40 protein-coding genes are annotated in these 47,021 nt (G+C 43.5%); 13 read left to right on the top strand and 27 right to left on the bottom strand.

All coding sequences use genetic code 11. From position 1 onward, the window contains the following. The 4 genes from V7S75_RS09970 to nadB all read right to left on the bottom strand — a co-directional run. On the bottom strand, positions 1–577 hold a 577-nt coding region (locus tag V7S75_RS09970; protein WP_459513560.1), incomplete at its 3' end, for a hypothetical protein. 5 nt (positions 578–582) lie between these two features. Beyond that, on the bottom strand, positions 583–3,957 hold the full coding sequence (locus V7S75_RS09965; protein WP_459513558.1) for a beta strand repeat-containing protein: 3,375 nt from the start codon (positions 3,955–3,957) through the stop codon (positions 583–585). Positions 3,958–3,968: 11 nt separating this feature from the next. Continuing rightward, entirely contained in the window at positions 3,969–4,688 is a 720-nt protein-coding gene (locus V7S75_RS09960; RefSeq protein ID WP_459513557.1) for a hypothetical protein, read from the bottom strand. A gap of 177 nt (positions 4,689–4,865) precedes the next feature. Beyond that, positions 4,866–6,443: an L-aspartate oxidase gene (nadB, locus tag V7S75_RS09955; protein WP_459513556.1), complete on the bottom strand. Its 1,578-nt coding sequence runs from the start codon at positions 6,441–6,443 to the stop codon at positions 4,866–4,868. A 117-nt stretch (positions 6,444–6,560) separates the two neighbouring features. Here nadB and V7S75_RS09950 point away from each other — a divergent pair, with 117 nt between their 5' ends. Next, positions 6,561–7,502 (top strand): hypothetical protein, encoded by a 942-nt coding sequence (locus tag V7S75_RS09950; protein ID WP_459513555.1) that lies wholly within the window; start codon positions 6,561–6,563, stop codon positions 7,500–7,502. A 251-nt stretch (positions 7,503–7,753) separates the two neighbouring features. Here V7S75_RS09950 and V7S75_RS09945 read toward each other — a convergent pair whose 3' ends face one another. Continuing rightward, complete coding sequence (locus V7S75_RS09945; RefSeq protein ID WP_459513553.1) at positions 7,754–12,226, bottom strand: translocation/assembly module TamB domain-containing protein; 4,473 nt, start codon at positions 12,224–12,226, stop codon at positions 7,754–7,756. A gap of 32 nt (positions 12,227–12,258) precedes the next feature. Between V7S75_RS09945 and tsaD the strand changes: the two genes are divergently transcribed. Next, the gene (tsaD, locus tag V7S75_RS09940; RefSeq protein ID WP_459513552.1) at positions 12,259–13,257 is read left to right on the top strand and encodes a tRNA (adenosine(37)-N6)-threonylcarbamoyltransferase complex transferase subunit TsaD; all 999 of its coding nucleotides are present in this window, start codon (positions 12,259–12,261) and stop codon (positions 13,255–13,257) included. A gap of 131 nt (positions 13,258–13,388) precedes the next feature. Here tsaD and V7S75_RS09935 read toward each other — a convergent pair whose 3' ends face one another. From V7S75_RS09935 to V7S75_RS09910, 6 genes are read right to left on the bottom strand one after another with little or no spacing between them, the layout of a single operon-like run. Then, positions 13,389–13,865, bottom strand: coding sequence for a hypothetical protein (locus V7S75_RS09935; RefSeq protein WP_459513550.1), 477 nt, complete (start codon positions 13,863–13,865; stop codon positions 13,389–13,391). A gap of 1 nt (position 13,866) precedes the next feature. Then, entirely contained in the window at positions 13,867–15,147 is a 1,281-nt protein-coding gene (locus tag V7S75_RS09930) for an adenylosuccinate synthase (RefSeq protein ID WP_459513549.1), read from the bottom strand. Positions 15,148–15,171: 24 nt separating this feature from the next. Beyond that, positions 15,172–15,657, bottom strand: a complete 486-nt coding sequence (locus V7S75_RS09925) for a Fur family transcriptional regulator (RefSeq protein ID WP_377976928.1) — start codon at positions 15,655–15,657, stop codon at positions 15,172–15,174. A 50-nt stretch (positions 15,658–15,707) separates the two neighbouring features. Continuing rightward, positions 15,708–17,957 carry a RelA/SpoT family protein gene (locus V7S75_RS09920; RefSeq protein WP_459513546.1) on the bottom strand — a complete coding sequence of 750 codons (2,250 nt, stop codon included), beginning with the start codon at positions 17,955–17,957 and terminating at the stop codon, positions 15,708–15,710. Between the two features lie 4 nt (positions 17,958–17,961). Further along, the gene (gene ispF / locus V7S75_RS09915; RefSeq protein WP_459513544.1) at positions 17,962–18,441 is read right to left on the bottom strand and encodes a 2-C-methyl-D-erythritol 2,4-cyclodiphosphate synthase; all 480 of its coding nucleotides are present in this window, start codon (positions 18,439–18,441) and stop codon (positions 17,962–17,964) included. Between the two features lie 2 nt (positions 18,442–18,443). Next, the gene (locus V7S75_RS09910; protein WP_459513542.1) at positions 18,444–19,682 is read right to left on the bottom strand and encodes a M16 family metallopeptidase; all 1,239 of its coding nucleotides are present in this window, start codon (positions 19,680–19,682) and stop codon (positions 18,444–18,446) included. Positions 19,683–19,760: 78 nt separating this feature from the next. Here V7S75_RS09910 and V7S75_RS09905 point away from each other — a divergent pair, with 78 nt between their 5' ends. After that, positions 19,761–20,873: a hypothetical protein gene (locus V7S75_RS09905; protein WP_459513540.1), complete on the top strand. Its 1,113-nt coding sequence runs from the start codon at positions 19,761–19,763 to the stop codon at positions 20,871–20,873. Here V7S75_RS09905 and V7S75_RS09900 read toward each other — a convergent pair. After that, the gene (locus tag V7S75_RS09900; RefSeq protein ID WP_459513538.1) at positions 20,860–21,801 is read right to left on the bottom strand and encodes an NAD-dependent epimerase/dehydratase family protein; all 942 of its coding nucleotides are present in this window, start codon (positions 21,799–21,801) and stop codon (positions 20,860–20,862) included. The genes V7S75_RS09905 and V7S75_RS09900 overlap by 14 nt on opposite strands. A gap of 55 nt (positions 21,802–21,856) precedes the next feature. Between V7S75_RS09900 and V7S75_RS09895 the strand changes: the two genes are divergently transcribed. Genes V7S75_RS09895 through V7S75_RS09885 form a run of 3 tightly spaced genes read left to right on the top strand, consistent with a single transcriptional unit; the run spans position 21,857 to position 25,665 of the window. Next, complete coding sequence (locus tag V7S75_RS09895; RefSeq protein ID WP_459513537.1) at positions 21,857–22,954, top strand: glycosyltransferase; 1,098 nt, start codon at positions 21,857–21,859, stop codon at positions 22,952–22,954. 30 nt (positions 22,955–22,984) lie between these two features. Then, positions 22,985–24,469 carry a lipopolysaccharide biosynthesis protein gene (locus V7S75_RS09890; RefSeq protein ID WP_459513536.1) on the top strand — a complete coding sequence of 495 codons (1,485 nt, stop codon included), beginning with the start codon at positions 22,985–22,987 and terminating at the stop codon, positions 24,467–24,469. Then, entirely contained in the window at positions 24,466–25,665 is a 1,200-nt protein-coding gene (locus tag V7S75_RS09885) for a glycosyltransferase family 4 protein (RefSeq protein WP_459513534.1), read from the top strand. Before V7S75_RS09890 ends, V7S75_RS09885 begins: the two co-directional genes overlap by 4 nt. 136 nt (positions 25,666–25,801) lie before the next feature. On the opposite strand, the gene V7S75_RS09880 is transcribed toward V7S75_RS09885, so the two are convergent. Further along, the gene (locus V7S75_RS09880) at positions 25,802–26,305 is read right to left on the bottom strand and encodes a transposase (RefSeq protein WP_459513533.1); all 504 of its coding nucleotides are present in this window, start codon (positions 26,303–26,305) and stop codon (positions 25,802–25,804) included. A 223-nt stretch (positions 26,306–26,528) separates the two neighbouring features. On the opposite strand from V7S75_RS09880, the gene wecB reads away from it, so the two are divergent. The 5 genes from wecB to V7S75_RS09855 are packed head-to-tail and all read left to right on the top strand — an operon-like array spanning position 26,529 to position 32,354. Further along, entirely contained in the window at positions 26,529–27,647 is a 1,119-nt protein-coding gene (wecB, locus tag V7S75_RS09875) for a non-hydrolyzing UDP-N-acetylglucosamine 2-epimerase (RefSeq protein ID WP_459513531.1), read from the top strand. A 2-nt stretch (positions 27,648–27,649) separates the two neighbouring features. Further along, on the top strand, positions 27,650–28,885 hold the full coding sequence (locus tag V7S75_RS09870; RefSeq protein ID WP_459513529.1) for a glycosyltransferase family 4 protein: 1,236 nt from the start codon (positions 27,650–27,652) through the stop codon (positions 28,883–28,885). Then, positions 28,875–29,642, top strand: a complete 768-nt coding sequence (locus tag V7S75_RS09865; RefSeq protein ID WP_459513528.1) for a glycosyltransferase family 2 protein — start codon at positions 28,875–28,877, stop codon at positions 29,640–29,642. The genes V7S75_RS09870 and V7S75_RS09865 overlap by 11 nt, the downstream gene beginning before the upstream one ends. Positions 29,643–29,663: 21 nt before the next feature. After that, the gene (locus V7S75_RS09860; protein WP_459513527.1) at positions 29,664–30,425 is read left to right on the top strand and encodes a hypothetical protein; all 762 of its coding nucleotides are present in this window, start codon (positions 29,664–29,666) and stop codon (positions 30,423–30,425) included. 3 nt (positions 30,426–30,428) lie between these two features. Beyond that, positions 30,429–32,354, top strand: a complete 1,926-nt coding sequence (locus tag V7S75_RS09855; RefSeq protein WP_459513525.1) for a TonB-dependent receptor domain-containing protein — start codon at positions 30,429–30,431, stop codon at positions 32,352–32,354. Here V7S75_RS09855 and V7S75_RS09850 read toward each other — a convergent pair. Further along, a complete protein-coding gene (locus V7S75_RS09850) occupies positions 32,347–33,081 on the bottom strand; it encodes a LytR/AlgR family response regulator transcription factor (protein WP_459513523.1) in 735 nt (244 codons plus the stop codon). The genes V7S75_RS09855 and V7S75_RS09850 overlap by 8 nt on opposite strands. A 4-nt stretch (positions 33,082–33,085) precedes the next feature. Continuing rightward, positions 33,086–34,144 (bottom strand): sensor histidine kinase, encoded by a 1,059-nt coding sequence (locus V7S75_RS09845; RefSeq protein ID WP_459513522.1) that lies wholly within the window; start codon positions 34,142–34,144, stop codon positions 33,086–33,088. Between the two features lie 210 nt (positions 34,145–34,354). Here V7S75_RS09845 and V7S75_RS09840 point away from each other — a divergent pair, with 210 nt between their 5' ends. Then, entirely contained in the window at positions 34,355–35,044 is a 690-nt protein-coding gene (locus V7S75_RS09840) for a hypothetical protein (protein ID WP_459513520.1), read from the top strand. 68 nt (positions 35,045–35,112) lie between these two features. On the opposite strand, the gene V7S75_RS09835 is transcribed toward V7S75_RS09840, so the two are convergent. Genes V7S75_RS09835 through V7S75_RS09785 form a run of 11 tightly spaced genes read right to left on the bottom strand, consistent with a single transcriptional unit; the run spans position 35,113 to position 44,063 of the window. Further along, positions 35,113–35,637, bottom strand: coding sequence for an NADH-quinone oxidoreductase subunit J family protein (locus V7S75_RS09835; protein ID WP_459513518.1), 525 nt, complete (start codon positions 35,635–35,637; stop codon positions 35,113–35,115). A 7-nt stretch (positions 35,638–35,644) separates the two neighbouring features. Continuing rightward, entirely contained in the window at positions 35,645–36,163 is a 519-nt protein-coding gene (locus tag V7S75_RS09830) for a NuoI/complex I 23 kDa subunit family protein (RefSeq protein ID WP_459513516.1), read from the bottom strand. A 4-nt stretch (positions 36,164–36,167) separates the two neighbouring features. Further along, positions 36,168–37,292, bottom strand: coding sequence for an NADH-quinone oxidoreductase subunit NuoH (gene nuoH, locus V7S75_RS09825; protein ID WP_459513514.1), 1,125 nt, complete (start codon positions 37,290–37,292; stop codon positions 36,168–36,170). Between the two features lie 3 nt (positions 37,293–37,295). After that, positions 37,296–38,321, bottom strand: a complete 1,026-nt coding sequence (locus tag V7S75_RS09820) for an NADH-quinone oxidoreductase subunit G (protein WP_459513513.1) — start codon at positions 38,319–38,321, stop codon at positions 37,296–37,298. A 28-nt stretch (positions 38,322–38,349) separates the two neighbouring features. Then, complete coding sequence (locus V7S75_RS09815) at positions 38,350–39,507, bottom strand: glycosyltransferase (protein ID WP_459513512.1); 1,158 nt, start codon at positions 39,505–39,507, stop codon at positions 38,350–38,352. Next, positions 39,508–40,848 carry an NADH-quinone oxidoreductase subunit NuoF gene (gene nuoF / locus V7S75_RS09810; RefSeq protein WP_459513510.1) on the bottom strand — a complete coding sequence of 447 codons (1,341 nt, stop codon included), beginning with the start codon at positions 40,846–40,848 and terminating at the stop codon, positions 39,508–39,510. A 7-nt stretch (positions 40,849–40,855) separates the two neighbouring features. Continuing rightward, complete coding sequence (locus tag V7S75_RS09805) at positions 40,856–41,341, bottom strand: NADH-quinone oxidoreductase subunit NuoE family protein (RefSeq protein WP_459513509.1); 486 nt, start codon at positions 41,339–41,341, stop codon at positions 40,856–40,858. A 3-nt stretch (positions 41,342–41,344) separates the two neighbouring features. Continuing rightward, positions 41,345–42,580, bottom strand: coding sequence for an NADH-quinone oxidoreductase subunit D (locus tag V7S75_RS09800; RefSeq protein WP_459513507.1), 1,236 nt, complete (start codon positions 42,578–42,580; stop codon positions 41,345–41,347). Positions 42,581–42,592: 12 nt separating this feature from the next. Then, positions 42,593–43,093 carry an NADH-quinone oxidoreductase subunit C gene (locus tag V7S75_RS09795; protein WP_459513506.1) on the bottom strand — a complete coding sequence of 167 codons (501 nt, stop codon included), beginning with the start codon at positions 43,091–43,093 and terminating at the stop codon, positions 42,593–42,595. 5 nt (positions 43,094–43,098) lie between these two features. Next, positions 43,099–43,647 carry an NADH-quinone oxidoreductase subunit B gene (locus V7S75_RS09790; RefSeq protein ID WP_377976904.1) on the bottom strand — a complete coding sequence of 183 codons (549 nt, stop codon included), beginning with the start codon at positions 43,645–43,647 and terminating at the stop codon, positions 43,099–43,101. Between the two features lie 47 nt (positions 43,648–43,694). Continuing rightward, on the bottom strand, positions 43,695–44,063 hold the full coding sequence (locus V7S75_RS09785; RefSeq protein WP_377976903.1) for an NADH-quinone oxidoreductase subunit A: 369 nt from the start codon (positions 44,061–44,063) through the stop codon (positions 43,695–43,697). Positions 44,064–44,262: 199 nt separating this feature from the next. On the opposite strand from V7S75_RS09785, the gene guaB reads away from it, so the two are divergent. Then, positions 44,263–45,732 (top strand): IMP dehydrogenase, encoded by a 1,470-nt coding sequence (gene guaB / locus V7S75_RS09780; RefSeq protein ID WP_459513504.1) that lies wholly within the window; start codon positions 44,263–44,265, stop codon positions 45,730–45,732. A gap of 48 nt (positions 45,733–45,780) precedes the next feature. Here the strand turns inward: guaB and hemE are convergent, their stop codons facing one another. Continuing rightward, positions 45,781–46,812, bottom strand: coding sequence for a uroporphyrinogen decarboxylase (gene hemE / locus V7S75_RS09775; RefSeq protein WP_459513503.1), 1,032 nt, complete (start codon positions 46,810–46,812; stop codon positions 45,781–45,783). Between the last annotated feature and the right edge of the window lie 209 nt (positions 46,813–47,021).

Genomic DNA, 47,021 nt, shown 5'->3' with positions numbered 1-47,021 from the left:
GACCACTGCCACTCACCAACAAATCACCCCCCACTACCATACTCACATTACCCGCGCGTGGCGAATTCTGCGAAGATGAATTATCCGGTCCACTCACATCCAAAACACCCCCAATACGAACACTACCCCCTGCATTCACCGTTAAGTCATAGCCCGTATAATTATAATAGCCACTACCCAAACGAATCGTCAAACCCGAATTGAACTGAACCTCGCCGCCACTCGTAATAGTCAAAGCCTTCAACGCATTCGTGTTCTGACCAGTCACCATATTCACCCCAGCATCAAACACAACACTTCCCACCTGTGTACCTCCCACGCGTGCAGACTTGATCTCGACCGAATAATTCACTAAGTAATTCTGAAGCGTCACATAATTGATTACTGCATTATCAGCAGTAGGCGTAAACGTATACGTGCTTCCACTCAATGACCACGATCCATTCGCATTGGCCGCCGTAGAAATCACCACATTACTATGTTGTGCCTGCGCCACAAAAACCCAAAGCCATAGCAAGCCCGTCAGCCTGTAAACAGGCTTCCGCAACTCAGCAAAAAGCAATTGAAGCAAACGCATACTACTTAATAATAATAATCAATTTGAACCCGGTCATTGACAATCAAACTCGCCGCACCATTGTTGGCCGGATTGTAGGTGAGGGTGGTTCCGCTCACCGACAAAGCATTTTTGGAAATACGAACCCCATTGATAAACAAACGAATTGTTGAATTCACGTTGGGCGTTTGAGTCAACGTAAATGCCGTTTGTCCAGGCGTTGCAATCACATATTCATCTGAAACTAACCTAACCAAACTGTAATCCGTATTAATCACCGCTTGCGTCACCGCAAACGTACCGTTCCCCTTCAACATCCCCGTTAAACTCGACGCACCCGTTCCGCCTCGACCCACCGCAATCGTCGAACCATTCCAAGTTCCTGAACTAATATTCCCCAAGGCATTCGCCGTTCCATTTAAAGTCACATTACCAGCCACAATCAAAGTTGATCCCAAAGAAGTCGCTCCATTCGTTCCCAAAGTGCTCGAGAAAAATCCATTCGTACCATTCAAATCCGCCGTCGACGTCGTCCCTGTAAACGACTTATCTCCCGCAACAATTTGATTCGTCGTTAAATCCACAAAATTTTTGGTCGCAGAACCAGTACCTCCGTTGGCCACCGACAAAGTTCCCGAAAGCGATGTCACCGGAACCGATGCCCAAGTCGCCCCACCAACACCATTTGAAGTCAATACATAACCCGAGGTTCCATTCGTGTTCGGATACAAAATCCCACCGGCGGTTAATGTGCCGCCAACAACCATATTACCCGAAAAAGTCTTCGCTCCACCCACGGTTTGAGCCGTTGATAAATCCACAAAATTTTGAGTCGCGGAACCCGTACCCCCTTTGGCAATTGATAAAGTACCCGAAAATTTGGCATCGGTTACGGAGCCACTGGCCAACTTCACCGTCGTAATCGCATTGTCTGAAATCACAGGTGCCGCAGCCGTCGTTCCCGTTCCTCCCAAATCACCTGCCAATCGCAAAATCCCATTCGTAGTCGTCGTCGCATCCGCCGCTACCGGCAAAACCACCGAACTATTCGTACCTGAAATGGTGATGGTTGACCCCGACAAAGACAAAGTCTGCGTTTCTGTCGTCACCGTAGAACCAGGCGCCCATTGGGTTCCATCATATTTTAATACCTGACCCGTTGTAGGAGCCGTCGAACTCACCGTTTTTCCTTGAATTTTAGCGACCAAAGGAGACGCTGCCGTTCCGCCCAAATCCCCCGCTAAACGCAAAATACCATTCGATGAAGACGTCGCATCTGCCGCAATCGGTATCACCACCGAACTATTTGTTCCCGAAATCGTTAGCGTAGACCCACTTAATCCTAAGGTTTGTGTTTCCGTCATAATCGAATTGCTCGGCACATAATTCGTCCCATCATATTTCAAGACCTGACCCGTTACAGGTGCCGTCGTAGCAACCGGTATTCCTTGAATTCCGATTACCTTCGGTACCGTAGCCGTTCCACCTAAATCCCCCGCTAATTGCATCAATCCCACGGATGAACTCGTCGACGAAGGCAATACAACTGAACTACTCGTTCCCGAAATACTCAAGGTAGAACCCGATAAACTCAATACCTGCGTTTCCGCCATGATCGAACTATTAGGCACATAAGACGTCCCATCATATTTTAACACCTGACCTATTGAGGGAGTCGCCGTTGAAACCGGAATTCCCTGAATCTTTACCACATTAGGAGCAGTTGCCACACCACCCAAATCACCGGCCAATTGCACCTTTCCCGTGGCTGAGGATGTTGCATCCCCCACAGCCGGAAGCGTCACGGAACTATTCGTACCCGAAAGTGTGACTGTGGTCCCCGACAAAGACAAGGTCTGCGCCTCAGCTAAAACGACCGCATCCGGAACCCATGCCGTTCCATTGTATTTCAAAACTTGTCCCGTCGTAGGTGACGATGAACTTAAGGTTGCACCCTGCAATTTGGCCACAATCGGTGCAGCCGCAGTACCACCTAGGTCGCCGGCCAACTGTACCTTTCCCTTGGTTGTGGCATTCGCATCGGGTACTGTGACATTCGCCATGGCTGTTTGAACAAAGGACGTCGTCGCCAAAGAAGTCGAATTATTCCCAGGCGATTGAGTGACCCCCGTTGACCCCGAAGGTAAATAGGGTGTTCCCGTAAACGTAGGCGAATTAATATCCGCTTTGGCATTCAGTGCAGCCTGAAAAGCAATCCCCGTGGTAGCCACATCCACATAATCCTTTACCGCTTTCACAGAAGGATATTTCGTATTCGAGGCGGCATCTGCCGCCACATCCGTCGACTTATTTGACAAAGATTCTTTCAATGCCAAACCCGGAACCGTAGGTGCCGTGGCCGTTCCTGCCAAATCACCCGCTAATTGAACCTTACCCGTCGCCAAAGTCGTCGCATCCGGCGTTCCCACCGTAATGACATTGGACATGGCATTGTCGACATAAGACTTCACAGCCAATTGCGTCGGATACAGCGTATTGCTCGGTTGGGAATTTCCTAAATCCAAAGCGCTAGACTTATTCGCGGCCAACTCATAAACACTCGTAATGCTAGATAACGCATTTTGGGTCGACGAAATTTGATTTTGCAAATAGCCAATTTGACCCATAATACTCGTGGAAGTATTCTGAATTTGACTGACATTCTGTTGTAAACGAGCTTCATGATCATTCAAGGTGTTGCTCATCGACAATATCGTTGAACTGTTTTGATCCACTTGATCCGACAACTTTGAAATCGATTGATCGATGACGATAAATCGCAAATTATTCGCGACTTGATTGGCCTCAATTTTGGCAGCATTTTCTTGCCCGCCAACGACCGCTAAGCCAATTTCCTTCTTGAGTGGCTCAATATCTTTTGGCACCAAATAACCCACATCATTATTGAATTGACTTAAATTCTTAGGGGCATCACGCACATTTTTATAGTCCACAGACTCCGCATAGAGCGCATAAGGGGTAAATGTCAATTGCTGATTACTCACCTCTGTATAATTTCCAATGCCCGTAAAATTGACTGAAACCTTCAGACGTTTCAATTTTTCATCCCAAACAATGGAATCAAATTGCGAATATCGAGCAATTCCTGAAGAAGCATTGGTACCCAAAGATGCAGTCGAATTACCCGCCCCTATGGTTAAATTTATCAGACCAAATTCATCCGTTGCTGTTTGCTGAATTTCTTCATAATCAATCCCTGCCTGAGAGATCAAGGTAAAGCGAACCCAAACCTTGCCCTTGGCCAAAGGCTGTCCCGCAATCACTTGACCCGGAATTTCAATGGTATTGGGATCCAAAATGACAGCTTGATAATTCAAACCTTTTTGTTGGCCCCAAACACTCACCGAAATCAATAGAAATAGGAAGTATAAATGTTTCATGCGATCCGTGGTTAACGATTTAAGCTAATTCCCATCGAAATCGTCATGGGTGACATATCCAATTTCCCCGTAGGACTTTGCTGAGCAAACAAACTTGAGGTGCGCCTAACTTGCGCAAATGCACGTATATTGGCATTAATGGCCTTCGACAATTCAATCTGATATCCAGCAAAAACCTTGAATGAATTAAATTGAGAATCTTCCGTCAAAGGATAATATCGATTAGACAATAATTGATTCCCGGCTATAAGCTGTTGGCCCATCACCACCCCCGCTAACCCCAAATTCCATCCTTTATAAAAGGTATATTTAGGACCTAAGGCCAAAGAGAACCCGACAAAATCCGTTTGATAGGAAAAAGCGATTTGCTGCACATCCCCGATGGCATTCAGCTGGTGATAATTCATACCAAGCGAATATTGAAAATAACTCAGCGATTTGGCGAGTTTAGGGCGATTACTGAAATAAATTGCCGATTTAGAAAACTTCGAAATGAGTCGAACTGTATCCAAAAGCACATGTTCTTGCGCTAATTCCACATGCAATCCCGCGGATGGTTTCATCCAATCGATCTGCTTTCCCTTAGAATTTTCGAATTGATACTGCGTAATGGCGGATCCGATGGACCATTTCCAAGATTGAGCCCGCACAGCAAATGGCGCAATACTCGCGTAAAGAATTATCAACCAAACACCAAAACGGTGCTTCGTCGAAACTGTATAATATTTCATCTATCAGAACTAGGATTGAATTAAAATCAATATGACTTTAACGCATTTGAAGCTAAGATAGAGATAATCAAAGAGTTTTAAAAAAGTTTATCAGGTAATTGATAAAATAAACATACGAAAACGAGTAAAAAATCGTTTGCCACAAGGGCACAACCCTGTCAGCGTCTTCGGCTAGATTTACCGCAAATCGATGTTATAATGCAAGCCTTTATTTTGGCGTTGCGCCCGAGCATGTTTGATAATTAAATACGCGACATTAATCATATTCCGCAATTCACACAAGGGAACCGTGATTCGGGATTGCTTATACAATTCCTCATGTTCTAAATAAATCAACTCCAAACGATCATAGGCCCGTTTCAAGCGGCGATCCGTGCGAACAATCCCCACATAGTTCGACATAATCGATTCCAATTCTCTCGTCATCTCTGTCACCAATACCAATTCCTCCGGGTTTCGCGTGCCTGAATCATCCCAGTCGGGAATGCCCGCCGGCAAGACTTGCGTACCATATTGGCTCACCGATTTTTCAAAGGCATTGTGTGCATAAACGATCGCTTCTAACAACGAGTTCGATGCCAAACGATTCGCTCCATGCAATCCCGTATGCGAACATTCACCCGCTGCATATAGGTTTTCAATATTGGTTTGGCCAAAATGATCCACGATAATTCCACCACATAAATAATGTTGGGCCGGCACAACCGGAATCATGTCGACCGACATATCCAATCCCAACTCCTTCAAACAATGCGCATAAATCATTGGGAAATGCTGCAGAATTTCCTCCTTAGGAATATGTCGAGTATCTAAATAAACGTGATCCACCCCATGAATTTTCATCTCGGAATCAATGGCGCGCGCCACGATATCGCGAGGTGCCAAAGACAAACGGGCATCGTATTTTTCCATGAAAGTAGAACCATCCTGATTTTTCAAAATACCTCCATGGCCACGAACTGCCTCAGATATCAAAAAGGAAGGTTTCTTGCCAGGATTATATAAAGCCGTGGGATGAAACTGAATGAATTCCATGCCATGAACAAAGCCTTTGGCCCGATAAGCCATCGCAATACCATCCCCAGTAGCAATGGTCGGATTAGTCGTCGACTGATAAACTTGACCAATACCCCCTGTCGCTAAGAGAGTTGTTTTACCCAAAAAGGTTTCCACTTTTTGGGTCTTTTTATTCAATACATAGACACCGTAACATTGCTTGCCCGGCGTATCTTTCGTTACTTTCTCCCCCAAATGATGTTGGGTAATCAGATCAACCGCAAAATAATGGGTAAAAAAATCAACGGATTCAAATGATTTCACTTTGGCTAATAAGGCGCGTTCAATCTCATTTCCTGTCGAATCCTTGTAATGCAAAATACGTTTGTCGGAATGCCCGCCCTCTTTAACCAAATCAAACGACCCATCAGATTTACGGTCAAAATCCGTTCCATAGGCAATCAGTTCCCGAAGTCTTTCCGGAGCTTCCCGCACAACCATTTCCACAACCGCTTTATCACTGATAAAATCACCTGCAACCATCGTATCCTCGATGTGCTTTTCGAAAGAATCATCCGTATCCCAAACGGCAGCGATACCACCTTGGGCATATTTGGTATTCGTTTCTTCTGCGACCGTTTTGGTAATCAGCGCAATCTTAATCGGAATATTTCGATCCTCGAAGTACTGAGCAACTTTCACTGTGTAGGATAAACCTGCTATCCCCGAACCAATCACTATAAAATCATACGTAGGCATCCTGTCTTCGATTTTCCTGCAAATTAACCAAAAAGCGCTTTGGAAATGAAATGTAGATAATTTATTGTAGTTTTGCGCTTGAAAAAATTTAAACCCTTAAAAATCAATCTAATCTACATGGAATCTTCCAACAATACCTCTAAAATTGCGCTGATTGCATTAGCAGTCTTGACCGCAGTGCTAGGAGTACTCTACTTCCGTTCGAATCAATTAAACAACGAACAAGCAACAACCATCGAAGAAAAAGCAACTGAATTAGCGAATACGCGCACTTCTTTGGACTCGATCTCTACTCAATTAGATGCCAAAATCGCTGAAATCAAGTCTCTTGGTGGACAAGTAGCTGATTTAGAAGCATTGAAAGTACAATTGGAGCAAGATAAATCTTCATTGAAGCAAGCTAATCATGCTACCATCGCATCTTACGAAGCAAAAATCAAAGAATACAATTTGGTATTAACGCAAAAAGATGGCGAAATCGTTGAATTGAAGAAGCAAAATGGAATTTTGACAGAAAGCAACCAAGTGTTGACGACGCAAAATACCAACTTGAACAATGAAAACACAGGCTTAAAAACGCAAAACAAATCTTTGACAGATACCTTAACGGAAACAGCTGCAAAGAACAAAGAATTGGCACGTAAAGTAAGTATTGCAGCTGCTTTAAAAGCACAAAATCTTCGTGTTCTAGCAATCAATGCCAAAGGAAAAGAAACAGAACGTGCTCGATTGAACGGAAAGAAAATTGAAAAATTAAAAGTTGTTTTCACATTAGCGAACAACCCAATCACGAAATTAGAGAACAAAACGATTTACGTGCGTGTGATCGATGGAGAAGGCGCTACACTTTCCGACGAGGCTATCGGTTCAGGAAAAGTGAACGTAAATGGCAAAGAAGTAACTTATACAACAAAACAAGTTATTACGTATACAAACGACAACCAAGAAGTAAGCGTTGTTTACCCACGTGGTGGCGTTGCTTACAAACCAGGTAAATACACAGTTGAATTAATCGCTGAAGGATTTACAGTAGGTGCTGGGACGTTTGAAGTGAAGTAAATTAGACGTTAGACATTAGACGTTAGACATTAGACGTCAGCAAAGAATTTAGGACCTCGCGAGCAATCTCGGGGTCTTTTTTTTGGACGTTAGACGTTGGACATTAGACGTTGGACGTTGGACGTTCGTTAGTTGCTGTTGAGGCGCTTGGCGCCAATTCCCCAGACTGAAGTCTAGGGTTATATCCTGGGGATTAGACGCGAAGTATCGCGTCTCTACAGTCCAACGTCCAACGTCTAAAGTCCAACGGTCTATTTCTCCCACCACCACTTCGAGAAACTCTTCGTAAACAAAATACTCGACCCAATCGTCTGATTGATTTGATAGGAGTTCAAAGAACCCGCAAGGGAGGTTTGCACGTTGCGATTATAAGTCTTTAAACGCAAGGAACCATCCCGATTCATGAACCATTCCAATGCCCAATCCCCCAGCAATAATTGTGGACTCGTCTGATTTCGTGCATCTGTAAATCCACCACTCCGCGTAATCCGCAGTCGGTCATTCACATTATACGATGCCCGCAATTGTAAATTCGATAAGATATCCTGATTCAAAATTCCGCCACCCAAATACACATCCACATTCAAATCCTTGTCTATTTTTGAGGCTAAATTACTCAGTTGATTCGACAACATTTCCGTGAAATTCCCCATCAAATTACTGATGGCAATACCTGATCCTCCAAATGGAGAAACCAATTGGCCAAATAACAAGACATTACTTACTTGCCGCGTCAACTCCTGCTCATCCGTTTTAATCCGGTTCGCAAAGGCCGTCACAGCACCATTTAAATGTACGTCTTTGGGATAATCCCGAATGCCAATATCAAAGGTGATGTTGGGCGACAACAAACGATTCTGCAAATTAATCGTCACATCGACCGGGTACCGACGTTTAAACTCCGGCATATTACTCTTGTTTGTCGTATCCAATAGAATTGGAAACAAGGACGCATATTGGGTATAGACAGCCTTGATATCCACATTGGCCTCTAAGGGATCCCCTTTCCAGGAAATCTTCGACCCACGTTGAATAGCAAACTTCTTATTAATCAAGTTCTGTAGCGTAAATGTATAATCCCCTTGGTCAATCGCATAATCCCCATTCATCTTAAAATCACCCTGCTTATCCAAGGTCATCTTAATATTCCCCATGCCATACACCCGCATGATATCCCCTTTCTTCGCATCAAATTGAACCTCCCCATAAGCCTCCGGCGTCAAAGCCAAATTGAGGTCCATCGTAATACCATCTTGCTTCAATTGATTCACCAAAGGCTTTTCATTCAGCTCCGCGGCAGTTGCTAAGGTATGGCTATAAAATGCATAATCCCCTTGATCCGTTTGCTCATATTCACGATCCAATGGAATGAATAATCGGGTCCCACGATCACTCTTCAAATCTGCAGAAATAACCAGTTGATCCACAGTCCCTCGTATCGCAAAAGGGCCCGTCGCAAATCCCGTTCCATAATAAATCGACTTAGCTGTTCGTGCCGTGTTCAACAATTTATAATGATTCAGATCGGCTTTTAGATCTAATTCAAATGGACTGTTTTTCGGGAATGCCAAACGGGCATTCATCCGCGCCATATTACCCTCGGGATCTTTCAACAACCAGTTTTGGCCTACAATCTGTCGTGACTTAAACAGTACCGTATCAGCAAAAAGGATACGCGTATTCAAATAATCAAAGGTCGTTTTTCCATTCCGCACAATGATTTTCCCATCCAAAATGGGTTCCTGAAAACGGCCACCAATATGCAATTCCCCCGAGGCATCCCCACCTAAATCCGAAAAGATCCCTTTCGCAAAGGGTTCCAAAATCTGCAAATTCGTCTTATTCAATTCGGCACGGACATTTAATTTCTCCGACTCCTCAAAAGGGCGATAGGTTCCACTGACCGACAACACTGATTCACCCAAACGATTCAAATGATAATTCAAATCCATCAATTGCGATGCTGCCTCATAGGTCCCTACGCCTTGAAAATCACCGATGTAAAACTTATCCAACCGCAACGAATCCAATAACAACCAAGAGTCTAAATGCGTATTTTGATACCAATTTTGCAAACTAAATTCGGCATTCATTTCACCTTGAACCTTGGTCGCAAAGAGCGGCGCGAGTGTGCCTAATTGGAACTTATTGACCTTCAATTTCAAGGTTTCCGTCGAGTCCATGGAGATATTTCCTTGCAGGGAAATCGACTGTTTTTTATTCGATATCAACACATGTTCCGCACGCAAATCTTGCCCTTGAATACGCACACGATTCTCCGGATCAATCGACCAATCCTGCCCTAAAATACGCACATAAGAATCCTTAAATTTCAAGGACAGACCATCCTTTTCAAATTTCCATAGCCCCCCTAAATGGGCCATGTTTTCTTCGCCTTGTTGCTTAAAATCTAAGCCAAAATTGATGCGATCCTGATCCCAAAGGGCATCCAATTTGAAATTTTCCGTAGGCGTTAAAAAGTTCAATTGTTGCTTCCGAGATTGAAAAATCAAACTAGACGAAACCTCTGGGCCGCCTAAATATTTTGAGCTTTGGAAAGAGAAAACAGACTGATAAAACTTGTAACCACCCATAATGAGTGTGTCAGGATAGGCTTCTAGACTTACTTGAAAACTCCTCCCCTTAGTCACATTACCAGAAAAAACCGTATTATGAGCAACACCTAATGAAGGATAAAAACGCTTCAATAAAGGTGCTGCATCATGGCAAACAATTGTAAAATCAGCCCCATATTTATTATCCGTATCATGAAGCTTTCCCGCATAATAGGCTTTACGTTCCATTTCATTTTTTTGAAAATACAATTGATACTCATCCCACAATTGCAGCAATTCCGTTTGCATCTGACTTGGAACAAAATCCCCATTCACCTCCACGGAAACAAAAGGCGAATTCAACACATAATGGCGTTTGGAACCAGGGCGATTCTCCGCATTAAACGTCACCATATCCATTGCCAAATCTTCCATATTGGGCTTTTGAATAAATACGTCTTGGAAAAATCCGCGCCCCGTTAAATCATCCACATTATTTAATGCCAAATCAATATCAATAGCTGATTTAATTCGAATAGGTTCTTTGGTAAAATGCAACACTGCCAAATCCGCGCGTTCCACTTTCCCTTCCAATTGATAGGTTGGCTTCAATTGTCGCAAATTGATTTCTCCTGCCAAATTAGCCACCAAATGTGAATCCTTGACAGCAACCGTTCCCTTGAACAATTGCTTCTGCAAATTCCCTGTTAAACTCACGCGTTTGTACGCGTAGCGATTGAAATTTATCTCGGAAATCATGCCATCGAAATCGACATTCGCCGATTGATTCGAGAATCCCGTTCCTTTGATTTTAGCTGCTAAATCGATCGTACCTAAATAAGATTCTAGCGCGAGGAGTTTGCCCAACTTAAACTTCCGCAATGCCACCCGACCTTCATAGCCCGAAAATGCCATCGAGTCCTTTAAACGCATCGAAACATCGCCTTCCATATAGCCTAATCCGGTATTCGCTTGACCCGAAGTCCGAAAATTCATGTGCGTTCCATTAAACTTCCCAGCAAAGGAAACAGGCCCCAATATGCGCATCTTGTCGGCCGCCGGCTTCGAGATAAAAACCGCTAAATCCTGCGGGATAAACAACGAATTGCGCATGTTGAAATCCATCTGCGTCTTCGGAATTTCCGGCAACCCTTTGAATGAAAAATCCCCGCGCAACACGCTTTTTGAACCAAACCCAAATTGGAAATTCTTTAAGGCCAATTGCCTTACTGTTCCAGCTAATTTACCTTGTGCCGTATATACTCCTTTGTAAGGATACATGGCGGCAATGAATCGCCCCACATCATCCGAATTCAAACGTGTTTTGACCAAATTTGCTTGCATGTTGGCCTTATCAAACCATTGCGTCAAATCCTCAATGTGCTTGTAATTAACCAAAAATTGATTCGCCACATAGGACTCATTCACCGCTAAATCCAATTGGTCAAACCGCATTTGCTTGTCACAAATCATGAAATGCGTATTCATGCGCTTGACTTGCAAACGCGTAGCCTCATGTTGCGCCTTGAACCCAAGCGTTTCCAGGCCGATGGTATCTCCTTTGGCATAGAACTGCTTCACCCGGGAATTAATATGGGAAATAGCAAAGTGTGATAAATCAAAATGTGTTGATGTTGCTTGATTAGGTTCTTGCTCATCATCCAATAAAAACTGCCCATCCACAACCTCCGCTTCGCGGATGATAAACGTAGATGAACCCTTGGATGGCCCAGGCGAAATCCGATTGACCCAGGCGATAATTTGATCCGTAAAGTGATTCAAATTCACCTGTCCATGCTTTTTTTCAAGAACAAGATGCACCCTCGGACGCAATAAGCGTGCGTAATCGAGCGTCGGTCGATTCCCTCCAAGAAACAAATCGCTGATACTAAAATTCACATCGAGGTGCTCAATGTAAATCATTTCCTTGCCCCAGGGATCCTGAATGCGTAAGCCTGAAAGACTTAACTCATCGAAAAACTTAACTTGAATCCCCTTGATTTCAACGGGATAGCCTAATTCACGCTCAATGGTGGGCGTAAAATAATTGGCTAAAAGCATCTGATTGGCGGGTGCACGAAGCAGCAAAATACAGGTAAAAATGAGCAAAAAGATTCCTACCAACCCGTACAGGATCGCTTTAGCGAGGATCTTTAAGTATTTTACCATGTTTACTTTTTTTGCCCTATTTTTGCAGACAAATGGTCCTACTAGCAATCGAATCTTCATGTGACGAAACCTCCGCAGCCGTGATGGTTAACGGAGAATTAAAGTCAAATATTATATCAACCCAACTCATCCATACGGAATGGGGTGGTGTTGTACCCGAGTTAGCTAGCAGAGAACATCAAAAAGCGATCATTCCTGTCGTTCAAGAGGCGCTGCAAAAAGCAAATATAAACAAAAATGACCTGAATGCCATTGCGTTTACGCGCGGCCCAGGATTATTGGGTGCACTGCTCGTGGGAACATCTTTTGCAAAGTCTTTAGCCTTATCCTTGGACATTCCATTAATCGAGGTTAATCACATGCAAGCGCACGTTTTGGCCCATTTTATTGAGGAACCCAAACCGCAATTTCCCTTTCTCTGCCTTACAGTGAGTGGCGGACATACGCAATTAGTCTGGGTCAAAGATGCCCTTCACATGGAGGTCATCGGCGAAACACAAGACGATGCCGTGGGAGAAGCCTTTGATAAAACCGCTAAGCTCATCGGCCTGCCTTATCCAGGTGGACCCTTAATCGACAAATTAGCGCAAGTAGGAAATCCGGATCGCTTTCCATTTTCATTAGGCGAAATGCCTGGTTTAAACTTCTCTTTCTCGGGAATCAAGACGCAAATTCTTTATTTCCTTCAAAAGGAAACCCAAAAGAATCCGGATTTTGTAGAAGAAAATAAGACCGACATCTGTGCCTCCGTCCAAAAAAGCCTAATCGATATGCTTTTGCGTAAAGTGAAGAAGGCGATGAAAGAGAAAAACTGCCAACAAATCGCGATTGCAGGCGGCGTATCTGCAAACTCAGGCCTCCGCAGCCGACTGCAAGAAATGGGCGAAAAGGAAAAATGGGATGTGTTTATCCCCGCCTTTCAATACTGCACAGACAATGCTGGTATGATCGCCATGGCAGGTCATTTCAAATACGAAGCGGGAGAATTTACGAATCAGGATGTGGCGCCTCTGGCGAGGTACTCGTTGTAATTTCTTTGGCAAACCTTACAGGATTGCCAAAGTTTGAGGCGCTTTTGCGCCGATTCCCTAGGCTGAAGCCTAGGGCTAAAAAATAGGATATTAACTCCAGGCTTTAACCTGGGGACCGATGCAAAGCATCGCTACAACAAAGACTTCAGCGCATTCCAAAACGCCATCTTCAAGGCTTTTTCCTCATCGGTCAACGTCGAAATCAAACGAGGGAAATAATAGACCTTACTCGCACCTAGCTGCTGAATCTGATTAGCTTGCAGACCCGCAAGACTATGTTCCCCTAAGAAAATATAACGAGTAGGAGCCGTTTTTGACACAAATTCCTCCAAAGAAACCTGAATTTGATCCCCATCAATAATGGACCAATCTCCATGCGGCAATGCCAAAGGCGGAGCCGAAAAGATCAATTGCAATCGGGATTTTTCCGCTTCAGTGATGGCACCGATCACCAACCAAGGACTAGCGATGGAAGGAACACCCACCTCAACTACTTCCTCAGCAGGTAAAACAGGCGCTTGATCTAGCTGCTCCAATGGACGTTCCGACGTGACCCAATAGATCACCTCGTTCTCATACAAAGCAGCTAAATCAATTCCCTCTGTCATCTTATGCTAAAGAACCGCGCAACACACAAGCCTCACGATCCGGGCCTGTTGAAATAAAGTTGATCGGTAAATCTAAATGCTTCTCTAAAAATTTAATGTAAGCCGAAAGCTCAGCAGGCAATTCCTCAAAACGACGCATGCCTTCTAATGAGCAATTCCACCCTTTCAAAGTTTCGTATACCGGCTTCACTTTGATGTCTGTAATTTCAAATGGAATTTGGTCTGTAATCGTACCATCCGGCATTTCATATCCTGTACATACCTGAATCTCTTCAAAAATATTCAAGACATCCGCCTTCATCATAATCAATTGAGTCACCCCATTGATCATCATCGCATATTTCAACGCTGGTAAATCGATCCAACCACAACGACGTGGACGACCGGTTGTTGAACCAAACTCACGACCCTCTTGGCGCATACGCTCACCTACTTCATCTTCTAATTCCGTTGGGAAAGGACCCGAACCCACACGTGTTGCATAGGCCTTAAAAATACCAAATACCTCACCAATGTTCTTTGGCGCCACACCTAAACCTGTACATGCTCCCGCAGTAATGGTGTTCGATGACGTAACGAATGGATAAGAACCAAAATCAACGTCCAATAAAGAACCTTGCGCTCCTTCTGCCAAAATCGTTCTACCCGCCTGAATCGCATGATTCACCGAATATTCCGAATCGACCAAATGAAACTCCTTCATAAACGCAACCGCCTCAAAGAACTCCTTCTCTGCCGCAACTAAATCATATTCAAATTTATAGACATCCAAAATCGCCTTGTGACGATCCACCAATGCATTGTATTTCGCCGTAAAATCCGGTGAGATCATATCCCCCACACGCAATCCTTGACGTGAAATTTTATCTGTGTATGTAGGTCCAATTCCTTTCAATGTTGAACCAATCTTCGCATCGCCTTTCGCTTTCTCATACGCAGCATCCAATAAACGGTGTGTAGGCAAAATGATGGAAGCCTTCTTCGAAATCTCTAAATTCTTACGTAAATCCAAGTTGAAATGTGCCAACCCATCAATCTCCTTTTTGAAGATAATCGGATCTAATACCACCCCATTTCCAATAATATTCTGAACTTCTTGACGGAAAATTCCCGATGGGATTTGATGCAAAACGTGCTTAAAACCATCAAATTCAAGCGTATGACCCGCATTCGGTCCACCTTGAAAACGCGCAACTACCTGGTAACGAGGTGCCAAAACATCCACAATCTTTCCTTTTCCCTCATCGCCCCACTGTAAGCCTAATAATACATCAACTGCCATAATATGAATATAAATGATAAATAATTACTCGGGTGATTGAGCCTGGTATTGATCCCGAAACTCACAATTTTTCTTCGTACACGATCCATAAAAAATCAAGGAATGATGCATCACATTAAACTCAAGCATCTCCCCCACCAAACTCTGAATCGTCTGAACACGCGGATCACAAAACTCTGTCACCTTGTGACAATCCGTACAGATTAAATGATCATGCTGCCGACGGCCATAGGATTTCTCAAACTGTGCTTGATTTCGCCCAAACTGATGTTTAACCACCAAATCGCACTCAACCAACACATCCAAGGTATTGTAAACCGTCGCGCGCGAAACCTGATATTTCTTGTTTTTCATGGAGATATACAACTCCTCTACATCAAAATGATCATCGCGCAAATAAATCTCTTCCAGAATAGCAAAACGCTCCGGCGTCTTCCGCAGACCCTTATTTTCTAAATAAGCTGTGAAAATCTTTTTAACCGAATCGAACTTCTCTATTGCTGCAGACATTATTGAAAAAAAACAACGTAAAATAAGCAAAAAAAACGGAAAAATGCTACTTAATCTTCCCGCGCAACCTCAATAACTCCGGCGACCATTTCCAACTCAGAAACCAAATTTTCCAAGTGCGACGTATCCTGAATCATCAAAGAAATCTTACCCTCAAATAAACCATCTTTCACCCCAATCGACAGGGCAGTAATGTTCACCTTCAACTCATCCGATATCACACGTGTCACATCATTCACCAACCCAACGCGGTCAATGCCTCGTATAATCAAATCGACCACAAAGGACATCTGAATCTGACTCGTCCACTGCGCTTTAATCACGCGATCACCATGTCGAGACAATAGTTCAGGCGAATTAGGACAGGTCGTACGGTGAATCTTAATTCCCTCATTAATCGTCACAAAGCCAAACACCTCATCGCCGGAAATCGGATTGCAACACTTCGCCAAGGTATAATCCACCTTGTCCATGTCTTCACCAATCAACAAAATATCGGACTCCTTACGCCCCTCCTCGACCTGTTGCATGCCCTTCTTAAAGGATTTACTATCCACAATTGGCGCCTTAATGGCCTTCTCCGCCTGCTTCCGTTCATGCATTTCTTTGTCGGACTTCCAGTGCTTCAACTGATCGACCGAAATATAGGCTTTCCCAAAACGATAAAACAAATCATTCGCATCCTTCGCATTGAAATAGGCCCGCAATTGATTCGTTATTTCCAACGTCAAATTGGGATAGCCCAAATGCTTCAATCGCGCCTCCACAACATCTCTTCCCTGAATCAAATAGCCTTTATTGTCCTCTTTGATGCAGTCTTTGATCCGCGCTTTGGCCTTTGTGGTGGTTACGATACGCAACCAATCTTCCGATGGCTTTTGCTTAGAGGATGTTAAAATCTCCAACTGGTCTCCATTGCTCAGTTTATGCGACAAGGGCACTAATTTGCCACCCACTTTCGCTCCGATGCAGTGTGAACCCACCTCCGAATGTATCTCAAACGCAAAATCCAAGGCCGTCGCACCGGCTTGCAATACCACGAGTTTTCCTTTGGGCGTAAAAACAAAAACCTCCTCGTGGTAGAGGGAATTTTTGATGTCATCCACTAATTCCACCGCCGACTGGCTCTTGTCGTTCATTTCCAAGGCTTCGCGCACTTGGCTCAACCACGACTCAAACGCCTGCGAAGTTCGCGTATCTGTCCCCTTGTATTTAAAGTGCGCCGCAACCCCCTTCTCTGCAATCTCATCCATACGCTTCGTACGAATTTGTACCTCAACCCAGCGACCTTCTTTGTCATTGCCAAAAGGCATACTCATCACCGTCGTATGTAGCGACTCGTAACCATTCGATTTGGGCGTAGAAACCCAGTCCTTCAATCGGCTTGGATTAGGTCGATAATGATCTGTCACGATACTATACACTTCCCAACATTCCCCTTTTTCTCGCTCCAAAGGCACATCTAATACCACCCGAATCGCGAACAAATCATAGATTTTCTCAAACGGCGTATTCGACTTTTTAATCTTATTGTAAATGGAATAGATGGATTTCGGTCGGCCTTTGATGGTATATTTCATCCCCCGCTCATCCAAAGATTTCTTAATCGGACGAATAAATTGATCCACAAAATTCTCACGATTTTGCTTATTCTCCATCAATTTATGCGCAATGTCTTTGTAAGCTTCCGTTTCCGTAAACTTCAAGCCCAAATCCTCTAGCTCCGTTTTAATCGCATTCAATCCCAAACGGTGAGCCAAAGGCGCATACAAGTAAATCGTCTCAGATGCGATCTTCAATTGCTTTTCTTTGGCCATGCTTTCCAAAGTCCGCATGTTGTGCAAACGATCAGCTAGCTTGATCAAAATCACTCGAATATCATCCGAAAGCGTCAACAACATCTTCCGGAAATTTTCGGCTTGTTGGGACGTTCCATATTCAAAAGTCCCCGCAATTTTTGTCAAGCCATCAATAATTTGCGCAATCTTAGGATTGAACATCTTTTCAATTTCCTGCAAAGTCGTATCCGTATCCTCCACCACATCGTGCAACAATGCCGCGATGATCGATGTAGGTCCAAGGCCTATTTCCTCCACACAAATTTGAGCGACTGCCAAAGGATGGTAGATATACGGCTCCCCGGATTTACGGCGCATTTCTTTGTGGGCTTCCGCCGACAATAAAAATGCCTTCTTGATTTCCTTGGCGTCATCGTCTTTTAAATACGGCTTTGCCGTACGCAAAAGCTTGCGATAACGCTTCAATATTTCTAGTCTTTCTGCTTCTAAATCGATCTTCATGACGCTATTGAGCTTGAATTAACGCGACGGCCATCGCCGAAATTCCTTCTTGTCTTCCCACAAAACCTAAGCCTTCCGAGGTCGTTGCTTTGACCGAAATTTGGTCTACATCGAGTGCCATCACCAAAGCCAAATTTTCCTTGATGGACGGTATATGTGGATTTAATTTCGGTTGGTCTAACACCACCGTCACATCCACATTGCCCACTTCCCAGCCCTTTTCACGAATCATTTCCATGACCTTTTTCAGCAACAAGGTGGAAGCAACGCCTTTCCACATTGGATCTTTATCCGAAAAATGATAACCGATGTTCCGCATGTTTGCCGCTCCTAAAAGCGCATCACACAAAGCATGACAAACTAAATCAGCATCTGAATGGCCCAAAGGCCCAAAATCGCTTGGAATTTCTACGCCACCCAAAATAAATGGTCGGCCTTCCACCCAACGATGTACATCATACCCTTGTCCTACGCGTATTTTCATGATTATCCTTGTTTAAGATAAAGCAATGTATTCTTTTTCCCTTGGACAAACAGCTTGTTTGCCCAATCTTGTATTTCTTTCAACTCAACTGCCGCAATGTGTGCCGCCTCCGTATTCACAAAATCAACATTCCCCGCATTCGCCGCCATCGCTAAATTCATCGCACGATTCAACACTTCCACCTCTCCGAATACCAAAGATGCCTCCGCTTGATTCTTCACGCGTTGCAAACCTTCCGCATCAATGCCCGTTTTCACAAAATCTTGAATAGCATCAAGCAACAATTTTTCGGCATCAGCCACATCCACTCCTTCACAAACTTGACCCGAAACGACCAATAAACCCGGATCCATCGAACCCGTCAATGAGGCATGCAAAGAGTCAAAAATTCGTTGGTCTTGCACTAAAGCATTATACAAATACGAGGACTCATTCCGACCTAATAAATCGGAGAGCAAATCAATCGCATGGTATCCTGGCGCGTAACGTCCCACAATGGGATAGGCAATATATATCCGATTAGATGGCACATCGGCCTTGATTTCCATTCGTCGGTCTTCATCCTGAACTGGCTCCACCGGCAAATTCCGCACTGGCTTCACGCCTGCCGGAATCGGCCCAAACCACTTTTCAGCCATTATTTTCACCTCTTCAAAATCAACCTTTCCCGCAACCACCAATATAGCATTGCTAGGCACATAATGCTTTTGGAAAAAGGCCTTCACATCTTCCAAAGTCGCCTCCTCGATATGCTTAATCTCTTTACCAATCGTCGCCCAGCGATAAGGATGTTGTTGGTAAATCAAGGGACGAAATTTCAACCAAACATCGCCATAGGGCTGATTCAAATATCGCTGCTTAAATTCCTCAATCACCACTTTGCGTTGCACTTCCAACGATTGTGGATTAAATGCGAGTGATAACATGCGGTCGGACTCCAACCAAAACGCCGTCTCCAGATTTTGGTAAGGCAAGGAGATGTAATAATTCGTTAAGTCGGGAGTTGTAAAGGCGTTGTTTTCGCCACCCACCGACTGCAAAGGCGAGTCGTAATTGGGGATATTCACCGAACCACCAAACATCAAATGCTCAAATAAATGCGCAAAACCCGTACGTTCGGGATCCTCATCCCGTGAGCCCACATCATAAATAACATCCATCACGGCAAGCGTCGTGCTGGCATCCTCATGCACAATTACTTGAAGACCATTGGATAAGGTGAATTGTTGGTATGAAATCATGAGGCGTGGGCGAAATTAAAATAGAAACAAAAGTAAAAAATTAGGCCTAAAAACCACAGAGCTTCCTTATTTTTACGCATGCGTTTTTTTATTCTTTGCCTTTTCTCGTGCATTAGCTTTGTCAGTCAAGCTCAACTCCTGCAGGACCCGCAAGCACGCAATCTCATCGCGCAAGGATTAAATCACATGTATCAATACGATTTCAAAGAATCCACAGAGGACTTTAACGCCATCAAAGCCGCCCACCCCAAACATCCATCGGGTTATTTACTGTCGGCCATGCAATATGAGCAGCAATTTTTCCCATTAAAAGATCATCCAGCACAGAGCAGGGCCTATTTGGCATTTTTGGAATTAGCCTACAAGCTAGCCCAGGAAGCTTTTGACCGAAATAATAATGATTTGGAAGCCTCCTTTTTTTGTACGGCGTCCTTGGGATTTTTGGCGGCCTATGAGGCTGATAATCAAAACTTTATGAAGGCCGTTTCCTATGCAAGAAAGGCCTATAGTTTCATGAAAATCGGGATTAAGAATACGGAGCGCCAACCCGAATTTTTGTATTCCTCAGGCATTTACAATTATTACCGCGTGGCATACCCGGAACTCCATCCCATCATCAAACCCTTAATGTTCTTTTTCGAAGAGGGAAATAAACGAACCGGATTATCCATGCTGGAAGCGGGAACGCGAAAAACGATTTTTGTACGCAATGAGTCCTTGTTTTATTACAGCTATGTGTTCAATAAGTATGAAGGAACACCGCACAAGGGATTGCCTTACAACACGCAATTGATTCAACAATTTCCTAATAACCATTGGTACATTCTCCAACGGGCTGAATTGTTGACGCTTTCGGGACAATACGAGGCGGCAGATCCGTACATTGACCAATTGGAAAAAATCAATTCCCCCTATTTCAAAGGTGCGGCACATGTGTTTAGGGGCATGCGGGAGGAATTCGGGAACAAGCGTTATGCGGCAGCGGAATCCTATTATGCCAAAGGGCTGACGCATCCCTGGGAAGAACGATTTACCAAAGACATCCATGGCCTAGCCTTGTTGGGCATTGCCCGACTTGAAATCAAGAAAGGGAATAAATCCAGAGCGATGCATTTCGCAAAAAAAGCGGGGGATTTTGTCGAGTACAAAAACTCGATCGAAGAACAAAAGAGACTGCTTAATCTTCATTAGCCAAAACCGCTTGCTCATAAGCAAAGGTTTTTTCAAAGGCCTCCGTGATGGGAGTCAATTCAAACGGAATATGTTTGCGCAATTGCGTAATGTCCAAGGAAACTTGTTGGACGTCCGTCGGCATTGCCTCCATAAACTCCACCTGAAAATGCGGAACTTTGGATTTAACCAAGGCAATAATTTCTAGCAATGACATCGTCTTGCCCGAGCCAATGTTCAAGGTTTGATTACTAACCCGAGCCTTAAACAAATCCATGATGGCCCGCGAGATGTCCTCCGCGAACAGGTAATCTTTGGCCTGCGAACCATCGCCCCACACGACTAAACTTTCTCCACGCAATGCCTTGCGAATCGCGATATTAATTACCCCTTGTGTAGTAGACCGATGATGTAAACCAAAAGGATTCGATAAGCGCAAAATCAAGTAATCGATTTGATATAGATTCGCATACAAGCGTATGTAATGCTCAACAGCCAACTTAATAATACCATAGGAGCTAATCGGTTGGCATGCCTGCGACTCCTTTTTGTGCGTAGGTAATTCGTTCCCATACACAGCCCCACCCGAAGACAAATACAATAAATTCGTACAAGCAAACTTTTTCATCACCTCCATCAATCCAATGGTAGGTAATAAATTGGTCTCCACATCCCTTTGGATGTTTTGGGTAGAAAGCGCTGGAATAATGGAACTTGCGAAATGAAAAACATGCGTAAAACGATGCGTTTCGAACAAATGCGTCAGGGTATTCACATCCGAATAATCACCCTCCACGAACAAGACATCAGGAAACTGGATCGAAGATTCTGGAATCATCTGGGATAAAACAACCATTTCAGGTGCGCCATCCTGGACATGTTGCTGCACATAATCCAAGAGATTAAAGCCTAAGAAACCGGCACCGCCAACAACGAGAATTTTATCCATGCGTTTTTAATGTGAAGCAAAAATAGGGTAAATTCGTATAAAATATAGCCCTATTATGAATTTGCTGATTGCCCGATCGAATTTCCATTCTTATTCCGAGACCTTTATCGACGAGCAAATTAAGCAATTAGCCCCTAGCGAGGTGCTTTATGAGGGTTGGTTACCGAGTAGAACCTACAGCGGAAAGTCCATATACCCATTCCCTTTATCGCTTTTAATTGTTCGTGGAACCTTACGGAATCTATTTCCGGTTTTTTTCAAAAAAATCTATCAGCATTTTTTAATCAAGTTCCTGCGCACGAATCAAATCGATGCATTTTTAGCGAATTACGGCCCATTGGGCGCGAATATCTACGAGGCCTGTATCGCTGCGAATATCCCTTATTCGATAGTGTTTTTGGGATTTGATGCGAATGAGAAAAAGACACTGACGCAATATCATGACGCATACAAGGCCATGTTGCCGCGTGCACAAGCGGTAATTGTGGTGGCCCAATCCATGCGGGAAAATCTAGAAGCCATTGCGGGTCCTTTAAATAATTTACACTTCATTCCCTGTGGAGTAGATACAGCAAAATTCAAACCCACAGGTTCGAAATCGAATGCATTCACCTTCATTTCCGTGGCACGTTTTGCGGAGAAAAAGGGCCCGATTCATAGCCTTAAAGCTTTCACAAAGGTGTTCCAACAAATTCCCAACGCACGTTTGTTGATGGTAGGCGACGGACCCATGTGGGAGGAAGCGAAAGCGTATGTGTCGGAAAACCAATTAGAAAATCACGTTTTCTTTTTAGGTGCTAAATCGCAAGACGAATACTTGCCATTATTGCAGTCGGCGCATGTATTCATCCAACATTCCATCATCACGAAAGCGGGAGATTCCGAAGGTACGCCCGTCGCGATTTTAGAAGCGGCAGCCTGTGGCTTACCAACAGTTTCCACCCGACACGCGGGAATTCCGGATGCGGTGATCGAGGGAGAAACCGGTATTTTAACCGATGAGCATGACATTGATGCCATGGCGGAAGCCTGTATTTTCTTGGCTCAAAACCCTTTGGAGGCAGAAAAAATGGGGATTGCTGCAAGCCACCACGTTTCTGAAAAATACGATGTGGTCAAGCTCAGCCAAAAAATCAAAAGTATTTTAAAATAAGTGTATTTTTGTCCCTTATTCGAATAATGCATGGGAATCGTCATACGGCAAAGTCTTAAAGCCTCCATCGTCACCTACTTGGGGACGGCGATCGGGACGTTCAATGTCATTTTCCTTTACAATCAATTTTTAAATCAAGATGAGGTAGGGCTAATCGCAGGAGCTTTAGTCAGTATTCCGTTGATTTTTGCGTCCTTTACCCAACTCGGAATTCCCCAATTAGCCGTTCGATTCTTTCCACATTTCGATGATCCGGAAAATGGTCATAATGGATTTTTTAGCTTTTTATTGATTGCTCCTCTGTTTGGCTTAAGCCTATTTACCTTAGGCTATATCGGATTACGTGAAACTTTCCACAGCATCTATGCGGATACTTCGCCTTTATTGCCGCGCTATTTTTATTACATCATTCCGCTGACAGGCAGTTTTCTTTACATGGCGATTTTGGAAGCTTATGCCCGGGTACATTTGCGGATTGTTGTCCCTGCCATTATTCGTGAAATATTGTTGAGATTGTCAAATTCAGCCTTGATTTTGGGCTTTGGTTTAGGCTATTTGAATTTAGACCAATTGGTTTTAGGCATTACACTTTCCTATGTTTTTGCGGTCATTGGTTTGTTGATTTACATCAAGCAATTAAAGCGTTTTTACACGCGCCTTGATTTTTCATTTCTTCGCAAACCGGTATTTAACGAAATGTTGCAATACGGAGGTTGGGTGATATTGGCGGGGGCAAGTTTCACATTGATCCAACACGTCGAGAAAATCATGCTACCAGCCTATGCGGGTGGATTAGGAACGACGGCGGTTTTTGATATCAATTCCCGCATGGCTTTGATGATCGCCATTCCACGGAATGTGATTGCGGCGATTAGTACGCCTATTTTGGCGCAAGCTTGGAAACGAAATGATCATGCCCAAATCGCAGATATCTATAAAAAATCATCGGCTAACCTGTTATTAGTGGGATGTTTTCTATTCTTAGGTATCTGGTGTAATCTGGATTTTATCTACCAAATTATCCCCAACCACGAGGCTTATGAGGCTGGCAAATGGGTGGTTTTACTGGTGGGTATTTCTAAGGTCATCGACATGGGCACAGGCTTGAACTCTGAGATTTTAATTAATTCCAAATACTACCGCTACGATCTGATTTTTTACCTGATTTTGGCCATCGGAATTGTGGTTGGAAATTTGATTTTCATTCCGCTGTATTCCTATAACGGAGCGGCTTTAGCCTCGCTCATCGCACTGGGCGGCTACAATGCCATCAAGTATTTTTTCCTTTGGAATAAGATGGGCATGCAGCCTTTTGACATGAAAACGCTCGGAATTATTCTGTGCAGTTTGATCATCGCTTATGTCGTTTTAGCTATTCCGGTGTTTAGTGATCATTGGTTTTTGAATGTGGGGATACGTTCCTCGGCAGTTACGGTATTGTTCTTTTTGGCTTGTTGGGCATTTAATTTATCCCCCGATATCCGCCAATTGATCGAAAATAAATTAAAGAAATGAAGTTGATGTCATTGGCGGGAGGTTTGCCGCATTATTACAATTTGGTATTGAATAAGCTCCAAAAGGAAATGGGCGTTGAGGTTTGTGTGGTCGTTCCATCGGCCAAAGGAGCAACCTTAGGGGCGGGCGTATTCGAGAGCAAAGATGGCATCGAGTTCAAGGTTTTTTACCAAGAAGAATATACGACCTATTATGGGAAGAAATTTTTCAAAGGTTTGAAGGAATTAATCCTGCAGGAAAAACCGGATGTATTGATGGTCAACTGGCCTTATCAAGCCGCTTTTGTTTTTTATCCGGGATGGTATAATTTCTTGCGCCGAAACAATGTCGCTTTGGTTTCCAAAGAGATTCCTTTCCAAGTTCCGCATTACGATCAGGCAATTTCCTATTATTTAAATGGTGGGGGCGTGACGGAAAACAATCAGGCACACCAACAAAATAAATCGATTCTGGCTCGATTCAAATTCATGATTGTTCGGGAGACCCGTCGGCTGTTTAGTAATTTGGTGGATGCGCATATCAACTATTTGGATGAGGCGGTGGCGATGCATGCATCGTATGGCGTACCTGCGGAGAAGGTATTTGTGACGGCAAATTCGCCGGATACGGATGTGATTTTTGAACACGTCGAAGCGTTGAAAGATGTCAAATCGAATCCCTTTCGCCTGTTGCATATCGGTCGGCTGGTCAAATGGAAGCAGGTGGACGTGTTAATCGAAGCAGCAATTGCTTTGCAAAAGAAGTACCCCCAGACAGAACTCAGCATCGTAGGTGACGGACCCGAATTGGAAGCCTTAAAAGCGCAAGCGGCAGACTACGATTTTATTAAATTTCACGGAGGTATTTATGACATGCGTGAATTAGGCCAAATAACATGTGAGTCGGGCATTTATGTCCTGGCCGGCATGGGCGGATTATCCATTAATGAGGCGATGTGTTTTGCCAAACCTGTAATCTGTTCGGTGGCTGATGGCACGGAAAAACGTTTGGTCCGCGAGGGCTACAATGGCCACTTTTTCGAATCCGGTTCCGTAGAAAGCCTCGTTTCAGTCATCGAAAAACTCTTCGCAAATCCGGATCAAATTTCGATCATGGGCAAGCGTTCTCAAGAAATTATTCAAAACGAAATCAATATCCATACGGTCTTAGGGAATTACATGGAGGCGTTTAAGTATGCGATTGCTGCGCGTTTGTAGAGACGCGATACCTCGCGTCTATTTCTAAAAACATATGGATACGCATACCACGCGTTTATTTTTTGAACCTGTAGAGACGCGATACCTCGCGTCTAAATTGAAATAGACGCGAGGTATCGCGTCTCTACATAATAAATTAACCTTTGATCGGATTATCATATATGTATTGAATGATATTTTCAAGCTCAGTTTCATCTCGAATTATTCGATCATGAAATCGTGCTTGCCAAGCAAAATCAGCATCAAATTTTCTAGCTTCAACCTTCACAGAAGATTTAAACCCTCGAATTATGGAAGCTAAATTATTAGATTGTGGGCCAAATCTTGCCTGATTTATTTCTAAAAAATCTGAAGCTTTTTCAATGCCAATGATTCCATGCAAATGATTCGGCATGATGATAAAAGGCCCAAGGTACGTAAAAGGGAAAAATGTAGGTATTTGTAACCAATTAATACGAGCGACCTGTCCTAATTGATTGAGAATTACCTTTTCGTTCCCAAGTGTTCCAAAACTAGGCCGCATGAATTTTGTGCAAATTGTCACAAAATAAAGTCCATTATTAGAATAATCCCACCATTCGGCACGTGTTGATTTAATTTGAAATTTGTTTTGATCTTTGACACTTAAAGTCTTTTTCATGATGAAATATTCAAAATGAAACATCGAATTCCTAGGAGTAGATTTAGATTATCTAGAACCTGATAAAATAGACGCGAAGTATCGCGTCTCTACAATTATGAGGCAAATACATGCAGAGTATCAGATATTCATAACCTGGAGTAAATAGACGCGAGGTATCGCGTCTCTACAATCCCGCTTTTTCCCTATCTTTGTCCCTTATTATCCTTACAAAGATTCCCGAATGAAAGTAATTCAAGTCGTAGGCGCACGCCCCAATTTCATGAAAGTAGCACCGCTACATCGTGCCATTCAAAATCTTCCGAATTGGACTTCTAAAATTGTTCATACCGGACAGCATTTTGATGCCAAAATGAGCGACGTGTTCTTTACCCAACTGGAATTACCGAAACCCGATTTCTTTTTAGGCATCGGCGGAGGAACGCAATCCGAAGTAACCGCCAAAATCATGTTGGCCTTCGAACCCATTCTACTTGAAGAAAAACCGGATCTAGTCATCGTCGTAGGCGATGTTACCTCGACCCTCGCTTGCACCTTGGTTGCCATTAAATTAGGCATCCCATTAGCGCACGTGGAAGCGGGTTTACGCTCCGGCGATCGCAACATGCCCGAGGAAATCAACCGAATCTTAACGGATTCTGTGGCGAATTACCTATTCGTGACGGAGCAAAGCGGCATCGATCACTTGAAACGCGAAGGTGTTTCCGACGAGAAAGTTTTCTTCACAGGCAATGTGATGATCGACTCGTTGGTTCGCTACCAAGAAAAAGCAAAAAGCAGCACGATACTTGCCGACTTAGGATTAGCGACTCCGGACTCCGGACTTCGGACTTCAGACTATATCGTCATGACTATGCATCGCCCTGCAAACGTCGACACGGAAAAGGGCCTAACCTCCATCTTACGATTAATCGAATTAAGCACTACGCAGACCAAAGTCGTTTTCCCTATCCACCCTCGCACTCGTGCGCACATGGAGAAATTTGGTTTACTGGATGCCATTGAAAGCAACCCAAATTTAATCTTAACGGAGCCTTTGGGCTATTTAGAATTCATCCAATTGATGAGCCATGCCCAAGCAATCTTGACAGATTCCGGCGGAATCCAAGAGGAAACAACCTACCTAGGCGTGCCTTGTTTGACATTTAGAGATTCCACCGAAAGACCGATCACGGTGACGATGGGAACGAATCAGCTGTTGGCCGACTTAGACCCCGATAAAACCTACGAAGCATTAACGCACATTTTAAAAGGCGAAGTAAAAAAAGGCGAAATTCCACCGCTTTGGGACGGGAAAGCTGCCGAACGCATCGCTGCTAAAATTCAAGAACTCTTCGCATAAACATGCCAAAGCCGCTCAACATCGTCCTCCTCTCCTATCACAACCAAAATGGTGGTGCCGGGATTGCTTGTGGTCGATTGGCAGAAGCGCTAAAAAAAGCGGGACATCAAGTTAGCATCTTGGTACAAGAAAAAACGGGTGACGACAATTCAATCGCATTGAATAATAGTCCGTGGAATAAAACGATGAGCTGGCTTCGATTCATCCTCGAACGTCTCGTATACCTACCCTTTGAAAAAAACAAATCCGACCGCTTTCTTTTTAATCCAGGGAGATTTGGGCAGGATTTAAGCCAACATCCCTTAATCCAACAAGCAGATATCATTCATCTGCATTGGGTGAATTTTGGTATGTTATCCATTCAGAATATCAAGCAATTATTGAACGCAGGGAAACCGGTGTATTGGACCTTGCACGACATGTGGGCATTCACAGGCGGTTGTCACCACAGTGGCGCATGTATGAATTTCCAACAGGCCTGTGGGAACTGCGAGACATTCATCAAGAATCCCCAAGCAAACGACTTGAGTCATCAAATTTGGGAAGAAAAAATGCAAGCATTCCAAGAACGCAATCTGCATATCATCACCTGCAGTGACTGGTTAAAGGAACGCGCCAAGAAAAGTAGCATTTTAAAAAACCAGCCCATCGAAAGCATCCCAAATGCCATCGATACGGAACTTTTCAAACCCGGAAATAAAGCTGAAGCAAAAAAAACATTAGACCTAGACCCCAGCAAAAAACATATCCTATTCGTTGCCATGCGCGTGAATGCTCCCAAAAAAGGATTTCACTATTTGGAAAATGCCTTAGCAGGTTTAGATAAATCAACAACGGAATTGATCATAGTGGGAAATGCGCAGGAATTGCCGGAACTGCCATTGAAAACACATAAGCTGGGCCACATCAGTTCCCCGGAAAAAATGATCCAAATCTACCAAGCGGCAGATGTGTTTGTCACCCCCTCTTTGGAAGAAAACCTACCCAATACGATCATGGAAGCAATGGCTTGCGGAACGCCTTGCGTTGGCTTTAGCATTGGTGGAATCCCCGAAATGATTGACCACCAGGTAAACGGCTATGTGGCTGACTATCAATCGACGGAAGATTTAACAGCGGGACTCAATTGGACCTTGGCAAACGCACCCGAACAAGCTGCCCGCCAAAAAGCGGAATCATCCTACGCAGAAGCAATTATTGCAGCAAAACATGTAAAATTCTACACGCATGTCGGCTAAATTAAGCATCATCACGATTACCTACCAAGCGGAAAAATTCGTGGAGCGCACGATTCAAAGTGTCATTTCCCAAGGAAATCGCACAGAAATCGAGTACATCATCATCGATGGAGCTTCCAAAGACGGCACGCTAGCGATCGTAGAAAAATACCGTGCAAACATTGATATCATCGTTTCAGAACCCGACCGCGGTATATACGATGCGATGAATAAAGGGATTCAACAGGCAACGGGCGATTATCTGATTTTCATGAATGCAGGCGATTGCTTTGCTTCAAACAATACACTAGACTCCCTTTTAGAAGCGATAAAAAATCAACCGGACGTCATCGTGGGCGATGCATTATTCGTGGACCTAGCAGGTAAAGAACTGGGACTTCGCAGTGAAGTGACACCGCATAAAATCCCGGCAAATTTGTCTTGGAAATCGTTTCAATACGGCATGGTCATTTGCCATCAATCCTTTATTGTCAAGCGTTCGATTGCTCCTTTGTATGATTTGACTTTCCGACTTAGTTCGGATATTGATTGGGAGATTCACTGTTTAAAACGCAGCAAAAAAACCATACAGCTCGCTATCCCGATTTGTCGGTACTTAACCGGCGGAGCCTCCGTTCAAAACCTCAAACGTTCCTGGCAAGAGCGATTCCAAGTCATGGAAAGACACTTTGGCTTTTGGCATACAGTCATCGCACATCTAAAAATAGTGACTAGAGGTTTATTTTTCGCACTCCAAAAAGGAGGGAAATATTGGTAATATGCTGTATATTTAACCCTTATGAGAATTACGCTTAGCCTTATTACACTTTTATTGTTTAGTCTCACGAGTTTCGGACAAAAAATCCGCTTTGCGTCCAGCATAGGAACGAGCTTTATCAATTGGCATGAAAAACAAGCTACCATTGATTTTGGGGCACAAATTATATTTCATAAACCAGGCAAAAAACACCTTTTTTATGTTAAACTAAAAACATTAGGAAACGTGGACGCATCTCCCGTAGATCGACAAACTTATACCTTTGTTGAAACGCCTCTCATGCCTAATAACATGCCCTTATCAGCTACAGAACCACTAACTTCCCACTATCGGGGCGGTCAGGCAGAAGTAGGCTTTCAGTGGCCAATGAAATCAGGATTTTCACCTATTCTCGCGATTTACAGTAAATCGCTAGCACGCAAAATCACTTCAAATCAAACACAATACATTGAGGAAGAAAAATATGCATTACATGGAATAAGTGTAGGCCTCAACTATGAATGGAAGTTTAAGGAATCATCCATTAATCTTCAAGGTCAAGTCTTTGAACCCATATATCGCGATGTCACATTGTATGGAAAATATATCGGAGTACCCTATTCGTCTTTGACGACCGACAATTCCATCAATTATAAAAGTAGACTCGACTTTCATTACAAAAAATATGGCATAGCGCTCAATTATGAAATTTTGAATTTTGGATCTGCCAAAAACCCGAATTCAAAATCAATCGAATCTTCGCAAGCCCAATTAATCTCCACATTCTTCACCTACTATTTCTAAGCCATGCTCCTCAGCTTACTTGTTTCAGCTTGGCTTTTTTGTGTTCCAGATAGTTCAAAAACCCTCGCGGAGGTAGAAGTACGCGTGCTTGAACAAAACAGAACCCGACTTTCAAGTCCGGATGCTTTCGGTTTACTTCAAGCAAAAGATATTCACGCCATCCAAAGCAACAGCTTTAGCAGCTCCCTTAACGCACAAAGTGGTGTTAGACTAGAAGAGCGAAGCCCAGGAAGCTACCGCATTGCCATCCGAGGGAGTTCGTTACGCGCTCCATTTGGTGTCCGTAATGTTAAAGTGTATTGGAATCAAATCCCCTTCACAGATGCTGGGAATAATACCTATTTGGCGGTATTGGAACCCGACATGATGGACCAAATCATCCTAACCAAAGGACCCAGCGGAGGATTGTACGGAGCAGGAACGGGCGGAAGCATTTTATTCAACGGGCCGCTAGGACCCAATAAAATCGAGCACCAGGAAATTGGAAACTCATTAGGTGGTTACAAGCAAATATGGGATATCCAACATTCCGGCCACCGGGTCTACGCATCTTTCTGGCAACAGCCTGGCGCGCGCGATTGGTCGGCGATGAAAAAACAAATGCTAAGCCACGAATACCACCAGAATTTTGGCATTAATGGTACCCTCCAATTAACCTCATATTATGCTGATGTTGCCTACCAAACGCCAGGTGGCCTCACAATGGCGCAATTCAAGGCAAATCCATTTCAAGCTAGACCGGCAGCAGGGGCATTTTTTAGTGCTGCTGATCAGCAAGCAACCTTCCGATTGAAATCATTTGGTACGGGCATCTATATTGCCAACTCCTGGAATGGGAACTGGGGATACAACCTAGCCAATTCCGTTCAAGTCAATAAAGTGGAAAATCCTACCATCCGAAATTATGAAATTCGCCATGAACCGAATGTCAGCAGTCGGGGAGTAATCCATTATAAGCAGAACAAAAATGCCGTGGATTTCGGTTATGAATTCCAAATCGGTCAATTCGATAGCCAAACCTTTGGTAACCGAAAAGGGATCAAAGACACTTTGCAAGTCACACAAAACACCAACATTCAAAGTGGCAACATCTTTGCCCAGTGGGATTATCAAATCAACTCAAACTGGAATTCGACCGTTTCGTTGAGCGCCAATGGCTATTGGACGCAATACATCGGGAATGAGCAAAACCTTACACCACGTTTCGCCATCGTTCGAAAATTAGGAACTCACCAACGAATCATCGCTAAACTCGCATCAGGCTATTCTCCGCCTAGTATAGCAGAAATGCGCCCGTCGACAGGCATCATCAATACGAATCTAAAGTCGGAGAAAGGATGGAATAAAGAGATCACGTGGCGCGGAAAATATACAGTTTTCGACTGGGATATCAGTGCTTACCAATTCGATTTAGATGAAACGATTGTGATCCGTCGGGCAGCTGATGGCTCCGATTACTTTGTGAATGCGGGGAAAACGACCCAACAAGGAATTGAAATCAATTATGCTTTGCGCTTAGGTAAAAGCGTCAATATTCGAAATTCTGAATCCATACAAAATTTCCGCTTTTCGGATTATGTATCAGGCACGAAAAACTATTCTGGAAATCGCTTGACAGGCACAAGTCCTTTCCAACATGCGAGTCTTGTGCAATGGGAAATGCATCCCCGTTTGACATGGAATGCCCAGTTTTTATTTACGGACTTCATGTACCTGAACGATGCGAATACGGAAATGCTACCGGCCTCGCGGGTTTGGAACAGTAAAATTACCTACCAACAAAAACACTGGGGAATTTGGTTGACAGCGGAAAATATCTTTGATGAACTATATGTTTCGGGACCTGATTTGAATGCCACGGGAAACCGCTTTTACAATGCATCACCCGGTCGCTATTTTCAAGCAGGCCTAAAAATCACGCTTAATTAGGTCGGGTAAAATTCAATTTTTCCATTAATTCCGCAGCATGCGAATCACTCACCGGGATATCAAAAGTCCCAATTTTGATCCGTTGTTGTTTGATCGATTCAATCTTTCGCAGATTGACTATAAACGATTTATGCACGCGCATAAAGCCATGCGGCATGACTTTGGCCTCCAACGATTTCATCGTCGTCTTCGTTAATACAGGTCGGCGCTCGCCATCCAAATAGATCTTCACATAATCCTTCAAGCCTTCGATGTGCGAGATTTGTGGGATGGAAATGCGAACCAAAGAATATTCAACATTGACGAAAAAGAAATCTTCCAAAGCTTCTTGTGGCGCAGCGGCCGTAGCTACAGCCGGTTTCTGTAATTTGAATAGTTGATATGCCTTATTAGCCGCCAACGAAAAACGTTCCAAACTCACAGGCTTCATCAGATAATCCACGGCGTCCAATTGGTAACTCTCCACCGCATAATTATCATAAGCCGTCACGAAGATGACCAACGGTTTTTTAGCTAAGGTTTGAATGAATTGCGTACCCAACATGCCGGGCATTTGAATATCCAGAAAAATCAAATCGATCGAATTCGATTGCAATTGTTCCATGGCCTCAAAGGCATTTTTGCAAGAGGCGACCAAATTCAAAAATGGAATTTGGCGAACATTTTCTTCGAGTAATTTACGACCCATATTTTCGTCGTCCACGACGATGCAATTCATCTTTTCCATCTGATTAATGTTGTTGTAAAGTCATTTGTAAATCCACTTCAAAAACTTCCTCTGTATCACGAATCGTCAAACGATGTTCGTTGGGGTATAATAAATCCAATCGGCGCAAGACATTTTTCAAGCCAATGCCCGAACTCTCATCTTTGACATCATCTTTCATTTTCCCTTTTTTGTTCTTGACCTGAAAAATTAGTTTTCCATGATCAATCGAGAATACTACTTGTATATAAGGATCCTGAACAAAGGAGACACCATGTTTCACGGCATTTTCCACAAAAGGAATGAGCAGCATCGGTTCTATCCGACAGCCCCTCACAGTGCCGTTAACTTCGAAATCGATCGTAACATCCCCTTCAAAACGCATGCGCTGGAGGTCCACATAATTACGTAAATACTCCAATTCCCGATCCAAGGAAACCATACTTTGGTCCGAATCATACAACATATAGCGCATCAAAGAAGACAAGCGAATCGTCACATCTTCCGCTTGTTTATCGGCCTTTGTTCGAATCAAATACACAATGCTATTTAGAATATTGAAGATAAAATGTGGGCTGATTTGCGAACGCAAAAAAGAAAGCTCCGACTTCAATTGTTCATTGCTACGCTCCTCTTTTTCGGCTTCGAAATTGATAAATTCAAGTAACAAGCCATAAGTTGAAGCAATACCTGTAATCATGACAAGTGGAAAAATACCCTGAGGATCAAAAAAACCTTTATGCCGATCAAAAGGCAGAAAATACAAATGGTATAAGGTTTGAATCCCAAAAAACAACGTGATAATTCCCAGTAAACTCGCTAAAAAAGTCAGTACACCCAAACGTTTGAAAACATGGGGAACTAGTACCAGAGTAATAATATAGAATAGGGGAACTACCGTTAAAAGCTCAAGCCAAATATGCTCTGAAAACTCCGGATTAACATGTTCATGCGGATGTTCATTTTCATGCGTTTGGTGAACTGGACTCAACAAAGGCAATCCTATCCACAATCCCCAAAGAATCAGGTTAAATAAGACCTTGAAGGTTAATTTCGTTTTGGGAAGATTCCAAGCGCGCCACATAAGCTTTCATTTTGCCCTACAAAGCTAGGCATTCAAGCCGAAATAGAAAATACAAATGACCAGCCCAACAATCTTGTCGACTAGCGAACGGATCTTGCAGATTTAATTATGTGCAGGCATTCGTCAACAAAATCAGTTAACATATCGAATCTCTTCTTAAGGCTAAAAAAAATAATATAGCTTGCAGAGCAATTAAATAAACCCAAATACATGAACTATTCAATCCGCCTAATCGCATGCAGTTTAGCCTTGTTCGCATCAACACAACTAAACGCCCAACAAACTGTTCTGATTAAACAAGACAGTACAAAAAAAATCCAAACCCTTTTCCAAGGTAAAATCAATTCATTCGGACTGTCCGTTTCACCCACCTTTCAGTTTGGCCCCATGGGCCCACAAGCGGGGATGGCTTTGGCTTTACACCTGAATAACAAATGGGAAATCGGGGGATCATTTACCCGTAGCCTGCGAGGTAATCGCGATGATTTTGCGACAGCCCCACAATTAGGCCAACAGTTTCATGCGCTTTCGATCGCATATACGGCGAAGGCAAACAAGTTGATTCACTTAAGTTTTCCTTTGTTAATTGGCGCCATTACTTCTGAGCGCGACATCCAGCCAATCGGAATCATGAATCCTAATACGCAACCAAATCCGATTATTGGTGGACATGGCGGAATTCGTGATGGCGGCATGTTTTGGGATGGCCCTAAATCATTGGGAATCCAACCCGGTGTACAAGTCGAGCTAAATGTATTGAAGCACTTACGCGTCTTTACTGGAGCCAATTACCGCTTCGCGGTAGGTGAAAATAGCACCGATGCCATGCGCGGATTTGTAGGTACAGTAGGACTTAAAGTAGGCTTGTTCGACCGAAGCCTTCGCACAAAGAAAAAGTAATATAAATTGATCTACATAAAAAAGGCTGCCCCAGTAGGAGCAGCCTTTTATTTTGATGTCTAGTCTGATTAAAAATTTCGTTCGCCTGCTTCGCGTTTACCTAATAAAACGGCACCCACCATGGCTACAAAGAACAAAATGGAAACTAACTCAAAAGGTAATAGGTACTCCGAATAAAGCACCTTGCCTAGGTTTTCCACCATACCCGTTTGAGAAGTAAAATTCGCTGTATTTTCAGCCGTAGGCGCTGGCAAAGAATTCTTGTGGAACGCAGCCACTAAAATCACTAATAATGTCCCAGCAACAACAGAACCCGCCAATTTCACCAATGAGCTTTTCGATTCCGGCATATTCTTACGCAAATCCAACATCATGATTACGAAAAGGAATAATACCATGATTGCCCCCGCGTAAACGATGATATTCACGGCCATCAAAAACTGTGCATTCAATAACACATAATGCCCTGAAATACAGAAGAATGTAAACACCAAATACAAGACGCTGTGAATGGGATTCTTCGCAAAAACGACCATCAGTGCACTCAATAGTGTCAAGGCTGACAGAAAATACCAAATATTTGTAATCTCCATAATATGATTATTTCCAACCGTCACGCAAATAGCGTTGGTCCATGTTTTCTACTAATTTATCTTTCCCGTAAATCACTTCATCGCGTGTGTTGAATACAGGTACCATTTTGTCATGACGCAAGAAGATAGCTTCTTTCGGACAAGCTTCTTCACATAAGCCACAGAAGATGCAACGCAACATATTGATTTCATACACTTTCGCATATTTCTCTTCACGGTACAAATGCTCCTCCCCTTTCTTACGCTCATCAGCTACCATCGAAATCGCCTCCGCTGGACAAGCCACCGCACATAAACCACATGCTGTACAACGCTCAGCGCCTTGCTCATCCTTTTTCAAAATGTGGTGACCGCGGTAAATCGGACCTAAGTAACGCTGTTGCTCCGGGTAACGAATCGTCACAGGTTTGGAGAAAAAGTGCTTTAAAGTCGTTGCCATGCCTCCCACAATTGCAGGAAGATACATGCGCTCAGCCAAGGTCATTTCACCTTGCTCTAACACCTTTGTTTTATTACTTAACTTCATATGCCTAAGCTATTTTTTTCTTTCTTGATAGGGCATCATTCACGATTAAACCCACAAACAAAATAACAATACCACCTAATCCCGCAAGAATCGGTTGGTCAATTAATATACCAAATCCCGTTACTACTACATTGAACATCGACAATGGAATCAACCCTGTCCAACCCAATCCCATCAATTGGTCATAACGGAAACGAGGCAAAGTCCAACGTACCCACATGAACACAAAGACAAATAATAAGGCCTTCCCGATCAATGCACCCATTCCAATAAAGGCAGCTGCATTAGCACCCAACTGAGCCGCTACAAATGAATATCCTGGGTAATCATAACCACCGAAAAACAAGGTTGCCATCACCGCTCCTGAAATAAACATGTTGATATATTCCGCGAACAGATAAAAGCCCAACTTCATCGAAGAATATTCCGTGTGGTATCCTCCAATCAATTCCGTCTCACACTCAGGCAAGTCGAAAGGCGTACGATTACATTCCGCAAACGCACAAATCAAGAAGATCACAAAGCCAATCGGTTGTTGTAAGATATTCCAGTGACCGGCTTGTTGGGTTTCAACAATCGCCTTTGTCGACAAAGAGCCTGAAAGCATCAAAATCGCGATAATCGACATACCCATCGCTAACTCATACGAGATGTTTTGTGATGCCGCACGAATGGCTCCTAACAAAGAATACTTATTATTCGATGCCCATCCACCCACTAAAATTCCATAAACCCCTAAAGATACAATTCCAAAAACCCAAAGAATACCGATGTTCACATCGATACCTTGAAGGTCAAAAGTCACACCACCAATCGTCACCGTATCTCCAAAAGGAACTACTGCCGAAGTCATTAAGGCAGTTAGCATCGATAAACATGGACCTGCGATAAACAACCATTTATTTGAATTTGCGGGGATAAAATCTTCCTTCATGAACATCTTAACCGCATCCGCTAAAGGTTGCAAAATACCGAAAGGACCTGCACGATCTGGACCAATACGGTCTTGCATGAAAGCGGCAATCTTCCGCTCAAAATACGTTGAATATGCCGCTACACCCAAGGTAATCGCAAATACGATTCCGATGAAAATAGCTTTGGCCGTAAATACATCATTCATTAATTCCATATCCTATTTCTTTGCAGGTAAACTAGCTTGATTCGTTAAAAAACTACGATCACGATCGTCATCAATTTGTTTGAAATCCCTTGCCGCTTGTGCAATTGGGAAGGCAGGACGAATTAAACCCGCTCCATATTTATTCGCTGAAATCACAGAATGACGCGAAACATTCGTTGGCCCTTCAATCGTCCAATCACTCGTTTTCTTACGATCAAAACGGCATGTATTGCAGATAAACTCTTTCAATTCACCCCACTCATTCTTACGACCTGTTACACGAATCACCTCGTCGCCACGGTACCATAACGTCACATTACCCGAACATTTGTCGCATGAGCAATGTGCATCCATTGGCTTCGAGAACCAAACACGGCTCTTGAATCGATACGTCTTATCTGTCAATGCTCCTACTGGACATACATCAATCACGTTTCCAGAAAAATCATTATCAATCGCTTTCTCGATATATGTACTAATTTCCGCATGATCTCCACGATGCATGACACCATGCACCCGACCATCTGTGATTTGATCCGCCGTGTAAACACAACGGTAGCACAAGATGCAACGGTTCATGTTCAACTTGATGTTATCGCCTAAATCAACCGGCTCAAATGTATTCCGATCTTCCACCGTGCGGGTAGATGAAACACCATGCTCGAATGAAAAATCTTGCAAATGACATTCGCCAGCTTGATCACAAACTGGGCAATCCAACGGATGATTCAACAACAAAAATTCGACTATGCCCTTGCGCGTTTCTAATACTTGCTCGTTCACCGTATTCTCTACAATCATCCCATCTTGAACGGCGGTGATACAGGCAGGAACTAATTTGGGCATGGGACGTGGATCTTTTTCAGAACCCGCAGTCACTTTAACCAAACAAGCCCGGCATTTACCACCAGAACCCTTCAAAGGCTCATAATAACACATCGCAGGAGGCGCCACCTCAGGACCGATCATACGTGCGGCCTGCATAATGGTGGTTCCCGGTTCTACTTCCAGGGTGATGTTGTCAATCGTTACTTTCATAATCTATCATCTAGCGGGTTAATCCCGGTTATTTGCTATGTAATTGAGACCATCGGTCCATAAATAACGCTGCCGAATATTGCACAGCACGCGCTTGTAAGTTTTGCTGATAATCAGCCAATCGTTCAGGACTTAATTGCAATAGTGAACTAATTTTATCCACCAAAACAGCTACATCCCAAGTTTCTACCAATAGTTCATCCAATCCATGGAGAAAATCATTCACTCCTCCACTCGCCCGTACTCCTACAATCGGCTTTCCTACATGTGCCGCTTCCAACATCACCAAAGGAAATGGATCCTCTCGTGACGAAAGAAAAAACACGTCCATCGCCTCAAAATACGGCCGACTATCCGAACAAACAGGCAATAAATGCACTTGTTTCTTCGTATCCCAAATCGCCGTGCTGGCTATTAAGTTGTCGGAATATTCATTATCCAACATCCCTAACCAAATAAAATGCACCTTTGGCATCTTACCAATCAATTTCTTCGCTACTTCCAAAAACACGTCAGGCGCTTTTCGCCATTCCGCTAATCCGCAACTAAACACAATAGGCGAATCAGCCGGAATACCTAAAGCTGCGCGAACCGGGTCATGCGTATTTTGAGTGGCCTCAGGCAATGCAATGATAGGTGGCAATAAATCAATTTTCGTTGCATCTACCCCAACCTCTTTCTCCAATACCGTTTTAACCAAGCCCGAAACCGCGTAAACACGTCTTGCCTTCGTAGCCATAAACTTCCGATCTTCTTCAGAAGTAAAATTCGAAATCGAATAACTCAATTCATGCACATACACCTCGAAAGGTACATGTAAAGAAACCAACTCACGCAACAAGGAAACAGACGAAACCGTATTTCCAATGATGCAATCAAAAGCCTCCGCACGCAAAGCATTTACAATGCCAGCGACTTTACGTTTGCTAGGTGTACGATCCCATTCCTCAGCTTGGCGAATAACGGGTATCCGTTGCTTCACTTTAAACCAAAGAGGTCTCTCGGTACGCCAAACCCACACTTTGGCCACTTTTTTATATTCCTCCAATAAACTTCCGCCGTCCACGAGCAACAAATAATTCGTCAAGCCCTGCGCCTTTCGTTCCTTTAACCAATGTAAAAGAACCAGCTGAGCGCCTGCACGATTTGCGTCATGTCCAACAAATAGCTTCTTGCTTTCTACCATTTATAATGTCCAACTAGCCCCCGGACGCATGTAAACAGCGCCTGGTTTTGTTGCCTCTTCGGGATGTGTTACATGCCATTCAAACTCATCACGGAAATGACGAATCGCCGCAGCAACTGGCCAAGAAGCCGCATCACCCAATGGACAAATCGTATTTCCTTCAATCTTCTTCGCCACATCAACTAATAAATCGATGTCCTCCATCCGACCTTTTCCTGTCTCAATACGTTTAATGACCTTATCCATCCATCCCGTACCTTCTCTACATGGCGAACATTGTCCACAAGATTCATGGTGATAAAAACGCGCAAATGTCAAAGTATTGTGGACGATACAAGTTGTCTCATCCATCACGATAAAACCACCTGAACCTAACATCGTTCCCGTCGCAAATCCTCCTTCCGAAAGTGACTCATACGTCATTAAACGTTTTTCTCCCGCTTCCGTTGTCAATATATTTTCCGCTGATAAAATCGGCACAGAAGAACCTCCTGCCACCACAGCTTTTAATTTATGTCCATCACGAATGCCTCCACAATATTCATCCGAGTAAATAAACTCTTCTACCGTAATTCCCAAAGGAATCTCATATACACCCGGCTTCTTAATATGTCCAGATGCCGAAATCAGTTTCGTCCCTGTACTTCTTCCAACACCAATGGCCGCATAGGCATCACCCCCATTGTTGACAATCCAAGATGTCGCCGAAATCGACTCCACATTGTTGACCACCGTAGGACTTTGCCACAAACCTTTCACCGCTGGAAAAGGAGGTTTATTACGTGGATTTCCACGTTTCCCTTCCAAGGATTCCAACAAAGCTGTTTCTTCTCCACAGATATATGCACCTCCACCCGGCTGTACAAAAAGATCTAAATCATAGCCAGACCCTAAAATATTTTTTCCTAATAAACCTTTGTCGTAAGCTTCTTGAATCGCTTTTTCAAGGATATTGATCACATACATCAACTCCCCACGCACATAGATATAAGAGGTATTCGCACCCAAAGCAAAGCTGGAAACAATCATACCCTCGATCAAGGTATGAGGCGTTTTCCACATCAAATAGTGATCCTTGAACGTTCCTGGTTCCGACTCATCCGCATTACAAACCAAATAACGAGGCACCCCCTCAGGCTTAGCCAAAAACGACCACTTCATACCCACTGGGAAACCTGCACCTCCACGACCACGTAAACCCGACTTCTTCACTTCTTCCGTCACCTCATCCGGCGTCATCGTTTTGATCGCTTTCTCCACCGCCTTGTAACCTCCGTTTTTCATGAAAACGTCGATGGTCTCAATTCCTGGTACGTCAATATGTTGCGTTAATATCTTCATCCTCGGCTTATTTGCTTAATTCGTCAATAATTTGATCAACTTTCTCATTCGTCAAATGCATGTAATACTTCTCACGAATTTGGAATACAGGACCCCAACCGCAAGCCGCTAAACATTCAACTTCTTTGATCGTAAATTTACCATCCTTCGTTGTCTCTCCCGTTTGGATCCCCAAACGCTTCTTCAAGTGATCGTAAACTTCTACACCACCCATTAAACAACAAGGACCTGTCCGACAATACTCAATCACATGCTCTCCCACAGGCTCCAAATGGAACATCGTGTAAAAAGTGGCTACTTCATATACCTCAATTGGACTGATTGAAAGCAAAGAAGCCACATAATCCATAACCTCAGGCGAACACCATTTCCACTCAGCTTGCGCTAAATGAAGAATTGGCAATAAGGCCGACTTCTGTTTTCCTTCCGGATAACGGGCAATGATTTTTTTAACTAAGTCCAGCGTTTCTGCTGGGAAAACAATGTTGCTCATGTCTTAAGTATCTAACTCTCCTGCAATTACGTTCATTGATGACATCGTTACGATTGCATCAGATAAGCTCGTCCCCTTGATCATCTCAGGGAAGGCTTGATAATATATATAGCCTGGTCGGCGGAATTTCAAACGATATGGCGTCCGACCACCATCAGAAACCAAATAGAATCCTAATTCACCATTACCACCCTCAACCGAATGGTAAACTTCACCTACTGGAGCATCAATTTCACCCATCACAATTTTAAAGTGATAGATTAACGCTTCCATATTGTGGTATACATCTTGTTTCTTGGGCAAATAATAATGTGGCGCATCAGCATGATAAGGCCCTTCTGGAAGATTATCAATTGCTTGCTGGATAATGCGTAAACTTTGCCACATCTCCTCTTCACGCACTAAGAAACGATCATAGGTATCACCCTTCGTTCCTACTGGCACATCAAATTCAAAATCTTCATATGAAGAATACGGATTCATCGCACGAACATCATAATCAACCCCTGCAGCACGTAAATTCGGACCTGTAAATCCATAATTCAAAGCACGCTCAGCGGAAATACCACCCACATTTTGTGTCCGATCCATGAAAATACGATTCCGCATCACCATGCCTTCAAATTCCTTCAAAGCCGCTGGTAACTCTTTCAACAATTTATGAATCTTCTCGATGGCAACTGGCGTAAAATCACGTTCCATACCACCAAAACGACCCATATTGGTTGTCAAACGCGCACCGCACATTTCTTCATAAATCTCGTAGATAAACTCGCGCCATTGGTACACATACAAGAAACCTGTCAAGGCTCCCGTGTCCACAGCCAAAATTGAATTACATACAATGTGATCCGTTAAACGAGCTAGCTCCATCATAATCACACGCATGTATTGCGCGCGCTTGGGAACTTCAATACCTAATAATTTCTCCACCGTCATGTGCCAGCCCATGTTATTAATAGGCGCTGAACAATAGTTCATCCGGTCAGTTAAGGTCGTGATTTGGTAAAAAGGACGACGCTCCGCAATTTTCTCAAACGCACGGTGGATATACCCCACAGTTTGTTCGGCATCCACGATCGTTTCCCCGTCCATCGTTAAGATGTTTTGGAAGATACCATGTGTGGCTGGGTGCGTAGGACCTAAATTAAGCGTGGATAGCTCATTTACATAAGGACCGCCCTTTTGCGTCTTATCTAAACCTACATTAGGGTTATTTACTAAGGCTACTTCTGACATGCTTTGTCGCTTTTATCGTCCAAATAATTCATCAATTTTATCATGACGCGTTGCATCCTCTAAAGGATATTCTTTACGCATCGGGTGGTAATCCATCTCGTCCATATTCAAGATACGAGTCAAGTTAGGATGACCATCAAACAAGATTCCGTAAAAATCAAATGCCTCACGCTCCATCCAGTTGGCCGCAGCATATAAACCTGTGATCGTTGGGAAATGCGGTGCATCAATCGGCGCATAGGCCTTAATCATCAAACGCACATTGTTTTCCAAACTGTGCACATGATAAATGACACCTAATTCTTGCCCTTTGGCATCTGGAAAATGAATACCTGCCAAATCAGTTAAAAACTGAAACTTAAATTCAGGATGCGCATACAAAAAGTGTAACATCGGAACGATGTTGTCCACTCCCGTTGTAAACTGCAAAATACCATGCGACTCGGTCACCCCATACACGGCATCCGCACCAAACTGCGCTTGCAATGCATCTGTTATTTGTTGATTCTCCATTTTTGTTATTCTATACCGTAAGATGCCAACAAAGCCTTGTATTCCGGCTCGTTTCTACGGCGTGTCGATTCGTTTTTAGCCAATTCCTGGATTTGCATGAAGCCATCCAAAATTTGCTCAGGACGTGGTGGGCAACCCGGCACATAAACATCTACAGGAATAATCCGATCAATGCCTTGCAAAACCGAATAGGTATCAAAAATACCGCCTGAACAAGCACAAGCTCCTACAGACAATACCCAACGTGGCTCAGCCATTTGAAGATATACTTGTTTTACAACAGGTGCCATTTTTTTGGAAATTGTACCCATTACCATCAATACGTCGGCCTGACGAGCAGAAAAACTCAAACGCTCCGCACCAAACCGGCCAATATCGTAATGCGATGCCATCGTCGACATAAACTCAATCCCGCAACAAGATGTCGCAAATGGCAAAGGCCAAAGCGAATTCGCGCGCGCTAGTCCGACTAAATTATCTAAACTCGTTGCAAAAAAACCTGCTCCCTCTACTCCTGGAGGTGCTTCAGCAACTTGAACCGTTGAATTACTCATATCTTATCTATCTCTTGAATACATAAACATTGGCTAAGCCAATATGTTTATTTTTCCCACTTTAAAATTCCTTTTTTGATTACGTAGACGAAACCGGCCAACAATAAACCCATGAATACGAGCATATCATAAAAACCATTCCATGACAATTCGCGGAAATTAACCGCCCAAGGGTACATAAATACGATTTCAATATCAAAAAGCACGAATAAAATCGCAACTAAGAAATACTTAACTGAAATAGGCGTACGCGCGTCTCCTATGGATTCAATCCCACACTCAAAGGTATCATCCTTCTTGGCCGAATGGCGCTTAGGACCCAAGGCATGTGTCGCAAACATCGTTGCGAAAATAAAGGCTAATGCTGCCAAGAGCTGAACGAATATCGGCAGAAAATCTTGAGGTTGATAGTTCATGACAAAGGCTTAAAAAATGAAGCCGCAATTTACTGCATAAAATCTAAAATTTCAGATTTTTAACGAAAAAATCACAGGCATTTTGCCGCCTATTTCTTGAAACAAGTATTTTTTGAAGGAGGTACAAAAAATTCAAAAAAATCCTGTAATTTTGTCCGGCAAATAAGAGTAGTTCTTACACTCCATCAAATTATTTGCCATGCTCGATTCCAACAAATTTCTTTTTGAGGCCTTAACATACGACGACGTATTGTTATTACCTGCTTATTCAGAGGTTTTACCTCGTGAGGTTAGGACACAATCTCGCCTAACACGCAACATCACGTTAAATATTCCAATCGTTTCTGCAGCGATGGATACGGTGACAGAGGCCGACTTAGCTATTGCCCTAGCCCAAGAAGGTGGAATTGGAATCATTCACAAGAACATGACGATCGACCAGCAAGCCGCGCAGGTTCGCAAGGTAAAGCGTTCGGAGTCAGGAATGATTATTGACCCCGTTACATTAAAAGACAACCAAACCTTAGGTGATGCACAACGCATCATGAAGGAATTCAAAATCGGAGGCATTCCGGTGATTGATGACAAAGGTCATTTGGTCGGGATTTTAACCAACCGTGATTTGCGTTTCCAAAAGCAAACGGCACGCCCTGTGGCTGAAATCATGACCAAAGACAATTTGATCACGGCCAAAGAAGGTATCAGCATGGAGGAGGCTGAGAGCATTTTGCAAGAATATAAAATCGAGAAATTGCCTATCATTGATAAAAACGGCAAATTAATCGGTTTGATTACCTATAAAGATATTTTAAAGCGCAAGTCGCATCCTTTGGCATCGAAAGATTCTTTAGGCCGACTACGCGTAGGTGCTGCCGTGGGTGTTACGCCTGATTTATTGGATCGCGTGCAAGCATTAGTGAATGTAGGTGTAGATGTCATCAGCATCGATACAGCACACGGACATTCCAAAGGAGTTATAGACGCATTGAAGTCGGTAAAGAAATCCTTCCCTACCCTAGACGTCATTGTAGGAAACATCGCAACTGGCGAAGCAGCCGTAGCCTTAGCAGAAGCGGGAGCGGATGCCGTAAAAGTAGGTGTTGGTCCGGGAAGTATTTGCACAACACGTATCATCGCAGGTGTGGGTATGCCTCAATTGACTGCAGTTTACGAAGCTGCCAAAGCTTTACAAAAATATGACGTTCCTGTCATCGCAGATGGAGGTATTCGTTATTCAGGTGATGTGGCGAAAGCTATCGCTGGGGGCGCAAGCACAGTTATGATGGGTTCGTTGCTAGCAGGAACTGACGAGGCTCCAGGAGAAATGATTATTTTGGAAGGACGTAAATTCAAATCCTACCGTGGAATGGGTTCATTGGAGGCAATGGAAGATGGATCGAAAGACCGTTATTTCCAAGATGCGGAAGATGATATCAAAAAATTAGTCCCAGAAGGAATTGTAGGCCGCGTACCGTTCAAAGGTTCTGTAACTGAAATTCTATACCAAATGGTTGGCGGATTAAAAGCCGGTATGGGATATTGCGGAGCTTCTTCGATCGAAGCGATGCAACAAGCGAAATTCGTTAAAATCACTTCAGCAGGTGTGAAAGAAAGTCACCCACATGATGTGAGCATCTCGAAAGAAGCGCCGAACTATTCAGCGAAATAAGTTTATTGAATGAAATTAAAAAGGCCTCGTTGATCGCGAGGCCTTTTTTTATGCTTGATAATTCTGAATCGTATCCACGAAGCATTGAACTTTGTCGGGATGAATATCCGGATAAACCCCATGCCCTAAATTCGCGATATAACGTTGTGTCCCAAAGGCTTTCAACATCGCTTTGGTTTCCGCTTCAACGGTTTTAAAATCTCCGTAAAGCGCACAAGGATCTAAATTCCCTTGCAAGGTTTTATTGGGGCCAACTAATTTTCGTGATTCAGCGATATCCATGTTCCAGTCCAGACCAATGGTTGCACAATTTAATTGAGCCATTTCTTCTCGAGCGAAGAAAGCACCTTTGGCAAAAAGGGTCACAGGTACCTCTTGAATGGCATCACAAATCTGTTTTAAATAAGGTGTAGAAAAAGCACTGTATTGCACTGGAGATAAAATCCCTGCCCAAGAATCAAAAATCTGCAATAAATTCGCACCCGCTGCAACCTGTGCTTTCAGATAGGCAATGGTTGAATCGGTGATTTTCTGCAATAAAGCATGAGCCAATTCTGGCTCTGCGTAGAGCATTTTTTTGGCTTGAGAGAAGGTTTTAGAACCCTTTCCTTCCACCATGTAACAAAAAATAGTGAAGGGAGCACCGGCAAAACCGATCAAAGGAACACGACCTGCGAGTTCTTTTTTGACAATTTTGATGGCATCTAAGACATATTTCAAATCCTCTTCCGGATTCGCGTCACGTATTTTCGCTAAATCAGCTTTTGATCGAATGACATCTGGAAAAACAGGACCTTTTTGCTCTTCCATTAAGTAGGGTAAACCCATCGCTTCAGGAACAACCAAAATATCTGAGAAAATAATTGCTGCATCTACGCCAAAACGATCAACCGGCTGGATCGTAACCTCCGCCGCCATCTCGGGATTGGTCGCTAAACCAATAAATGATCCTGCTTTCGCACGCACTTCACGGTATTCAGGTAAAATCCTGCCCGCTTGTCGCATCACCCAAACAGGTACACGTTCCACGGGTAATCCTTGCGCAGCACGAAGGATGAGGTCGTTTTGTAGTTTTTCCATATCGAACACAAAGGTAAAAGAAAATAGTCCGAAGGGAAAGAGTCCGAAGGAAAATAGTCCGAAGGAAAAGAGTCCGGAGGGAAATAGTCCGAAGGGAAATAGTCCGGAGTCCGAAGGGGGGGTAAGTCCGAAGGGAAATAGTCCGAAGGGGGGAGTACGTAGAAAAGCAGTTCGAGGTGGCGTAGTCTTTGATGCCCAGAGGATTATAA

It is taken from the genome of Aquirufa sp. TARAVU-A1A, from assembly GCF_054558675.1.
Note: the sequence above shows the minus strand (reverse complement) of the source record. Positions and strands in the feature narration are given on the sequence as shown.

What these genes read in the sequence shown, in the direction of transcription:
- V7S75_RS09920 (WP_459513546.1), bottom strand. Translation starts at nt 17,957, where the DNA reads ATGAAGATCGATTTAGAAGCAGAAAGACTAGAAATATTGAAGCGTTAT.
- V7S75_RS09865 (WP_459513528.1), top strand. Translation starts at nt 28,875, where the DNA reads ATGTCGGCTAAATTAAGCATCATCACGATTACCTACCAAGCGGAAAAA.
- V7S75_RS09925 (WP_377976928.1), bottom strand. Translation starts at nt 15,657, where the DNA reads ATGTCTGCAGCAATAGAGAAGTTCGATTCGGTTAAAAAGATTTTCACA.
- V7S75_RS09880 (WP_459513533.1), bottom strand. Translation starts at nt 26,305, where the DNA reads ATGAAAAAGACTTTAAGTGTCAAAGATCAAAACAAATTTCAAATTAAA.
- nuoH (WP_459513514.1), bottom strand. Translation starts at nt 37,292, where the DNA reads ATGGAATTAATGAATGATGTATTTACGGCCAAAGCTATTTTCATCGGA.
- V7S75_RS09960 (WP_459513557.1), bottom strand. Translation starts at nt 4,688, where the DNA reads ATGAAATATTATACAGTTTCGACGAAGCACCGTTTTGGTGTTTGGTTG.
- V7S75_RS09965 (WP_459513558.1), bottom strand. Translation starts at nt 3,957, where the DNA reads ATGAAACATTTATACTTCCTATTTCTATTGATTTCGGTGAGTGTTTGG.
- V7S75_RS09855 (WP_459513525.1), top strand. Translation starts at nt 30,429, where the DNA reads ATGCTCCTCAGCTTACTTGTTTCAGCTTGGCTTTTTTGTGTTCCAGAT.
- guaB (WP_459513504.1), top strand. Translation starts at nt 44,263, where the DNA reads ATGCTCGATTCCAACAAATTTCTTTTTGAGGCCTTAACATACGACGAC.
- V7S75_RS09850 (WP_459513523.1), bottom strand. Translation starts at nt 33,081, where the DNA reads ATGGAAAAGATGAATTGCATCGTCGTGGACGACGAAAATATGGGTCGT.
- hemE (WP_459513503.1), bottom strand. Translation starts at nt 46,812, where the DNA reads ATGGAAAAACTACAAAACGACCTCATCCTTCGTGCTGCGCAAGGATTA.
- V7S75_RS09785 (WP_377976903.1), bottom strand. Translation starts at nt 44,063, where the DNA reads ATGAACTATCAACCTCAAGATTTTCTGCCGATATTCGTTCAGCTCTTG.
- V7S75_RS09805 (WP_459513509.1), bottom strand. Translation starts at nt 41,341, where the DNA reads ATGAGCAACATTGTTTTCCCAGCAGAAACGCTGGACTTAGTTAAAAAA.
- V7S75_RS09870 (WP_459513529.1), top strand. Translation starts at nt 27,650, where the DNA reads ATGCCAAAGCCGCTCAACATCGTCCTCCTCTCCTATCACAACCAAAAT.
- V7S75_RS09930 (WP_459513549.1), bottom strand. Translation starts at nt 15,147, where the DNA reads ATGGCAGTTGATGTATTATTAGGCTTACAGTGGGGCGATGAGGGAAAA.
- V7S75_RS09795 (WP_459513506.1), bottom strand. Translation starts at nt 43,093, where the DNA reads ATGGAGAATCAACAAATAACAGATGCATTGCAAGCGCAGTTTGGTGCG.
- V7S75_RS09820 (WP_459513513.1), bottom strand. Translation starts at nt 38,321, where the DNA reads ATGAAAGTAACGATTGACAACATCACCCTGGAAGTAGAACCGGGAACC.
- V7S75_RS09945 (WP_459513553.1), bottom strand. Translation starts at nt 12,226, where the DNA reads ATGGTAAAATACTTAAAGATCCTCGCTAAAGCGATCCTGTACGGGTTG.
- V7S75_RS09890 (WP_459513536.1), top strand. Translation starts at nt 22,985, where the DNA reads ATGGGAATCGTCATACGGCAAAGTCTTAAAGCCTCCATCGTCACCTAC.
- V7S75_RS09830 (WP_459513516.1), bottom strand. Translation starts at nt 36,163, where the DNA reads ATGAAGTTAAGTAATAAAACAAAGGTGTTAGAGCAAGGTGAAATGACC.
- V7S75_RS09790 (WP_377976904.1), bottom strand. Translation starts at nt 43,647, where the DNA reads ATGAGTAATTCAACGGTTCAAGTTGCTGAAGCACCTCCAGGAGTAGAG.
- V7S75_RS09860 (WP_459513527.1), top strand. Translation starts at nt 29,664, where the DNA reads ATGAGAATTACGCTTAGCCTTATTACACTTTTATTGTTTAGTCTCACG.
- V7S75_RS09840 (WP_459513520.1), top strand. Translation starts at nt 34,355, where the DNA reads ATGAACTATTCAATCCGCCTAATCGCATGCAGTTTAGCCTTGTTCGCA.
- V7S75_RS09800 (WP_459513507.1), bottom strand. Translation starts at nt 42,580, where the DNA reads ATGTCAGAAGTAGCCTTAGTAAATAACCCTAATGTAGGTTTAGATAAG.
- V7S75_RS09815 (WP_459513512.1), bottom strand. Translation starts at nt 39,507, where the DNA reads ATGGTAGAAAGCAAGAAGCTATTTGTTGGACATGACGCAAATCGTGCA.
- V7S75_RS09845 (WP_459513522.1), bottom strand. Translation starts at nt 34,144, where the DNA reads ATGTGGCGCGCTTGGAATCTTCCCAAAACGAAATTAACCTTCAAGGTC.
- V7S75_RS09900 (WP_459513538.1), bottom strand. Translation starts at nt 21,801, where the DNA reads ATGGATAAAATTCTCGTTGTTGGCGGTGCCGGTTTCTTAGGCTTTAAT.
- V7S75_RS09885 (WP_459513534.1), top strand. Translation starts at nt 24,466, where the DNA reads ATGAAGTTGATGTCATTGGCGGGAGGTTTGCCGCATTATTACAATTTG.
- V7S75_RS09835 (WP_459513518.1), bottom strand. Translation starts at nt 35,637, where the DNA reads ATGGAGATTACAAATATTTGGTATTTTCTGTCAGCCTTGACACTATTG.
- V7S75_RS09935 (WP_459513550.1), bottom strand. Translation starts at nt 13,865, where the DNA reads ATGACAGAGGGAATTGATTTAGCTGCTTTGTATGAGAACGAGGTGATC.
- V7S75_RS09905 (WP_459513540.1), top strand. Translation starts at nt 19,761, where the DNA reads ATGCGTTTTTTTATTCTTTGCCTTTTCTCGTGCATTAGCTTTGTCAGT.
- nuoF (WP_459513510.1), bottom strand. Translation starts at nt 40,848, where the DNA reads ATGAAGATATTAACGCAACATATTGACGTACCAGGAATTGAGACCATC.
- tsaD (WP_459513552.1), top strand. Translation starts at nt 12,259, where the DNA reads ATGGTCCTACTAGCAATCGAATCTTCATGTGACGAAACCTCCGCAGCC.
- nadB (WP_459513556.1), bottom strand. Translation starts at nt 6,443, where the DNA reads ATGCCTACGTATGATTTTATAGTGATTGGTTCGGGGATAGCAGGTTTA.
- ispF (WP_459513544.1), bottom strand. Translation starts at nt 18,441, where the DNA reads ATGAAAATACGCGTAGGACAAGGGTATGATGTACATCGTTGGGTGGAA.
- wecB (WP_459513531.1), top strand. Translation starts at nt 26,529, where the DNA reads ATGAAAGTAATTCAAGTCGTAGGCGCACGCCCCAATTTCATGAAAGTA.
- V7S75_RS09950 (WP_459513555.1), top strand. Translation starts at nt 6,561, where the DNA reads ATGGAATCTTCCAACAATACCTCTAAAATTGCGCTGATTGCATTAGCA.
- V7S75_RS09895 (WP_459513537.1), top strand. Translation starts at nt 21,857, where the DNA reads ATGAATTTGCTGATTGCCCGATCGAATTTCCATTCTTATTCCGAGACC.
- V7S75_RS09910 (WP_459513542.1), bottom strand. Translation starts at nt 19,682, where the DNA reads ATGATTTCATACCAACAATTCACCTTATCCAATGGTCTTCAAGTAATT.